We start from the raw sequence: 57,481 nt of genomic DNA on the forward strand, positions 1-57,481 counted from the left end.
CACGCCTCGGCCGTGCTCGGCTCGCGGCGCATCATGCGGCCAGCGGTCAGCGCTTTGACCCAGCCGATGTCTCGCGCGCTGCGGATCGTCTCGCCGCGCGTGTGGAGACGCCAAGTCGAGAAGGAAAAGCCGAACCTCTCCCGCACCAGCGTGCTGGCGCAGAGCGCTGCCGTGATCGCCGTCCCAGTCAGGGCGAAATCATGGGTCGCCTCGAGAACCAGCAATGACATCGTCATAGGCCCGCCGACCACCGCCACCGCCATGCCGGCCATGCCGACTAGCGCCGCATCGGTCGGGTCGATCGCTGGCGCGCCCGGGACGAGCACGATCAGCGCAGCATAAATCTGCCCCGCCAGCGATCCGAGGAAGAGCGAAGCGAAGAACAGGCCGCCCCTGAATCCGAAGCCTAGCGAAATTGCGGACGCCGCCATCTTGAGAAGGAAGATTGTGGTGAGGAAGGCAAGCGTTACTTGGGTCGTTAGATCGAGGTGCAGTGCGCCGTGCCCCGCCGAGAGCGCCTGCGGCGATATCCAGGCGATCGGGATGAGCAGGAGGCCACCGATGGCGGGCCGCACCCGGTCCGGTATCGGTGACTGACGCACCCACAGTTCGATGGTTGTCACGGCACGCATCAACACGATGCCGAAAGCAGCACAAACCAGTCCGAGCGCCGCGTATACAAAATAGTCGATGGTCGTGATGGCGTGTGCGCTGGGCAGCGCAATCAGATAAGCCGGCATGCCGGACGCACGGATCGTGATTGCCGCGGTAAGGCAAGCTGCCGCCACCGGAGCAATCGCGGCCGGTGTATAGGCGCCGATGACGATCTCGAAGGCGTAAAAGGCACCGGTCAGCGGCGCCCCGAAAGCGGCACCCACAGCGGCACCCGCACCGGCGCCGACAAGGATGCGCAGGTCGTTGCGTCGGAGACGCAGCCATTGCCCCATCACCGATGCCAGGCCGCCGCCCATCTGTGCATAGGCCGCTTCGAGGCCGACCGATGCGCCTGCACCATTTGATAGCAACGTTTGTGCGGAGACAACCAGGCTGTCCCTGAATGGAATGATCCCGCCGTGGAGCGCATTCGCTTCGACTACGTCAACGGGCGCCCGGGTCCTGGCACTGACGACATAGCCGAGTGCGGCGAGGAGGACGCCACCAATGGGCAATGCGAGCAGGCGAACTGGCGAGATCGATGACAAGGCACTCAAGCGGTCGATGCCGACCCCGTAGAGCAAATTTTGCATCAGATGGGCGCTCGCGGCGAGCGCAAGGGTCATCAATCCCGCGCAGAGGCCGATCAGCACCGCGACACCGATGAGCGCCGCCTCGCTCGACCGCAATCGACGTCGCTGATTTGCAAAGAACAAAAGGGTATTAGACTTTTTCATCGCACTCACAGACCGACCGGAGAGCCCTAGTCGTTGGGGTCTCGTGCGTCCACCCGCTCCATCAGAGTGGGCGGGTCGGCTTCCAGCGCAAACGCGTCTGTTCCAATGGCGCAAGGCCTAGCGTGGCGGGACCATCGACTCATCTTAGGCAAGCTTCTCTTATCCGGGGAACAGCCGGTCCAGGCCAAGCACGCGCCGTGCGCTTGAGCTCTTCTTGCGGCAGCGAGTACGGGCGGCTCATCGCAAGTTCGTAGAAAGTGGTTTGCTTGATCCGCATAATCGCTTTCTGAACGAACAATCTGGCGCGGACCAGTTCGATCGAAGCTGCAGCAGACCAGTCACCGTTGCGAGCGCGCGCAAGCCAGCGAAGCCGATAAAATCGTGGCCTGGCCGCCTTCCTGTCGTCCATCAGTTTCTCCCACAGTTGAGGCAGTCGAAAGCTGCGCCGGTTCCCCGGGAATGCTGATCGACATCCGAACGGCAACCTTATCACAATGATTTAGGCCATGCCCGGATGAAGCCTGAACGCGCGGAAAACGAGACATGCCCCCAGGAGTCACATCGAAGTATAACGGCTCGCAGATGCCCGATAGTCCAGAAGGTGACCGTCGATGATCTGGCTATACTGGCCGCCGGTACCCTACGGGACGCTCCGCCGCGCAACTCTCCGCGGCCAAAACGCAATTGAGCGACCTTGCGGCATGGCGCGCCCTGATCGAACTTTTCCATCGCGCCTGCCACAACAACGCTGGCGATGCCTACAATCTCGACGGGCCTGCCCTCGCCCTTGCTTGAACGGCGCCCTGACGCCGCTGCCGCCGAACAGCGAATGATGACCGTGGATCCCGAGATCGGGGTCTCGCGCGCCGCCTTTTTTCCGTCGGCTCGCTAGGCGGACGTTGGTGGGTTCCATAACGGCGCCCTGGCCGGGTTAATCGGTGCATCCAATATGGTCTGGTCCATCGGGTCGAGCGCAGCGCTCAGCCGCTTCGACGGAGCCGCCGCCGAACTCAGGTCGCTCCCGCGCGTACCGATAGGAACAGCCTATGGTCACGCACGGCGACCATATGATCGCCGGTTACCGTCCGAGGATCTCCTTTTTCCTGATTACAGGTCGATTACGACCCTATCGCAAAAAACGGGAGACTTGTCCAACAGCGTGCTAGAGGCTTTAGGACAGCATAACCCGCGGGCCGATCGGCGACGGCAAGGCGTGCTGCTTGTGGAGAGACCTGTGCACTCAGCTGTCACAATGCGGCAACCCGGCCGACTTTCCCCGCGATCAAAGCGGGTCACCGTGTACGAGCTCATCTATCGGCGATTGATGATCCTTCTGTTGCTGTTCGTTGCCGCATTCACTGCCGTTGGCGTCCGGCTCACCCAGCTTGGTTTCGTATCGCAAGGCCGAACGTCGCGTCGTAATTCGCGAGGGTCTGCGGTCGTCGGGCGTGTCGACATCGTCGATCGCAACGGCAAGGTCCTGGCAAGGACCTTCGACGCCTACAGTGTTGGGGTCCACCCGTCGCAACTGATTGGCAAGCCACGGGAACTCGCGGGGCAGATCTCGCGCATCCTGCCGATGCAAAGCGAGACTGCGCTTCTAAGGGAACTGACGAGCCTCAAGCCCTTTCGTTACATCCAGCGGCATATTTCACCGGCTAACGTCCGCAAATTCATGATCCTCGGCGAGCCCGGCGTCGAGATCCTGCAGGAGCCCGAGCGGATCTATCCGGAAAGCGCGCTTGCGGCCCATGTGCTCGGATATGCCGACATTGACGGGATCGGTCGTGCAGGGCTCGAACGTCAATATCAGGACCGCCTCACCGCATCGGCGCAAGGGCCGCTTCAGCTTTCGATCGATGGGCGGGTGCAGGCCGTACTTGAACTGGAACTGCAAAATGCGATGACCGAGCACAGTGCGATCGGCGCGGCGGGGGTCGTGCTGGATGCGAACACCGGTGAGGTGATCGCACTCGCCTCGCTTCCGGGCTTCAATCCGAACACTCCCTCCCGTTCGACTTCAGATGCCCGGTTCAATCGTGCCACGCAGGGCGTCTATGAGCTTGGCTCGACCTTCAAGGCCTTCACGATCGCCACCGCGCTAGAAACCGGCGTGATCCATAGCCTTGCGGACCGGTACGATGCGCGAGTGCCACTTCAGATGGGCCGGTTTCGCATCCATGACGATGATGCGCAGAACCGCTGGCTGACGGTGCCGGAAATCTTCGCCTATTCATCTAACATCGGCGCGGCACGCATCGCGCAAGCGATCGGTGCGGATCGGCAGCGCAGCTTCCTCGATCGCCTTGGCATGCTCCGACCGGTGGCAGTGGATCTCCCGGAACGCGGGCGGCCCTTATATCCCGCTTCGTGGGGAGAGCTTGCCACCATGACTGTTGGGTTCGGCCATGGCCTTGCGGTCAGCCCCCTTCATCTCGCTTTGGGATATGCCGCAGTCGTTAATGGCGGAGTCTGGCGACCGGCGACCCTTTTGAAAATGTCCGATGACCGCCCGGTCGCGGGGACCAGGGTCTTTTCTCAGCAGACATCGGCAACGATGCGCTCGCTCCTGCGCCTAGTCGTGGTTCATGGTACCGGTGTGAAGGCCAACGCCCACGGCTACCGGGTGGGCGGCAAGACCGGAACAGCCGAGAAAGCCGAGCGCGGCGGCTACAATCATCATGCGCTGATATCAACATTCGCGGGCGCGTTCCCGATCGACGCCCCACGCTACGTTGTCGTGGTGACTCTCGACGAGCCGAAGGGCACGAGGGCGACGGGCGGCTATGCGACGGCTGGCTGGGTAGCGGCGCCAGTAGCGCATGGCTTGATCCGGACGATAGGTCCCATGCTGGGTGTCTATCCAGACCTGAGCCGCGACATCGACCTGACTCCCATATTACCGCTTGTAACCGGGACGGCTGCCGAATGACCTGTGCAACCTGCCGCTGACTTTGTCCTGACTGCGGCTACCCTCACATGGCAGCCGACCCCGCTCATCGACAGAAATTGGTCTTCAACGCGGTCAAGGCAACCGGCCGGGCCGACGTCGCTCGCAGCGACGAGCGGCATTTTCCGCGGTTGTGTGTCGCTTGAGGGTCCTTCGGTTTCGCATTCAGGTCGAGGGTAAGTTATCCGTCGTTCACTCGGATGCTTTGTAAGCGTCCGGTGAGGGTGTCGGGCTAGGCTGGACAGTGGTTCCACGGGAGCAGATCGTCGATCTGCCGGGCGGGATAGTCGGCGATGCGCGCGATGGTGTCGGTCAGCCAAGCCTCTGGATCGACCCCATTGAGCTTGGCGGTCTCGATCAAGCTGTAGATGGTGGCGGCGCGATGGCCACCCTGGTCCGAGCCCGCGAACAACCAGTTCTTACGACCGACGGCGATGCCGCGCAGCGAGCGCTCCGCCGCGTTGTTGTCGATCTCGAGCCGACCATCCTCGACGTAGCGGGACAGTGCTGACCAGCGGGTGAGCGCATAGCGGATCGCGACCGCGAGGTCGGAACGCCGCGCCAGCTTGGGAGCGGTCGCGTCGAGCCATTTGCGGAACGCGGCCAGCAGCGGTCCGGCTCTGGCTTGGCGCTCGCATCGTCGCTCGTCGGGCGGTCGACCCCGCACGTCCTGCTCGATCGCGTAGAGGCCGGCGATGTGGTCCAGCGCCTCGCGGGCGGTCGCCGATCCGATTGCGGCGTGGACATCGAAGAACTTGCGCCGGACGTGCGCCCAGCAGGCGACCTCGGCGACGCGCTCACCATAAAGCCGATCGAAGCCGGCATAGCCATCCGCATGGAGATCGCCCCGGAACCGGGCGAGGTGCGCGGCCGGGCGCTCGCCCTTGCGGTCGGGTGCATAGCGGAACAGCACCGCTGGCGGTGCTCCGCTGCCATGCCCGCGCTCGTCGCGCACATAGGTCCATAGCCTGCCGGTCCTGGTGCGCCCCGCGCCGGGCGCAAGCACGGGCACTGGCGTGTCGTCGGCGTGGAGCGTGGACCCGCCCATGACGTGGCGCTCGAGTGCGTCGACCAGCGGATCGAGCAGGCTCGCCGAACGCCCGACCCAGTCGGCCAGCGTCGAGCGCGCGAGCTCCACACCGTGCCGGGCATAGATCCCCGACTGGCGGTAGAGCGGGAGATGATCTGCGTACTTGGAGACGAGCACGTGCGCGAGCAGTCCGGCACCGGGTCTGCCGCGCTCGATCGGCATGGAAGGTAGCGGCGCCTGTACGATGCGCTCGCACGACCGGCAGCTGAGCCGCGGCCGGACATGGCGCACGACCCGGAACGAAGCCGGGACGTAATCGAGCTGCTCGGTCACGTCCTCGCCCATGCGACGCATCGCGCCGCCGCAGTCGGGACATACGCATGACGGCTCGTGCAACACGTCCTCGCGTGGCAGGTGGTCGGGGAGTGGCTGGCGATAAGACCTGGCGACGTCGCGAGCCCGGGCAACGACCGGCGCAACCGTGGCGGCGGCTTCCGCCTCGGCTTCTTCGAGCCCGAGCTCCAGCTGGTCGGCCTCGCGGGTCAGGCGCTCGGACGAGCGACCGAACGCCATGCGCCGAAGCCGCGCCACCTGCATGCGAAGCTGCTCCAGCTCCACATCGGCCGCGACGAGCATGGCCTTGAGGAGGCCTACATCGTCGGGCAGCGAGGCGGCGTCGAGCAACACGATCGCTTATACCAGAACGGCGCCGCCCATGCACGCAGGAACGGCGCCAAACCGTGCTTTTTACCAAGCCAGCGTTGGCTGCGACGACCGGATCGGATGCCGCCAGTCGACCCCTTCGAGCAGCATCGACAGCTGTGCCGGCGTGAGCACGGCGACGCCGTCGGCGGTCGCCGGCCAGGTGAACCGGCCACGCTCCAACCGCTTGGCGTGGAGCACCAGACCCTGACCGTCCCACCACAGCAGCTTGACCAGATCGCCGCGCTTGCCTCGGAACACGTACACCGCTCCGCCGAACGGATCCTGGCGAAGCCGCTGCTGAACGAGCGCCGCCAACCCGTCGAAGCCCTTGCGCATATCCGTGACGCCAGCTGCCAGATACACCCGGACGCCGGCCGGCGGGCCGATCACCCGAACCCGGCCAGCACGGCCTTCAGCACCCGCGCGTCGATCGGTGGTGCAAGGCGAACGCGTTGCCCACCAGAGCAGATCACCTCGACCACTCCTGGTCCAAGCGGCTCCGGCTGCGTAGCGGCACCGGCGCTCGCCACCTCCACCGGCACGAACGCAGGCGCCGGCAGCTGCGGTGCCTCGACCGGAATACCGTCGCGAAGCAGCACGCGCCGCCAGCGATACACCAGCGAAGAACAGACCCGGTAACGCCGCGCGACATCCGAAACGCTTGCCCCCGGCATCATCGCCTCCGAGACGATCCGCGCCTTGTCGTCATCGCTAAACTGCCGACGCGGCTCCGCCCCGCCCGTGCCAGAACCATCGATAATCATCATAGCCATAGTGCCGCACCAGTGCTTGCCACAGTGCCGCACCTGTGGCCTGCAGCTCACATCACCCGCAAGGCGGGGCAGACCGGACGCTTACGATGCTTTGGCAACCGCAGCGGCAACATATTCGATCGCTTCAGCCAGCAAAGCGATGTGTGAGGAGGCTCTCGTTGTGGTCCCGTTGCCAAGCCTCGATTTTTGTCCGAACGTCTTCCAGCGACAGGAACCAGTGGTATTGAGGCTCGTCACGCAGGCGTCCGTTGAACGATCCCACGATCGCATTGTCGCTCAGCCTGCCGGGACGGCTGAAGCCAACGTCGCCCCGTTCTCGTATGCTCAGCGGTCGAGCGCTTCCAAGATGAACTCCCGCCCACAGCGAGCTTAACGCTACCGCGGTCCAGAAATGGCTTGGCCAGGTCGGCGTGAAGACGCTGTAGATCGCGCCATGCTCGCCATGGGAGAACGGCTACAACGAGAGCTTCAATGGCTCGCTGCACGACGAGCTGCTCAATGGCGAGTCATCTACAGCCTCGCCGAAGCAAGGGTACTGATCGAGAGGCGTACCGTCCGGCTGCACAGCAGCCTGGGCTACCGGCCGGCGGCCCCGCAAACGGCGACCTTGCCATCACAATGCACCAACTAGGGAACTAACCGGACTACCCGGTGGGGCTGCTCAGCCAGCGGACGCAATTTTCCTGGCGCATGCGGAAAGCCCAAGGCTCGGCCCCAAAAAGCCGATGACAAGTTGCGCCTTCATAATCCGATCCTGTAACCGCTTTTACCAAATGAGGTCGTCAGCCGGTTGGGTGTTACTATACATTTTATATGTATGGACGCTGTGACTGCTGGGTCCTATTTTACTTGCGTGAGCTAGCGGACCGCCCCCCCGTTTGCCGATCCGCTTTTTATAGCTCATCCACTGCGGCGGCGATGGCAGCACTCTAAGCTCCAGCATAGCAATCGCCGCCGCAGACCAGCGATCAAAATGGAGCATCGACGGAAATGAAACGGCCGATGTTAGACAGGGGTCGTTTGGCAATCGGGGATATGCGCCTTCGGATCACCTTGCGCGAACTGATGACAACGGCTGGCATCGTTGGGGCATCGTCGGCAGCAGCCTTTTTGGTAAAACCGATGAACGGCGAGGCATCTGAAGCCCTGATTTTCGTCCTCGGAATTATGTTATGTGGCGCGTTCGAGGGACTTACGGCTGCGCTGATTGCAGCGATTGCCGGCTTCCTGATCTACAATTTCTACTTTGCCGAACCCGTCTTGGCGTTTCGCCTCGCGAGGGGAAGCGACATTGCGCCCCTTCTCGTGTTTAATCTCTGCGCGGTGATTTCAGGCGTTCTGGCCGGGCGTCTGAAAGACAGCGTCCAGGCCGCCAACCGCAAAAACGAGGCCTTGAGCCGCCTGCTGGAAATGAGCCAGGCCCTTCAGTCCGCCGTTCGCTTGGGTGACGTCGCCGCGGCACTGCGCGCTACCCCATCCGCGCGTTCCGGTGTGTCATTGCATCTCTTCTCGATCAAGAACGGTCGGCTTCAGCCGCTCATGGATGGTGCCGCGCAGCCGGAATGGCAAGCGATGGCGGAGCGATCGCTTCAGTCGGTCGACCCTATCCGTTGCGAAGATGGGCTCACCGCACACAGGCTGGACGGCAGCGACGGACCACTCGGCGTCTTCGTTTTCAAGGCTGATGCGGTCACGCGTCTTGAACCGCCGTTTATGGCTGCGCTGGCCAATCTATTTACGCTCGCAATGGAACGCGCAACGCTGTCGGAGATGATTGAAGATGTTCGCGCGCTGGCCAAAACCGAAGAACTGAAAACGGCGCTGTTGTCATCCGTCAGTCACGACTTCCGAACGCCGCTCACCGCGATCAGCGCATCGGCATCAAGCCTTATCGACTACCGTGAACAGCTCGATCGGGATGTGTCTCTGCGCTTATTGCAGGGAATCGTCGATGATTGCGAACGCCTCAATCGGTACACGGCTAACCTGCTCGAAATGAGCAGGTTGGAAGCGGGCGCGCTGCCTACGAATCTACAGAAGATCGATGTAATTGAGATGCTAGTTGCTGTCATGCAGCGGGTAAGGCCCAGGCTCAATGAGCGGCGCATGACACGCCTGTTCACTGGAACCGACATTGTGGTCTTGGCAGACGCCTCGCTCTTCGAGCTAGTGCTGGTGAACGTGCTCGACAATGCCATTCTTTACAGCGAGCGCAAAAGTTGCATCCACATTGAAGTTGAGGACGACGGCGGCTATTGCCGGATAACGATCGCTGACGAGGGGCGCGGGATCCCGGACGAGGATCTGGAACGCGTGTTCGATAGGTTCCACCGTGTCGCACGTACCGAACCATCGCCGCTTGGCAGCGGCCTTGGATTGGCGATCGCGAAGGCGTTTGTCGGAGCGCTGGGCGGGTCGATTGCGGCAATGACACCTGGCATTGGATTGGCCGGGACGCGGATCGTCATCTGCCTACCGCTTGTAAAAGAGGATCGACCGCAGTGACGGCGACACGCATTCTCATCGCGGACGACGAGCCGTCGTTGGTCGCCGTGTTACAACCCGTACTTTCAGCTGCAGGATATGAGGTAGCAGCAGTAGCCGACGGAAAGGGAGCGGTCGCCTTTATACTTTCGCACGATCTGGACGTCGTACTGCTCGATCTTGGGTTGCCCGACATCGACGGGAAAGAAGTGATCCGCCGCGTGCGGGAACATGTCGCCACGCCGATCATCGTCATCTCGGCACGGCACCTTGAAGCCGAGAAGATCGCGGCGCTGGACGAAGGTGCCGACGACTATGTCAACAAGCCCTTCGAAATTGGCGAGCTCATGGCACGCATTCGCGCTGCCACCCGGCGGCGGGGAACGACGACGGCGCCCATGGCCTTCTATCGCGCGGGACCGCTCGCCATCGATTTTCCCGCTCGGCGCGTGTTGTATGATGGAGAGACGATCAAGCTCTCTCCCAAAGAATGGGAACTGCTTCAGGTGCTGGCGCGCAGCGCCGGTCAAGTCGTGACCCATAAGCGATTGCTGGCGGCAGGATGGGGTGTCGAGACGACCGAAACTCAGTACCTGCGCGTCTATATTGGCCTGCTGCGACAAAAGATCGAGGAAGACCCATCAGATCCAAGGCTCCTGCTCACCGAGCCAGGCGTCGGCTATCGACTCTCAGCTGCCGAATAGCTCAAGCCAAGATATTGGTATCCTTTATGCAAAACGATTATTCGCAACGATCGAAGTCCGCTTGCCCGAAACTCTCCTTAAGATGATCGTGTGAATGCGCGGGTGGCCCTCGCCCGATAAACAGCTCGGCAAGCGCCTCCAGCACGTCCTCGTGTTTCAACCGACGTGCGATGGTCAACGCCAGCCACTTTCTGCTGGCCTCGTCGATGACCGTGAGGATCCGGACTTGCGACCGTCGTGCGTTCGCGCTTCCTGAAAGTCGTACGCCCAGACATGCCCCGGATGCTCCCGCCGCAGTAGGATGCACGAGCCGTAGTTCAACCACAGCCTGCCACGTTTAGGTTCCTTCTGCGGCAACTTTAGCCCCTCGCGCGGCCAATACAATTTACGTCTGTAGCCATGACAGCCCCACTTATTCGCGATTGCCTCGCGAATGGAGAATTCCTTTTGTGGCCGCAAACTTTCGCCACGCCTCTTCGACCCGACTAGCGCCGTCAGCCCTTCCGTCTACCGAAAGGATCGCAACCACGTCCTGATAGCTGCTGGTCAGAAGCTCTGTCGGAAGGTGGTCGCCAAGCCCGTCGAGCGACAGGAGAAACGCGCTTTCGGCCCGGGCCTTGTGTTCCGCGGATAGCTTGGGGAACGCCTGAACAAGCGAATTCAGCGTGGTGGACAGTGTTTGATGCTGCATGGATTCCGAAGCGGCGACAATGAGGGATTCAAATCCGTCAAACAAATCGGAGGCGACAGTATCTCGATAGAAGATTCGGCTTTTCGAATCTCGCTTGGGCACGAGGCGATCCGTCATTGCCCACTGCCAGAGCAGTTCGAAGAGGGCGTGGCATGCGGCTTTTGCCGCACTGGGGTTAGATTTCGCAGTCGACGTCGAGGTCCAGCCAATGATCGCAAGCTGGTTTACGCCATAGGCTGCGTCGCATCCAAGATCGCGCTGCTCTTCGATAACGAGAGCCTTGCGAATGGTATCCTCGATGCTGGCCGGCCTTCCGCCGCCCCAGAAACAGGCGAGTTCACCACGAAAGGGCAGATAATCTCCCAGGGATGGGCGGACAAATATGTGAAGTGAAGGGTTGTCGTGTGTCAGGCGACAGAGAGCGTCCATGTCGATCCGACGGAGAAATCCATTGACGCGACTCTCAACCGACGTAGCTATCATTGCTTCCACGGGAGGCTCGACCGTTCTCTCCAACCATTTTGCCTGTTTTTCCCGAGTGGCTAGCGACGCGGAGCAAATCGATTGGATGATGCTTGTCGCGCGCGTCTGATCCACTGTCGTGTAAATTAAGGTCACCAGCGCGCATAAGGACAGTGCGAGGACGATAATGGCGACGGTGGTGCCGAGGACCGGCCGGTGCGCGCTATTGGTAAGCACGAGCGTGAGAACGGTGTAGAGGGACGCGCCCACAAAGAAGCCGAAATATGCCTGGTTCGATCTGCGCTGGAGATATTGGTCGAAAACCTGGCTGGTCAGCGACGACGCACCCTGTTGCACCGCCAGAAGCAGAATCGAGAACGTAATCGACGTCACCGTGATAAGGCTGCCGGCGAGGGTTTTCAGCAAGTCGTTGGCGGAGTCGACATCTCCCACGTATCGGTCGAGCAGTCGCCAGGCCGGTCCCCAGTCGTCACGGGGCCCGGCGTTGCCGTCGATCGCGTGCGCGGCGAACGCCAAGAGCAAAAACCCGACGACCACGACCAGCGGGATCGTCAGGAAATCCGAAAAGGACCGACGCAGCCGCTCGATGAACCGATTTGGCCGCATCTACGCCTCCGGAACTTCGACTGTCGGGACCGGCGACGGCGTGCCGACGGCTCGGGTGGTGAGCACCCTGACGTCGGGGTCCGGTAGACCGATCTCGAACCGCTTGAACGCCGCGACGATCCGGCTTCTGACCGCCGAGGCGGTGTTCTTGAAGTCCGATCGCTGCGAGTCGGACCAGAAGGTGATCTCCAGCACGATGTCATCCTGTCCCAACTGGTCGACGCGAACGGCCGGCGGGGGCGACGCGAGCACGCCGTCCGCAGCCATTGTCGCCGATCGCGCGGCCTCGATCGCTTTCTTCAGGTCCGTGTCGTATCCGACCCATGCCGTCACTCGACCACGCCGGACTGGGTCGGCGGTGTTGTTAACGATCCTCGAGGTGAACACCTCGGCGTTGGGCACCAACATCACGCGGCCGTCATAGGCGCGAAGCTTGGTCGCGCGCAGTTCGATCCGTTCGACCGCGCCCTCAAGATCGCCGACTACAATCTGATCGCCGATCTTGAACGGTCGCAGCAAAAGCAGCAGCAATCCCGATACGAAATTCGAAAGAATGTCTTTGAGCGCGAAGCCGAGCACTAAGCCCGTGAGGCCGAGACCGGCCGCCACCGTGGTCGGATCAAACCCCAGGGCGTCGCCAGCAACGAAAAAGCCGACGGCAAGGATCGCGTAATAGCTGAGCTGCTTGATGAGGCTTTCGACGGTGATGTCGTCCACGGTGCGGCGGAAGATCGCACGCAGCAGGACGCGCACGGCACGCGCCAGGAGCCAGAATATGCCGATCACCACCATCGCCGCGAAGATGCGGGGGATGATGCGGACGGCCGATTCCTCCAGACGGCCAAACGCCGACTCCGCCGAGGCTCTGATGTCGGCAAGGAATTGTCCGCCCCATCCGCTGCGCCGCGCGCGTGCGCGGCGCAGGGATTGATCGAGCGCCGTCGCCCATTGGGTCGCGAGCGCTTGCGAGCTGACGAAGTTGTCCTCGGCATCGCGGGGCGTCAAGGAGACCACGGACACGCCGGATACCGTGACCGCCCAGCCGTCGGCGACATGCCGCGCCGTCGGCACGCCGAGCGCCCTGGGGTTGCGAAGCAGGCCCTCCAAGCGGGCTTCGACGCGGCGGGCGCGCACGCCTGCTTCTTCGCCCTCGCTCGCGGGACCGACCTGGAAGATCGCCTGGCCATCCAGCCGAACCGTCGCGGCATCGGCCTGCGCTTCGGCCGACGTCGGCGTTGCGGTCCAACCCCCAATCGAAACCGCAAGCAGGATGCGAAGAACGAGCCGGCGAAACTCGCGCGACGATCGGGTCAAGTGACTGCCTTGTAGATCGTCAGGCCCAGCACAAGCAGAGCAACGGCGATGACGACGGTGATCCAAAAGAGAATTTTGGCAATGCCCCAAGCCGCGCCGGCCAGTCCCCCAAAGCCGAGCACGCCGAGCACCAGTGCGATGACCGCGAAGATAGCTGCCCATTTGAGCATTGTCGTGTCCCTAAACTGTTTCATGTGCCACCTTATAAACGAGACGGGGCAGACGGCGTTCCAATCGTTCGGGTAGTCATGGCGCCGATGTGCTGTCCGCTGGCGGACGCGACCGACGAAAGGAGAATTGCCGGTGACCACATTTGAGACCGACGACGTGGGGCAACGGGTCCGCCCAAGTCGCTTGCGGCTCTTTGTCGGAACGGGGCCGACTAGCCCCACAACCGCCAGGATGATCCAGGCGGCCCAGGCGGCATGTGGTAGCGGAGCCGGGATCGAGATATTCGGTCAGTCCACTGTTCGAGGCGCGGATGCGCTTGCCGCCGACGACACGGTCGCAGCCATCCCCGGTCCCGTCAGCCTGGACGTCGAATCCATTCTCGCCCGCCCGCCCGGCCCCATCGCTGTAATTGATCTTGCGCGGGATGGTGCGTCGGATGGCGACCACCGTTATCTATGGCAGGATGTTCAGCTTCTGCTCGCTGCGGGGCGCGACGTTTTCGCGACGATGGCTGTAACTGATCTGGCTGGCGTAGGAGGCGCCATCGCTTGGGCCACTGGTGCTGGAGACAAGGCGGGCGTTCCCGATGCGATCTTCGATTCGGCAGAAATCGAGGTCGTCGATATCGCCACGTCGATGGAGGAGCCCGCTCTCAGTCAGACAGAGGCGGCATTCCGATCGTTGACGCTCCGACGGGTCGCCCTTGCCGTTGAACGGCGCGCATCGTCGGATGGCGTGGCGATGGCCCCGGCCGCGCCGGATCGCGTGTTAGTCGCCATCAGCGGAGCGGGGAGCGGCGAAATAGTGATCCGCGCGGCCAAGCGGCTTGCGGCAGCACTTCATGCACCTTGGCACGTCCTCCACGTCGAAACGCCTCGTGCGCGCCTCGATGCCACCCGACGTGCGGCCGACACGCTCGGGCGCGCGTCTCAGATGGGGGCCACGATCAGCACCGTGCCTGCCGTTGACGTCCTCCAAGGAATCGAAGCCCATCTCGCTGCGTTCCCCGCCACAAATCTGGTGCTGGGCGGCTCCCGAGCGACTGGTTTGAGGCGGTTGTTCGGCGTCTCGGTGCTGGCGGAGATGCTGTCGCGGCATAGCGATGCGATCCTTCATGTCGTCCCACAACGCGGTGAGGAAGAGGGCGGCAACAAAGGTGATCGGGCGCCAACGACCGCTTCAGCGGCGCCGCGCGGCCTCATCGCAGCACCCCGTCACTATTTGTACACGATCGCCTTGGTCGCGCTGACGGTGGCAGTCGCGGAAGCGCTGCGGGTGTTTGTCGGGTTGCGCGGCACCAATCTTCTGTTTCTCTTCCCGGTAATCGCCGCTGCCGCGCGGTTCGGGCAAGGCCCGACGCTCGTTTCCGTGGTCGCTTCGGTACTCTGCTTCAATTTTTTTCTGCTGGCGCCAGCCTACCGTTTTGATCTTGCCGCACCGCAGAACGTCGTGATGCTCGTCGTTCTCGGGTCTGTTGCCATCTATACCGGCCTTTTGACCTCACAGCTGCGCAGCCGCGCCGCGCTGAGCGACCGAAATGCGGAGCAAAGTTCCCGTCTGGCTTTGTTCGGACAATCGCTGGCCCGTGCGGCGACCTGGGAGGAGACCGCCGTTTGCGTATGCGAAGAAGTTGGGCGCCAAATGAAAGTCCAGACCGTGATGTTGCGCGAGAAGGACGGACACCTCCAAAGAGTCGCCGCTTATCCAGCCGATGCGGACTGGGGCGCGATCGATCAGGCGGCGTTGGAGGGTTGCTGGCAAAAGGGTGAGCCGACCGGTTCGGGGACACGCGAACTCGCAGCGGGCGATTGGCGGTTCGAACCGCTCAAGACGTCACTGGGCACGCTGGCGGTGCTGGGCATGGTGCGTGAGGATGGTCGCGAGCCGGTCAGAGCCGATCGCTCGGTGCTGTTCGCCACGCTCGTCGCCCAGGCGGCATTGGCCCACGAGCGGTTGAAGCTCCAGGATGAAGTCGCAACGCGGCGATGAGCCGGTTGCCATACCCCTGATCCACTGTCTGCTGCAGGATCCGCTCGCAGTGACTTGAACCGAGCGGGCGATCCAGCGACAATGCCGCTGGTCACTTGAGAGGAACGACACCGTTGACGGCGGACCGCAAGCGTAAACTGATGATCGGTACGGCGGCGGTGGCGTTACTCGGGCTGCTGGCGCTGACGGGCTATCTCGCCTCGGTGTTATGGCCACGGGTGGTCGTCGTCGAGCAGAGGTCGGTGGCAAAACCGAGCGGGGCGGTGGGCGGGCGGCCGGGGCTTCAGGATTTCGACGATCTCGTCGCGGCCGCCTGCCCAGCGGTGGTGAGCATCGTACCGGTCGAGGAAGCGCAGCCCGGGCGCGACGATACTGTCGCGCGCAAGACGGCGTCCGCGTCACCCGGCGGCGGGGCCGCCGAAGCGGTTGCCCCATCAAGCGCGCCGGCGGACCCGGCTAGCGGCTTTCTCATCGCGGCGGACGGCACGGTCGTCGCCGCGTCGGCCTCGTTGGGCGAGGCGACGGCCTTCACCGTCCGGCTGACGGATGGGCGTGCGCTGGCTGCGAAGCGAACCGCCGACGATCTCGCGACTGGGCTGGCCTTGCTGCACGTCTCGGGCGACGATTTGCCCTTCGTGCGCTTCGCGACCACCAGCTTTCCGCGCGCAGCGCAGTGGCTGGTGGCGGTGGAGTCGCCCGCCGCGCGCGGCTGCATTGCCCAGGTCAGCGCGGTCGAAGCGGATTCGCTCGCGCTGGCCAAGCCCAATGCCAATTATCTCGCGCTACGCCCGGATCTCGACGCCGTCGCCACCGGAGCGCCCTTGTTCAATGCCGAAGGCCGTGTCGTCGGGATTGCCGGGCTCGGGCTCGGGCGCGATGCCGATCTGGCTAAGGGCTCGGCGCGCTACGCCTTGCCCGCCGGACTTGCACAGAGGCGCATCGATGCCATGGCGCGGGGCACGGCCGCGATCGGCGCGCTGGGCGCGATCGCCGATGATCTCACGCCCGCGCTTGCCGTTCGCTTGGGCGCGGCGGAGGACCGTCGTGGGGTCTATGTCGCTCTGGTGATGTCCGGCTCGCCGGCGGAACGGGCCGGGCTGCGCGTCGGTGACATCGTCATCAGCCGTGACGGCCAGCCTATCAGCCGGGCCCGCGATTTCGATCAAAGCAGGTTTGCAAATAACACCGCGATCGCACTTGCGATCGATCGCGGCGGCACCGCGATCACGCTAAGCCTGGCACCGCCGCCTCAGCCCGACGATCGCGCAATTAAAACGGGAAAAACCGCGGGATTGCAATCAGCGCGGCGGTCGCGGTGAGCAGTGTCAGAGGCAGCCCCGCTTTAACGAAATCACCGTAACGATAGCCCCCCGCCTGGTATACGATCGTGTTGGTCTGATAGCCGAACGGGGTGAGGAACGACGCGCTCGCCGCCATCATTACGGCAACCGTGAACGGGCGGGGATCGAGCCCCAGATCCTGCGCGATGCCGATCGCAATCGGGGTCAGCAATACCGCGGCGCCTGCGTGCGACATGAATTCCGTCAGGATCAGCGTCGCTACGTAAATGATCGCCAGCGCGGTGCGCGGTCCGAAGCGTTCCGTCACGTTGGACAACAGGCTGGCCGCGAGCGCTCCGAGGCCGGTACGATCGATCGCGCCGCCAATCACCAGCATCCCGGCGATCATCACCAGCAATCGTGGATTGGTCGCGCCATAGGCCTCTTCCGGGCTCAGCACGCGCGCGGCGATCAGCACGATCGCGCCGACGAAAGCCGCCACCGCGATCGGCAACCCGCCGACCGCTCCGCCGATCACCATCGTAAGTACCGCAAGCGTGACGAAGGCCCTCACGGGATGCAGCGGCAGCATGTCGCGCGCGATCTCCTGCTCCAGTGCACCATCCCGGCCGGCACCGCGCAGGAGTCGTGGCGCGACCAGGGCGAGATAGGGTGCACCGACGAGCGCCATCGACAAGCCGACGCCCGCCATTTCGAAAAGCCCGAAGCCGTGAAGCCCAGCCTTGCGAACCATTTCATCGACCAGCAAATTGGTAGAGGAGCCGATCAGCGTGCAGGTCCCGCCGAGGATCGTCGCATAGGACAAGGGTATAAGCAGCGGGCGGACGTCCCAGCCCCGGCGGTCCGCTGTCTGCTGTAGCACCGACGTGCCGAGCAAGACCAAGGGTGTATTGTTGAGGAATGCCGAGAGCGCGCCCGCTACGCCGATCAGCAACGGTAACGCGCGTTTTCCCATACGATTGACCGCCCCTTCGGCTAGCCTGAAGAGCAATCCGATCGCGCCGCTGACGTGCAGCGCCTCAACTAGCACGAACAGCGAAGCGAGGGCGATGATCGCCGGGCTGGCGAACCCTGCCTGTATGTCGCTGGTGCGCGCAATGCCGAGCAGGCACAGCAGTCCGGCACCGACCAATGTTACCAGATCCGCACGAAGTCGCTCTGAAGCGAGTGCAGCGACTACACCGATCAGGACGGCAAGGGTTGCGATCTGCGCGAGGGTCACGCCGGGGCCCGGTCAAGCATCAGGCGACGCTACCGCCGAGTGCGCTGCGTGCCAAGTGGCGTCCATCCGCAAACGGTTGTGAGACGGTTCAGCGTCCCCCGAAAGAAGCCGAGACCCATCCACCAATTCTCGCCGTTCGCCATCCGTTCGCGCCCAGTGTACGTAAAGGTCACTTTCGTGCAATGGGCCCTGCTTGCATGGGGCTTGGTCGCCGGGCTGATACGATGGTGGCTGAATTGGGCGAGAACCCGCGGCGATATGTGAAGATATGATATCATCTTAAAAGCCTGGCCTTTTGCTGGCACGAGGTCAGGTCGCGCTGATCATGAGCAGACGCGTATTTTGATCGTCCTGTTTTGCAGCTAGGCATTTGATCGCGGGGGTGACGAAGCCGCGGTATGATGCGCCCCACCTAGCTACGCATCAAGCGTCCCACGGCCGTTTGCCCCGCCGCCTCAATCCTCGACTCGCCCAGGTCCTCAGGGCGGTGCCATACGCGGCGGCGAGCATGTGTTCGTTCATACCAGAACATCCGCCGCGCGGTTCGTTGACAATGTTGCGAACTGCAGCATCTGGCATCTCGAAGCAGGCAGGCCAATGCGGCGCCGACGTGGGCTGCCTAGGGGTTCTGTCCGGTCTAACGTGTCAAGAATAGATAGATCAACACATTGAAGGACCGGATCCGCGTCTGCTTGAATTATTCGATGAACGCCCCTGCGTCACCAAGCGGCGGCCCACCACCCGCGCCGAAAAGATTTACCGTGACCCTTCAGGCCTATTTCGCGTGGCTCGCAATGGGTGCTCCTACGGGCAAGGCCATGTCTGGCCGGGGCTATGTAAGCTGCCGGCAACATCGTTCGGACGCGATCCTGTCCGCGGGGCTCAGGTGTTCGCGCAGAATTTTGCAGCCTCTTACGGTGAAACCGGCGAAGGGCAGAAGAATGCGAATGGCAGCTGCGCCTTCCCCCAGTGACCGGACCGCAATCGTTCAATTGGGGTCCGGGGTGACAGGGATCGAAGCGGCGGCCGGATTCATCAAGGCCAATCTGCCGCTGGGCCAGGGCTACGCGTTGCCTGATCAGCAGGCTTGGGATGCGGCCGCCTTCATTAATAGTCGGGGGCTACCACGGGATCCGCGGCAAACGGGAACTGTCGCAGCGGGAAAGCGGCAATTTCATGTTGCCGGTGGTCATTACGGCAAATCGTTAGACGGCCACCTTCTTGGTTCCGCACCGGACCGATCCTGAGCGCCAGTGTTCGAAGCTGGGGTGGGAACGCAGCTTGGTTTCGATCCGGAACATCGGTAGCGGTTGATCTGCTAATAATCACTGCGCTGATTGCCGAGAGTTTCGATGCACCATATCCACTTTGCCGACCTCGGCCTTCACCCAATCGCGCTGTCACTCGGCCCGCTCGACCTTCGCTGGTACTCGATCGCATATATCGCAGGCATCGTTCTCGGGTGGTGGTATCTCCTGCGTCTCATCGCTCGCCCCGCCGCCCCGATGATCCGGCCACAAGTGGAAAATCTCATCTTCTATGCGACGATTGGCGTCATCGCAGGGGGACGCCTGGGATACGTCGTTTTCTATGGCCCGGGGATGCTTACCCGTCCCTTGCAGATCTTCAAGCTGTGGGACGGCGGTATGTCGTTCCACGGGGGCGCTGCCGGTGTTTCTATCGCGCTGATCGTTTTCGCGCGAAAGCATGGTCTGAACTGGCTGCGCGTGCACGATTATGTGGCGTGCACGGTGCCGCTAGGGCTGCTCTTTGGTCGGCTGGCAAATTTCGTCAACGGCGAGTTGTGGGGCAAGCCGTCCGACGTGCCTTGGGCGATAATCTTTCCCGGCAGCCGTGACGGGATTGCGCGTCATCCCAGCCAGCTTTATGAAGCAGGCCTCGAAGGGTTAGCGCTGTTTGCGATCCTTGCAATTCTGTTCTGGTTCACTGATGCGCGCCGCCGTCCAGGAATGCTCGTCGGCACGTTTCTCATCGGTTACGGCGTTGCCCGATTTGCGGTGGAGTTTTTCCGTGAGCCAGATGCCCAATTGGTCCAGTTCGCTTCGCGCACCGGACTGCATATGGGGCAGTGGCTGACCGTCCCGATGATCGCTGGTGGATTATACTTGATCGCAACCGCGCGCGGCCGCACCCCGCCGTTAGCCTCTGCGCCATCCGCCTCATGAGCTGAGAGTGGACTGTCACCTCTGTGTTGCGCTCTTCGTCGAGGCGCTCGCGTGTTTGAGCAAGAGACGTCCGAGGCTGGCTGCGCGCAAGCGAGGGTTCCTTGATCGGACTCGCGATTGTGGTGGATGCGAGTGGGGGCCTTCTCAGCGTCATCATTGGCACGGAGGGCGCGCGAACGCTTCAGCATGCGCTCTTCGACGTCCCGCCGGACACTAGGCTCTTGGACATAGGCCAGTTGGGCCTCGCAAGCCTGGTCGTACTTCCAATCGGTGGCCTGATCCTGATAGGATTGAGCTTAGCATCCCAAGCGCGCAAGCGGCGCCTGATCGATGCGGTCGAGGCAAATGCGTTGCATGGGGTCGCATGTCGGTACGCGGTAGCCTGGTTATTTCTGGCCAGACGGTCCTCTCCAACGGGTTCGAAGCCTCGGCTGGGCCTAAAGCATCATATGCCCAGATGAGCGGTGCTGCCGCGTCGGTGCCTGGAAGCTGCCTGAAACTTCGTCGATCAGACCAGCGGACGTTGGTTGGCAGCTGCGTTCGAGGCGCCGATCGCGCGGGCCTTCTAATGCGCTTTAGATAGCAATCCGCGTTTACGGCCATCGCGCCGGTTGCTGCAGGCGCCCTTGCCGAGGCGCTGATGTCCCATGGGTTCGGGGTACAGCCGTATCTGATCGACGCGGCCTCCAATACGTTGATCGGGAGTCATCATTACCTGATCGCTCGCGGTAGTGTCGACTGCTCACCAAATGCTGGGCATCGTGTCCGAAAAGCTACGTTCGAAGGCGCTACGCCGAGGAATTGGAGAAGGCGCAGCGCGAACTGTCCGGCTAGCGCTGTCCTTCGGCCGCAACACCAGCCCGGCCTATTCCAATGCCCGGATCAACGCGCGCGTCACATTGCCCATGAATTGCATTCTCGCAGGGATCGGGCGACGCGTGCTGGCGATCATAACCGCGACCGCATAGCTATGCCCATCCGGCGACTTCAGCAGTCCAACGTCATTATACCCGGTCGACAGCGTTCCGAGATCCTGTCCCGTTCCCGTCTTGTGCGCAAAGGTCCACCCGGAACGTAGCCCTGACTTCAGCCGAAGCGGACCGGTCTTGCTGGCTGCCATCAACGTCAGGAGATGCAAAGTCGAGCTGTTGCTGAGTACCTCACCGCGCTGGAGCCGGGCAAGCCCGAGGGTAACGCCGTTGGCGGACGCGCCGTCATAGGGAGCGGCAAGATATCTGTTGAGAGCCCTGCTGCGGGCTTCGACACTCATTTTCGAGCGTGCTTGTAGGAAGCCCCAGCCGCCGGCCCATTCGGGCTTCCAGTCGAGACCTGCGGTCTTTGCCTGGAGAAGCCGCTCGCCAGGACCAAAACCGACTCCGGCGATCCCCTTTTGCATCAACATGCGCCGGATTGCGGGCGGCCCCCCGATTTTCCAAAGCAGCACGTCGTTGCAGGTGTTGTCGCTGCGTGTCATCGCGCCCTGGAGCAAGGCGGCAATCGTGGTCCTGTATCCGTCTATTCCTACCAGGGGACGGATGGGTTGGTGGAAGACGGTCAGGTCCGATCGGCGGACGGTGACGATGTCCGATAACTTCAGCGTGCTCCGATCAACCGCGTCCATCACTGCGATCGCCACCCAGAGCTTGCTCACACTCTGCTGGGGCAACAAGCGGTCGGCATTATAGCCAACGATCCATCCTTCCGTTACGTCGCGAACGGCGATCCCGACCTGCCCCGGAAATCCCGAGCCGAGCGCTTGCACAGCATTGAGCAGGTCGGCTGGCGGTTGGTCGCGGCGCTTGCCCGGCAAGGCGCGGGGCGTTGCAACGGATACTTGCGAGGGCATGGGCACAGCGGGTGTTACCGGCGCAGGCACGCGTTGCGGTGATCCAGCAGGAACGCACCCGGCTATGCAAGCGGCTACACCGAGCAGCAACAGCGCTGCTCGATTTTTCAGAAAAGTACGCAACATTTCAACCTCGAACGATCGCCGGGTCTTAAGCTAGCCGTTGCAATGGGCGCCAGTGCGCCACGATCAGCCCGTCCCGTCTAATGCCGCACTGGCCGTATGGTCCATATCGTGCGCCCGGTTGATCATATCGACTAAGATTTCGGACAGCGGCGAGCGCGGTGCGATCGAGGCGCTCAGCGGCTACGCCGACGTCCGACGACTGCAACGCGCGAAGGACGCGGCATGCGGAACATCGACGTCGGTTCCTGAGCATATTCGCGACGATCTTCGGCACGGCGCTAGTGAGGTTGATTGGGGTCAGCATCCGGCTACGGACTATGTCGACTATCCAGCAAAAGGGCTGGAACCGGGCGTTTCGCCGACCTCGGCATGGTGGATATGAATAACGATCGAGACGGGGGATTACCGGCCAACATCTATCTCATCGGTGCCGGTGCCGTTATAGTAGCGCCCGCGTGAGCGCCCTCACTTTCCCTGCTCTTCGGAGACCGACCATGCGCCTGATCGGCCACGTCCTCGCATCGATTGCCTTAATCGCAACCGTCCCAGCCGACGCACGCGAGACCGCCCCGCCACGGGCAGCCGCACCGCACAACGTCATCCTTGTCGTCGTTGATGGCCTGCGCGGACGCATCGTCGATACGAAAACCGCCCCTGAACTGGCAAAGCTGCGCGATTCCGGCAGCTACTTTCCGAACAGCCACTCGCTGTTTCCAACCTTCACCACGGCGAACGCGTCCGCGCTCGCGACCGGACATCAGCTAGGCGATACGGGCGATTTCAGTAACACGATCTACACGGGAAGCCCCGTCGCAGCAGCTGCTGGAAGCGTTACGCCGTTTCTTGAAAACGACACCGTCCTTGGTGAGGTAGATCAGCAATTCAGGGGTGATTATCTCGAGGAGACAACGGTGCTGGCCGCCGCCCGTCACGCGGGTTACGGGACCGCTGCCATTGGCAAGCTCGGTCCGGCCCTGATCCAGGACCATCTGGCCCGCAGCGGCGATTCGACGATCGTGATCGACGATTCGACAGGCGGCCCTGCCGGCATTCCCCTCAGCAACGCGATCCAGACGTCGCTCCGCACCTTCGGATTACCTGTCGCCGCTCCAAGTCGCGGTGCGAATGGAAACACGGGCAGTGCGACCACGCCCGGCACCACGGTCGCCAATCTCGCCCAGCAGGACTTCTTCATTGATGCAGCCACCAAGGTCGTGCTTCCCGCGCTCAAGGCGCGGGGCCGCCCATTCGCAATGGTGTTCTGGTCGCGTGACCCTGACGGAACGCAGCATAACCAGGGCGACAGTCTCAATCGACTGTCGCCCGGCATCAACGGTCCTTCGACCTTCCGCGCCATCCGCAACGCCGACAATGACCTTGGGCGCCTACGCGCCGCGCTTGAGACACTCGGGTTGACTGCGACGACCGATATCATCGTCACGTCGGACCACGGATTTTCGACGATCTCCAAGCAAAGCGCCACGAGCTCGGCTGCGACCGGACGTTATGCCGACGTGCCGGCGGGCTTTCTACCCCCAGGGTTCCTCGCGCTCGATCTTGCCGCGTCGCTCCATATGCCGATGTTCGATCCCGAAGCACATAATGCGCCGATCCCGCATGGGGCGCATCCGAGCCGAGGCAATGCGCTTCTGGGCACGGATGCCGCTGTTCCGGAGCTGGTCGTTGCCGCGAACGGTGGGTCGGACCTGATCTATCTGCCGGGCCATGAGCAGGTGCTTGCGCGAAGCGTTGTAGCCGCTCTGCTCGACCAGGACTATGTCAGCGGGATCTTCGTCGATGATACGCTCGGGCCCATCCCAGGAACGCTACCGCTGTCAAGCATTGGCCTGAAAGGACGTGCTGCGACACCGACGCCAGCGATCGTTGTCAATTTTCGGACCCAAGCGTCGGATTGCGCGACGGCGACCAATTGCATGGTCGAGATCGCCGACACTACGCTCCAACAGGGTCAGGGCATGCATGGCAGCTTCGGTCGCGGCGATACGCTTAATTTCACTGCTGCCATTGGTCCCGACTTCAAGCATAGCTTCATCGATCCGGCACCGGTCAGCAATGCTGACCTAGGCCAAACAATGATGCGACTCCTCAAACTTTCGGTCGCGCCTCGTGGGCACCTGCTAGGCCGTGTCCTCGAGGAAGCGATCTCCAACCGTCCGATACCAGTCTATCGGCGGCACCGTCGGGCTTCGGCACCGGCAGCCAACGGACTGCGGACTGTGCTGCAGTACCAGACCACCGGCACCTTACGCTATTACGATACTGCGGGCTTTGCGGGGCGCACGCTCGGGCTTCCAAGCGTCGCGCTACCCTCTGCTCAAAGAAAGGCGACACGCTAATGACCGCGCTGCCACGCATCCATCTCGTTCGACATGGCGAAACCGCCTGGAGCTTGTCGGGGAAACATACCGGTCGCAGCGACATTCCGCTCACCGAGATCGGTCAACGCGCGGCCGAGGGGCTTGGCAGAAATCTATCGGGGCTTCACTTTGCAGAGATATGGTCGAGCCCTTCCCAGCGCGCCCTCCAGACTGCACGACTTGCCGGGTTTGGCCGCGACGCTATCCCTGACTACGACCTCGCCGAATGGGACTACGGTGCCTACGAAGGTATGACGACCAAGGAAATTCTTGCCGAAAATCCAGACTGGCGCCTGTTTCGCGACGGATGCCCCCAAGGAGAGACGCCCGACGCCGTGGCGGCGCGGGCTGACCGAGTGGTCGATCGGATACGCGATCTGCACGACAGCGTGCTGATCTTTTCGAGTTCGCATATCTTGCGCGTCCTTACTGCGCGCTGGCTGAGCCTGCCCGCGCGCAACGGGGCTCTCTTCATGCTCGATACAGCCAGTATTAGTACGCTTGGCTACGAACACGATCTCAATGAGCCGATCGTCCAAACCTGGAACCGAACGTGACGGAGTGCGGCCCGAGGCACGACACGCTTTGATTCTTGCAGGTCAGCTAGGTGAGCCTGTCGGTCATGATCGCATCGGCGGTATGCGCGATCTTTGCGGCGCTGCGCGGAGTGTGCGCCTCCACCATTAACATATGCGGGATACTCTCCTCACCGGCTACCAAAGGGCGATCACTGCTCGGGGCACTGCGCAGCGCTGGGCTCGCGACACTGTGAGTACCCCCCACCAAGTGGTCTGGTCAGATAGTTAATGCATTGTGACCTCCGCGCCATTCGGGGGTCGAGGTGGAGCGATGCGGAACCGGAGGCCAGCTATGGCGGTGTCGCTGTTTCCGGGCCGGCGGCCGGTACCCCAATCGCGCATATACGCGCGGGCATGCTTCTATGGCGGATAGAGGCAGCGTCGTCTTCGGGATGCCCGGGGATGATAGTGAGATGGGCGGCTGGAGCGCCCGTTCACGCAATGACTACGCTTGCTGGATGTAGTTCGGCACCGAAACCGGAAAACCATGAGATCGAAAAAATCTACGATCTCGCGTAGATCATCGGCTGAAGAAGCCGGAAGCGACGTAGCTTAATATGTTCCTAAGACAATAGATTTGCGTAAGGCTTCCAATGCCTCCACCAATATTTCTTATAAGTTCGCTTATAAGCATGAGCAAAAGTACGACTCGACAGGTCGCAAATAGGTGCGACACAAGAGAGAGACGTACCATGAGCAAAGACACCACCAAGGCATGCCCCCCCGTCAACGTGCTCGGGAAGGCCAAGGCTGCCACGCGCGGCAGTATCGTCGGCGCGATTCCCGACGCCGAGAATCTCGTGCGCCCGGCGTTCGGTATCAGTGCAGACTGAACCTATCGGGGAGGTGCGGATTCAGACCCGCACCTCCTTGTTCTCAGGGACATACCGCATGCTTTGCTTCCAATCGGCGACTATGGCGGCGTGCGTCGTATCCAATCACGTCGTCTTTCTCGACCTTCCGCACGACCGATACTTCTGCCTCGAGCCTCGCAAAGAGTCTGCGGCGTTGGCAATCCTCCGCCGAGCAGCCGAATTGGACACATCGTCATCGGAATTCGGTACTACGCAGGTGCTACGCTCAGAACGTTTCCTACCGGTGAAAGTCGAAGCGATCACCGCATCAGCGATCGACTCCGCCCTTCCTCAACCCCCTGCGCGGTCGGTAGCCGAAGCGCTGTTCAGCAATGCCCGAGCTTTGATCGAGCTGAAATTCCGCTCGCTGAGCAAATCTATCGAGCGTGTTCGCCAGGGGGCAGGCACACATGGACCGGTCAAAGGCCGTAAGAACGAACCCCTTCCCGCGATCCTAGCCGCGCATCTCGCATCGCACCGACTCCTTTCTGCGCATGACCGATGCCTTCCGCTGTCGATCGGTTTGGCCAAACGATTGCGGCATGAGCGGCACGCCGTCGACCTGGTCATCGGCGTGAGAATGGACCCCTTTGCGGCGCATGCATGGGTCCAGCAGGGCAACGTGGTGCTGAACGACGATCTTGACCATGTTCGCGCCTTTCAACCCATCCTGGTTGCGTGATGGCGACGCGTTTCCTGGCCGTGGTACCTCACGCCGGTCGTGCATCAACCACTTTTGCCCAAGGACTGAGGAAGAAGACCGGCTTCGCGGTTGCGGTCGACGAGGACGCCCTAACCCTGCTTGTAGAGCATATCGATGGCGTCGTCACGACGGATCAAGACGGTTGCGCGGTCGTCGGCTGGTTGTTCGGACGCGAAGATTACCGCGTCCGCACCGTGGTCGACAGCCTCACGAGCCAAGCCATGGCAACCGCCGATTTTAAGTGTCTGCTGAACCACTACTGGGGCGGATATATCGCATTCGCAAAAAGGGCAGGAGATCGGGCGATATCTGTCCTGCGCGACCCAAGCGGCGGACTTCCCTGCTATTATCAGCGGACACCGCATGCGACCTTTTTGTTCTCCGACATGGCGACGTGGCGTGCCGCGGAGATTGGCCACACCGAGATCGACTGGACCGGGGTCGCTTGGCGGCTGGCGTCAGCAAACCTGCCGACGTCACGCACCGCCCTCGACCAGATTGACGAACTCGGCGCTGGTTTCAATCTGCTCGCGTCGGATTATGACGCTCTTCCCCAGATAGCTTGGTCACCATGGGAGCACGTCAATCCGCCGTCCGGAACTGCCCGCTCGGATCTGGCCGGAGCGCTCCGTGAAACCGTCCTACACAGCGTCGCCGCCTGGGCAGTCCCGTTTCGCAACGTCCTGCTTAACCTTTCCGGCGGCCTTGATTCCTCGATCATCGCCGCGGGACTTGCCGAACGCTCGGATCGCGCCGCCGCCCTTACTATGGCGACTCGAAGTCCATCGGGCGATGAGCGGCGTTATGCACGCAGTGTCGCCAACGCTACCGGCCTCGAACTGACCGAAAGCTTTTATGAGGCGGGCGACGTCGATATTGCTCTCCCTTCCCTGCCCGATCTTCCGCGCCCGACCGGTCGCGTCATCGGCCAAGCCTTCGAGGCGGCCCGGCGCCGAGCTGCGGCGTTGCGCAGTGAGGACGCCTTCTTCACCGGCTTGGGTGGCGACAATGTCTTCTGCTTCCTTCAGTCGCCGACCCCGCTCGCCGATCAGCTCAAGGCGCAAGGCCTGACACCCGCGCTTCGCGAAACCCTCGACAGCGTCTGCATGCAAACCGGCTGCAGTATCACGACCGCGCTCTGGTGGGCGGTACAGCGCGCCTGGATGCGCCCGCCACGCTATCGCTGGCAACGTCATGCGCTATTTCTGGATCCGGCCTGCCTGCCGCGGTCAAGCGACCTCACCCATCCTTGGCTCGCAGCGCCTACAGGGGCCCTGCCCGGCAAGGCAGCGCATATTGCGATGCTGATGCGGGTCCAGGCCGAGCGAGATTGTTTTGCCCGCGGCAGCGCCATTCCGATCATCGCGCCGCTCCTTTCGCAACCGATTATGGAATTGTGCCTGTCTATCCCAACCTGGCTCTGGTCCGCCGGCGGACGCGATCGTGCCGTCGCCCGCGACGCCTTTGCAGGTCTCTTGCCCGCGATGGTCGTTGACCGTCGCTCAAAAGCGGGACCGGAGGCCTTTTGTTACGAGATCATCGCCCGCGATCGGGATCGGCTGCGCGCGCATCTCCTCGACGGGGAGCTTGCCGCCAACGGAATCCTCGATCGATCAGCGATCGAGAACGTCTTGCGCGAGCCCGCGCCACCTTCCGGTGATCACTTCCTGCGACTGCTCGAACTTGCGGATGCCGAAGCCTGGGTTCGACACTGGTCACGTGCGTCCTGATTGTGAGCCTTGTCGGCGACATGCCACGCTGCGCCTTCCACGCCGACCACCGCTCATATTGCTCCGTATCAATTGGGTTTGGATCCTCCCGATCACGCAACCAGAAATCGAACCACTGAAGACCGCGCTGATAAGTCGCAAGCCGGTGAGCGGGTTGCCACTTGAGATGATATTCGTCCGGATAGACATAGAGATCGACCGGCTTCCGCGCCTCGCGCAGCGCCGTCACCGCGTAGAGCCCCGCCAGATATTCGTGATCGGACGCCTGGATCAGCAGCGGCGTGTCGAGATGCCCCGCGGAGGCCGAGACGAAATAGCCCTTGGCAAAGCCAGGCGCCGGACTGCGGAGCGAAGGATATCCTGCGGAGCGATAGAGGTCGGCCATCGCCCTAGTGGGCCAGACCATCGCGTCGCGATCGAGACAGCAGGACGAGGCAGCCGCAGCCGCGAACATGTGACTGTGCAGCAGCGCGAACTGCACCGTCACCGCCCCGTCGCTCAGCCCAGTCAGGCCGACCCGGCGCGGATCGACGACGCCGCGATCGACCAACAGTTGAACACCGCGCTCGAGCGACGACAGCACGCTCCAGCGGTCGGCGAAATCGCGCATATCGGCGCGGAAGAATGTCTTGATATCCTGCGTGCCGGTCAGCTCGCCATAGTCCTTGGGCCGCTGAAAACTGAGCACGGCATAACCGCGCGCTGCGAAGAGCTGAATCGGATAGTCATGGCCCGTACCGCCGCGCAGGAAACCGCGGGTCGAATATTGCACAACGATCAGCGGCAGACGGGTGCCGCGACGATAGTCGGGTGGCAGGACCAAATCCCCAAGTGTCTCGAAGCCAAGCCTGTTGCGCCAGTGGAGACGCTCGATTGCCCCTAGCCGCAAGCGAGCGAATTCCGGGTTGGGGTCGAAGAGCATCGTCCGCTGGCCCGTCATCGCGTCGATCCGCTCGATATGCCGCGGCGTTGTCGATCCCTCGATCGCGCAGGCAAGCGCGTTACCAGCAATTTCACATCCGACCAGGACATCATCGGTGAGCATCAGCTGCCGCGGCGGCTGTCCCGGCTCCCAACGATACACTCCCGTCTGTGCCAACGCCCAGCCTTCACGACGCGCATAGAGCAACGCGCCGCCGCTCTGCGTCCACCAGACATTGGTCAGCCTCCCGGTGCACAGGATGGACGCACACCGCACCGTTTGCCCGGCGGAATTCCTGACCCAGAGATGCTTGGCGACGGGCAGCGAGGATCGCGGTGCTGTCCACGCCATCTGGCCATCGCTGCTTTGCGCTGTCAGTTCCGCACCCGGAGGGTCATCACCGTGCCGATCCGGAGTGATCAGCTGCCGTTCCGCAGCGGTCGCGCCGCGCACGCGACCGGTCGCTAGATCGGCAACGTCGATCGCTAGCGGCCCCTGATCGAGCGCGAGCGGAAGCGGACTAGCGCTCGGATAGAAACGTTCGTCATAATGGAACCCCGAAAGCGCTTCCTTGGCAAGACTTGCTCGCGCTTGGGCGATGCCGGGGTGGGTCGCATATACGAAAGCGCGGCCATCGCCGGACCAAGCGAAATACGTCACATCCGAGATCGCGTGCGACACTCGCTCAGTAAGCGAGCCGTCCACCTTCGCGCGCCAGAGTTGGGTCACGTCATCGTCGCGCCGAAGATACGCAATCCACAGACCATCTGGCGACCATTTCGGTCTTATCGCAGCCGGATACCCGCTCGACAGGGACGCAGTCCGCCGCCCTGCCATCGGCAGCCGATCAAGCATGAACGAGCCGCCTTGGTCGACCATCGTCACGCCCCCTGCCGCATTCACACGGACCACGAACATGCCGAGGCAATAGGCATTGGCGGCGGGGACCGCGCGGCGGAGCTGGAAGGCGATCAAATTGCCATCGGGCGACACCGCGATCGGGCTTTCCGCCTCTTCGGGCGCCGCCTGCCCGATATCACGCAGCACAACGAGATCGCTTGCGGTAATGTCGCGTTTCGCATGTTCCAAGACTGCCGGTGGCACCAGGTCGCGGCAATCCGGCGCCACCGCGCTAGCGGAAGCGCTCCAGATCAACGCGACAAGTGCCGCCACCGAGCCGAGCAAGCGGCGTGTCACAGCGTCTTCGAGAGCGTCAGGCTGAGGAAACGACCGACGACCGAATAGTTCGTGGAATCATAGGTCGGCTCGTAGGCGCCGGTGTTCCGGATGATCGCCGGCTTTGCGTTGAACACATTCAGCGCCGACACCGTAACATCAAGACCCGATTTTGCTTGGCCGCCGATATGATAGCGCACCGTCAGATCCAGCGTGGTCATGTCGTTCACCAAAGGTGCTGGAGTGTACCGCGTATCGCGCACCGGCCCGACATAGTTGGTGAAGCCGGAGAGCGTCATCCGCGATGTCTCCCAGCTGAGCCCGGTGCGGGCGCGCCAATGCGGCGGTCGAAAGATCGCGCCAGCGAGACGGGTCGACGGCTGGCCCGCGAGCAGCGTCTGGTTGGATTCCAGATAGCTTGCGAGCCCGGTCGCGATCAGCTTTTGGCCGTCGCGCAAGTCGAAGCGATAGGATCCTGCAATATCCACGCCCTTCAGCGTCTGCGCCTCGGCGTTGCGCACCCGGTCATCGACGATCGCGACGACCTGCGCTGGATCGTACGTCCCGCTCGTATAATTGCGCAGCCCACCAGGCGTCGCGGTGATGATCGCCTGCAATTGGGCAGGCGTCGGCGCATAGCTGATGAGGCTCGCGTACGTCGAATTACCCAGGATACCTGCAAGCGAGACGAACGGCTCAATGATGCGGTCGCGATAGGCTATGTGAAAGTATGTGATCTGCAGGTCGGCGCCCGGCAGAGCCCGCGGATGCAGGTCGAGCGTGCCGGACCAGGTCGTTGCATGTTCCGGCGCAAGGATCGGTCGGCCACCGGTCAGCAACAGTGTCGTCGCACTTGCTGGATACGGGCCGTTGGCAAAGATCTGCGCGCCGAGCAGAAGCGCTGTCTGCGCTTGGAATTGCTGGTACAAGGTCGGCGACTTGAAGCTGCGGCCCCACGATGCCTTTATGTCGAGATCGTCCGACGGCGCGTAGACGAACCCGAGCTTGGGCGTCGCCAGCCGCGCGATCGACGCGTAATCCTCATACCGGATCGCGCCGTTGAGCGTCAGGCGGTGGATGCCGGGAACGTCGAGGTCCGGCGACACGACCGGGATCGAAAGTTCGGCAAAGCCATAGCGACTGTCGCGGGTCGCGTGGCTGTTGGTCGACAGGGTTTCTACCCCGTTGGCGAGCGAACCGAGCCGGGTCGTCAGGCCGTTGCTGCGATACCCGCCGCCGATCGCCAGGCGCACGTCGCCAGCCGGTAGGCGCAGCAGCGGCCCTTCGGCGCCGAGTTCAACGCTGCCGAGCGTGTTGGCATAGCCGAAGGTCGCCGCGAGGTAGCGTTGTCCACCCGAGAACGCGTCGGATTCACCGCGAACACGGTCTTCACTATAGGTCCCCGTCAGGTACAGGTTCCAGCGATGCGCGACGTCCACCTCGATCCGCGGCGAGATCGAGAACGCGCTGTCGTGCGGGCGACTAAGCGATCCGTTCACATCATACGCGCCAACAGTCGTGCTCGGAAACTGCGTGCGCGAGGTCCGGTGGCTGTAATTGGCATCGATACTTGCCCGCACACCGGCGCCAAAATCCTGATGCGCGGTCAACACGACATTTTGCTGGCTGATCGAGGGCATCAGCGTCGTCGTGCGGTCAAGGCTGCGCGTGTACGAGCGCTCATCGGCATAGACACTGCTGACGTGGCCGACCTCCCCGGCCAGCATGAAGCCGCCCCCTGACCAGCGCGCCCCCCCGACAAGGTCGTAACGCTGCTGCACATTGCCGCCGTCGGTCGATCCGCCGAATTGAGCACTGCCGGTCAGTCCGTCATAGTCCGGCTTCAGGATAATATTGGCGACCCCGCCGACCGCGTCCGACCCGTACACCGCAGACGCGCCATCGGCGACGACCTCGATTCGATCGAGCGCGCCGAGCGGGATTTGCGAGACGTCCACCGACTGATTGGCACCGTTATACGCGATTCGGTGACCATTGATCAGCGTCAATGTCGCATCCGACCCCAGCCCGCGCAGATTGATCGTCGAAGCCGAACTGACATTCTCATTGTCGCCGCCTTGCACGCCGCCGCCGGCCACTCCCGGATTCTGACCGCCGCCGAACGATTGCGGGAGCGCCCGGACGACCTCGCCGAGCGAACTCTGGCCCGCATCGCGCGCGCGTCGCTCGGTCACAACGGTGACGGGCGAGGTGCGCTGTCCGCCCCGGATCCGCGAGCCAGTAACGATGATATCCTTCGTGGACGGCGGGTCCGACGATATTGGCGCGCCGCCCGCGTCCGATCGCCCCCGAATCAGGATCGCACCGGCCTCCTCGACCGCTTGGAGGTCAGTACCGGAAAGCAGCCACTGCATCGCCGTCGCCGTATCGAAGGTCCCGTCTAGCGCTGGCGACATCCTGCCGGCGACCGCGTCGGCGGGAAACATCACGTCGCGCCCAACGACGCGACCGGCTTCCCGAAGCGCCGGCCCCAAAGCCTGAGCGCGGATATGATATTCATGGACAGGGTCCGCTGCGATCGCTGGCGCGGCGGTCAGCAACAGTGCGGTCGCAATGGCCAGGGTGGTGCTGCAGCGTCTGTTGAAACAGGACATGAATTTCTCCCCCCGTTCCCGGTCAGCACGACCGGGTTCGAAAGGAGACGACGCATCGGATCCTCAGTTTATGGGGGCATCTGCAACTTTATTCAGCTGGCGATCCGCGTTCGAGCACGATCCGGGCGTCACCTTCAGCATCCGCGTGAAGGCCAAAGACCGTCGCCACGCGTTCGGCGAGTAGCTGGGGGGCATCGATCCGGAATGCGCCCGACACCTTGAGCCTGCCGAGATCAGGATCGGCGAGGACGATCTGGGTGCGCGTGTAGCGATTGGCGCGCGCGACGAGATCGGCCAGCGCCATCCCGTCGCAGTCCAGGACGCCCTCGGGCCAGCGATCATCGGGTGTGACGACAGCCTGCGCGGGTGGCAGGATCGACGTGCTAAACGCGACCTGCTGGCCAGGGGTGAGCCGGCGTGTCGTCGCAGAGGCTGACGATCGAACGATGCCGCTCACCGGTAACGCGACATCGACACTGCCGCGAAGCAGGCGGACCGTGACGGCGCCGCCCGGGGCGAGGCCCACGTCGAAGACGGTGCCGTGTGCAGTGACCGTTCCACGGCCAGCGGCAACGACGAAAGGCCTACCTTCATGAGCCACATCGAACCGGGCGCGCCCGCGCACCAGCTCCAGTCGACGGATATCGCGTCGATAGGTAAAGGACACTGCGCTGTCGGTATCGAGCGTTATCCGCGACCCATCTGCAAGCCGCACCGCGCGTATTTGGCCGACTTTCGTGATGATAAGCCCACGCCCGGACATGACCGGCTGTGATGCCATCGAGACAGCACTGTCCGGCCGATGCATGAGCACTGCCCAGCCACCCACGCCCATGAGCAGCACGAGCGCGGCGACCAAAGCTGCCTGCAGCAGCCGACTTGGCACAGGTTGTACCGTTGGTAGCGGGTCAGGCTCGATCTCAACCAGTCTTCCCAGACTGAACACCTCCGCGATCCAGTTATAGGCTTCGCGGTGCGCCGCGCGCTCCGTCAGCCATGCCTCGAAGGCGGGTCGCTCGGTTTCGGCGTCGGGGCCACGCATTCGCGCGAACCACAACGCGGCTTCATCGGACAGCGCATCGTCGGGCATGCAATCGGTCCTCATTGGGCCTCGGCCAACGCTCGAGCCACCTGGGAGAGCGCCCTGACGATATGATATTGAACACCCGGCACGCTGATGCCGAGTTCGACCGCGATTTGCGCGTATGTCAGGCCGCGTTGGCGGTGCAGGAGGAACGCGGTGCGGGTCCGCGGGGGCAACCGCGCCAGCGTATCCTCGTAGATTCGCCGCACGTCAGCGGCTTCCAGGCCGAGCAGTTGAGTGGGGGCCGTGACAAGGTCGGGATGCTCGTCCGCCGGGACATGCGTCGCGCGGTTCGCAACACGCCGCGACCGATCGATCAGCAGGTTGCGCGCGATCCGCTGGAGAAACGCCGCCGGTCGCTCCCGCGGGACATCCGTGGTCGACGCCGCGAAACGGACGAAGCTCTCCTGGACGAGATCCGCGACGTCGTCGCTTCCCCGTACTCTGCCCCGAAAGTAGCGCGCCAGCCGCGGCGCTTCGGTGCGATACAGGCGATCGAGATCCTCCCCGCCGCAAGGGGCGCCCTCCCAAGGTCTCGGGGCCGCGCTCACCAGCCCGGCCTTTGACAGATACGCCTTGCGCGAACCCCGGGCGCGCGCCCTCGCTCCACATGCGCCATCGACGCGCCTCGCAGGCGGCGAACCCGCTTGCCGCATTGGGCAAACAGGGGAATGCGCGGTGTGTCTCGGTCCAAAGGAGCGGCGCGAGCGCCACTGCTGACCGTGGGACCGCCCGGCCGATTGGTTCGGGCGTGTTAATGCCAGGCAGGAATATCCTACAGCGCGGCTGCCAGCCATTCCCGCGCTGCATCACAATCATGACGGATCGAACGGCGCTCGGCAAGACCGGCTTTTCAGTGCCTTGCGAGGCGCGCCAGCTCGTCGATATGGGCTGTGCAGATCGCATGGACCACAACGCCGAGCGCCTCGACCCGCGCGCTGAGCCACGTCAGTTCCTCGTCCGAGATGCTGTAGTGCTTCGAATACCGCGCCTTCACATAGGCGTCCTTCAGCTTCTCGAACATCGCGCGATCCTTCCGCATATCGCGCGGCCAGACTTCGAACAGCCGGCGATCGAGCCGTTCCGCCTGCGTGCGCAGGAAAGCGAGATTGTGGTTGTAGGGCGTGTAAAAGGTCAGCGTTAGCAAGAGGCAGTTGTAGAGCCGCTCGGTCGCCTGATGAAGGTCGAACGCCGCTTTTTTGGCGTCACCATCGTCAATCGCATGACGAAAGCCACGAAAAAAACTCATAGAACTTGAAAAGCAGTCCTCGAAATACTCCCGCGCCGCCGCCAGCGCTTCGGTCGGCGTCTTGGGGCGCGGCTGGTGCAGTTCGCGGTCATCGCTTTCGTACAGCGCAATGCCGTCGCGCGCGATCTCGAGGAAGAAGGTGCGACCGTGCGCGAGGCCGTCATTCACCTGTTGCAGCGAGTGCACGATGAAGTTGACCGGCGTGCCAAGCGTCTTTTCGATAAGGTGCTCACGGATCAACCGCTCCTCCGCCGCCGACCAATAGGTCGCACGGTCGGTCAGGTCCTTCTGGTTGACGATGATCAACAGGTCGAAATCGGATTTGTAGCGGTTTGCCGCCATTGGCGCATCGACCCAGTCGTCGCGCGCATACGATCCGAACAGGATGATTTTGAGGATACGCCCGCTCTTGCGCTTGCCGGTCGCTTCCGCCGTCGCCGCGCGAAAATCCTCGAACACGCTCGCCACGACGCGGTCGAGTTCCTCGCGCTTGTTCGCCGGGAGATGATCGAGGTCGGTTCGCATGGAATGTGGACTTTAGTCGGCACGAATGGAGATTGCCACTGGCGCGGCGCGGCGGCGGCACGAAGTCACTGGGCAAGCCGCACTTTTCCGCCTCAATCCGTTCGTCGATCGAGCTTGTGCACTTTGTACACAATCGCCGAGGCCGTTCGCATGCGTCGACGCCTATATCGAGCAAGGCGCCGGCGCAGCGCTGATCGGTCGTCCGCCAGCACCGCGCGACGTAAGTCAGCAACCTCCTCCTCGACCCCGTCAAGGATGCTGAGTTCCGCCCGCCGCACGGGATGAAGGCGCAAATTCATGCTTCCCATTGCCTCCCGACACTCAACGTTTCGCGCTGCATCAACGATCGCTTCGAAGAGTACGCCGGTTGCCTCGACCGGCTCGATGCTTTCCCCCACCGGTCCCATCCGGCCAGCGCCCTGCAAACCAGCGAGCAGCAACTGCTGAACCCAGTCATAGCGATCGATCAGGTCGGCTTCGGTTAGCGACGGCATGCAAAAGCCGTCGCCATCGCCGTCCATCAATAATCGTTCGCCGCGTAGTCGATGCAAGGCGTCGCGCACAGGCGATGGACTTGCGTCCAGCAGGTCGCATAGCGCCGCCAATTCTATCCGCTGACCCGGACGCCACTGGCCCGCTGCGATGCGATCGCGGATCGAGGCGTAGACACGATCGAACACTGGCGCGGGATTCATCACCCCGTCACCGGCCTGCGGGCGGCCGGATCGCCCGCAGCTTTCGTAATGAAAAAGCAAAAGCGCTGAAGCCTTTCGCCAACACTGCAGCTCGGTGGCATAGCCCTGTCCTCCCGCTATCCAAACGCAGGATGTAGGCGATGCGGCGAGACGGGCTATCCCGTGGACACGGGATGGCCAGCGTTTAATTCGGAAGCGTTGATGACGCCAGACGCGAGTGCGCAAACCACCAGCAAAAAGCTCTTATGGACACCGCACCGCTCGCGGGCATGTTTCAGATGATCGTTCACCGTCACCGGAGTGATGCGCAGCAGGCGCGCGATCTGCTTTTCCTGATATCCCTGTCCGAGCAGAAGGACGATTTCGCGCTCCCTTGGTGTGAGCTGGCAATGAAATTGGCGTCGTCCGCACGCTCCGATGAGCCGCCGCGCTGCGTCGAACGCGAAGATGCCAAGCCCCTGTGCCAACGGGATGAAAGATTTCGGGAACGTGATGCCCGGCGCCACCGCGAAGGAGCACGAGCCACTCGGTTCGCCTGCCATATGCACCGGAACCGTGTAGCCATCTCCGATACCGGCATCCTCTGCCCGGTCAAACAGCTCCTGGTCGGCGCGCGTTCTTGGTAACAGCGACGGTTGCGTCGACCACATAAAGCCCGTGTAGCGGGATTGGCTCATGCGATGAACCGGGTCGCGCGTGCCCAGCCCATTGCCATCATGGAACGCTGCGAAACGCGCCGGGTAATTATGAAGGTGTAGCGCTCCAGGCTGAGAGCGACTGAAATCGACATGATGCGTGACCGAGAGAAAGGGTATTCCGGCACCCTTACAGATCGACGTCAGCGCTGCGAGCAGCCTATCGAGCGTATCGATACGGTCAATTTCACCGTAGAAATCGCCTATCCGTTCGAGCAATTCCATGCGAGCCCGATATCCGGCCGCAGGCCGCGCGTAGCAACCTCATCGACCGCCTTCCCTACCCGCGGTGGCTCGCCCATCGGGCTGAATCACCGACTTGTTGATGGGATGGTCCGCCAACGGCGGGATCCAGTTGCCAGCATAGCGATAAAGGACACGCCACTTCAATGATTTCGTATGTTTAATCACTGATTTGGATCGACTTTCTGTGACCGGAAGATTCCGCCGTCGTCTATCCCGCGTCTACGGTGGCTACAAAGCCGTCGAATATGTGAATGATAGGCAGTGCGAATTTTCGGGGAGACTCGGAATGGTTCCAGGCAAACACGGATATTTCTACCGGATTGTAACTGCCGCCAGGCGCGCTTGCGGCACTGATCGAGCCGGAAGACTCCAATGATAAATGTGGACCTTCTTCGGTACGCGGTTGCCGCTGCCGATACTGGCAGCTTCAGCCGAGCCGCCACTCGGTTCGGTGTAAAACAATCGACACTGAGCAAGCGGATCCAGTTTCTAGAGAACGGACTCGGCCTACCGCTCTTCCGGCGATCGACGCGAGGAGTCGCACCGACCGAGTCCGGCGCACACGTTTTATCGCGCGCGCGCCGAATTCTCGAGGACATCGACACCCTCGCCGGTGAGGCCCGCGCGTTATCCAGCGGAGAAACGGGGACGCTTAAAATCGGTTTCCATGGGTCGCTCGTCGGCGGAGATTTATCGGCTGCGATACATGCTTTTCGCGCGGCATGCCCTGATATTGAAATCCAGGCATCGCAACGCGGCCGGCACACATTGGTCGCGGCGCTGCAGGACGGAGCGCTCGACGCGGCAGTACTCGCAGGACAAACGCTGCTGCCGTCCCTGCGATCTTTATGCTTCTGGAGCGAGCCGGTTACGATCTCTCTCCCGGCAGATCACGCGCTGGCTGTGCGTGAACGACTTTACTGGACCGACCTCAGGGAAGCGATTTTCCTCGTGACTGCCTCCGATCCCGGGCCCGACCTGCGCGCCATGGTGATGGCCCGGCTCTCGGTGCCGGGATATCACCCCACGGTGCTCATCCAAGATGTCGGGCGCGAAAATCTTCCGTCGCTGATTGGCGGCGCACGCATCGCCATCACTGCCGGTGTGATCCTCCCTGCCGACCAAACGGATGGCTCGGTCTGCCGCGAAATACACGACGCGTCCGGCCACACCTGCCTTGAGCAGGGTGTTTACTGGAAGGTTGGCAACGGCAATCCTGCGCTCCGGCGCTTTTTCGAACTGCTGGCACACCGTTATGCGCGCATTGCCCCCGCGATTTAATCAAAGACCATCATGTGACGCATGGGTTGCAGGGCGTGCGGCAACGCCAAACAAGAATTGACGGATTCTGGATGACACTTCGAAAGGCCGCCATGCCCGGGGGGAGACATGGCAGCCTTTCCCGCTTTCCGGCTGGCCTGGGGCGTAGCTTACCGGGAGCGGATGCCGTCAGCGCGTCGGCGCCTATTGATCACCCTCCGATCGACGCCGCGCTTTGGCAAAGCCGCGATCGGTCGCCATGAACCGTGTGAGCATCGGCGCGATCAGCTTTTCTGGTCGGGCTTGAGGCTGTCCGGTCTCCGCGGCGTGCGCCACCGCGTAAGCAAGCAGATCGCGATGCACCGCTGCCGGTAGTTCGATCGTGATCTTGACCGGGCGATCCTCGACCAGCGGCCCGAGTTTCAGCGTCGCCATTATCGCCCTCCCATCTGAGTCGGCGCGAGAATTAGATCGCGCGTCACGATGACGCGAACCGGATAGCCGGGCCGCACGGTCAGAGTCGGCTGGACATTCAGCTGCCTGCGGACGAGTTGCTGCCCGCTTTGATTGATGGTGTCGGAGGTTCCGCGCCGCAAAGCCCTGACCAGATCGTCGTCGTTGCTGCTTCCCGCCTCGGCGCCGAGCACGGTCGAGAGCACCGCAGCCTTGGCCATGCCGCCCCAATGATTGTTGATCCCGTCCTGCAAACCAGCGAACCCGGCGGGATCTGCCCCCGGCTGCCGGTCCAGCGTTAGGGATTGCCCGCTCGGCAGGATCAATCGATCCCAGGCGAGCAGGACGCGGTTCTGCCCAAATGATACCTGCGAATCATACTCTCCGATCAGTTTTGCCCCCTGCGGAATCAGCAGGAAGCGACCGGTCGGACTATCGTATACATTCTCGGTAACCTGCGCCGTGATCTGTCCAGGCAAATCGGACCGGATCCCCGTAATTAGAGCAGCGGCGATGATACTGCCGGCCTGTACGACATAGGGAGTTGTCGGCGCGCCCAGCCGATCCGTCGTCTCAGTGCGCCGATCCACATCCGCCTTCAGAAAAGCCCGCTTGCTCGTCTGTCCATTCTGCAGAGAATCTTCTGATTGCGCGGGCGCGGCAGCAGCGGCCTCGCCGCCTCCCGTTTTCGCATTGGCGACGGTCGCAGGACCAGCAGCCGAAGCCGAAGCCTCGCCACTACCCGCGCTCGCGGCGGCCGAGCCTTGGAAGAGCTTGCTCGTTCGGGCCGCATCGCGCTCCTGAGCTGCGCGCTGCCGCGCCGCCTGCGCCGCATTGGCGGCGGGATCGGGCCCGCGCTGTGATGATGATCCCATCGCCGGGGGTTGTACGTCGACACCGCGCTGCTGTGCCGACACGATTGGCCGACCGAGATCTCCGGGCAATGGCGGTCCGAGCTTCGGCGTCTGACCATAGTCTTTCGGCGCTGTCGCAACGGTGTCGGCGGTCGTCCGACTTTCCGTGTTCAGAAGCTCGGCGGGCGCCGTTCTGTGGCCGGACTGCAGGCCATAAAGCAGCGCCGCGCCCAGAGTGATGCCGCCGCCCAGCCCAAGAGCGCCGAGCGCTTTGCGCGACAGCCGCATGACCCGTGGCGGATCGGGGCGCAATCGCAGATCGGGCGCCGGCGGTGCCACGTGGGGTTCGCGCGCCTCGGTGTCGGTCATCGCCGATCCTTTCCGGCCTTCGTGCCGTCGGCGCGCACGATCCGTACGCGGGCTTCGGATTTTTTGTCGCCTAGCCGGAGCTCGGCCGCCGCGAACAGGCGATCTACGACGAGATAGCGACCCTGCGCCCGGTAGTTGACGAGTTCGCCCTGCCCGCTCGCTCCTACCACGAACAGGGGCGGCAACTCGCCTTGGGCTATGCCGCTGGGGAATTCGATGAACACCTGGCGACCATCGTCGAACGCCCGCAACGGGCGCCAGGGCGGGCTATCGCCCTCGATAGCGTATCGGAAGTTAAGCGTGGCCAGATCCACGCCGCTGGCGATCGGCGCCGCCGCTGTGGCGAGAGCCGATTGTCCGCGAAGCGCGATCAGCCGATCCTGCGGATAGGTCCAGGAGATGGAGGCCATATAGGTCGCCGGTGTCGCGCGCAGCTCGAGATGATAAGTGCGGCGATCGGTATTGATCACGAGGTTGGTCACGAGGTCAGGGCGGGTCGGTTTCACCAGAATATGGACACGCTGCGCGGCACCCGTGCCGCTGAGCGTGTCACCGATGATCCACCGGACCGTGTCGCCCGCGGCAACGGGTCCGGCGCCGACGAGCTGCTCGCCTTCCTCGAGGGCGATGTCGGTGACTTGCCCCGGCGACGTGTAGAGCTGGTAGAGAGCGCCGTCGCTCCACGGGTATTGCTGGATCGCGTTGAGGAAGCCGTCGCGGACAGGCTGAATGCGCGCGGCCGCGTTGGCCGCACCGACTCGGATCTTCGGATCGGAGACATCGGATTGGCCACCGGGAGCAAACAGAGGTTTGAGCTGGCCCGGCAGCGGGAGTGGCGTCGGAATGGCCACGACCTCGACCTTCGCCGGTGGCTCCACCGCCTTCACCGCGGGCACCGCATCATCGTAGCGGATCGCAGGCGGCTTGATCGAAGGGGTCGCGCACCCCGCGAGTGCCGCAGTGCCGGCCAAAAGCGAGATCATCTTTGACGCACCAAAGGAGATGCCATTCATTGTGCCAGTTCCTTCGACCAGTTGATGGCGGTGATGAACACCCCGAGCGGGTTTTTGCGCAGCGCATCCGGGGTCGTCGGGGTCTGGACGACGACCGTCAGGATCGCGGACCAGCGCTCGGTGGCCGACAGGCTGCCGTCGAGATAATGGCGCTCGGTCCAGGACACGCGAAAGCTGCTTGCCGACGCGCGGATCACGCTCGAGACGTCGACCGCGACCTGCTCCTTGCCGATATTGGCGAAAGGGTCATTGGTCCGCGCATAGTCGGTGAGCGCGAGCGCACCCTTGTCGGTGGTGAAATCATAGGCACGCAGCCAGTTTTGCCGCACCACCACCGGATCGGCGGCGATCCCCCTCACCTCCTCGATGAAGCGTGCAAGGTGGAAGGCGATCTGCGGATCGGTCGGCTGATAACCAGCATCGGCGGGACCAACCGCTTGCGCTTCGCCGAGCTTGTCGATCTGGATGACCCACGGCGTTACTGTGCCGCGCGCACCCTGCCACACGATACCGGCCACCAGCCCTCCGGCCAAAGTGAGCGTGCCGAAAAAGGCCAGACGCCAGTTGCGCGCCTGCACACGCGCCGATCCGATCCGATCGTCCCAGACTTGGGCTGCGCGCTGATAGGGCGTCTCCGGCTCTGGCGTCGTCCCGTAGCGAACGCTTGATCGTCGAAACATGTGGCTCAATCCTCCTGACTGACATCGACACCGGCGCCCGCGCCGCCGCCGTCTCCGGCGCGCAGCGTGTGAGCGCCGACGGTTGCGCCATGGCTCACGGTCTGACGGCGCTTCATCGCGGTGGCCCATGCGGGCGGCGATGCATCGGTGCCGCCACCGGCGCCGGCAGCACCTGCAGCCGCAGGCTGCGAAGCGGTTTGAGCAGCCGCCGCCGCACGCCGCAGCGGAGACGTCGCGCTAGCGACCGCCGCACGGCCGACACCGCCCAGCCCGCCCGCGACACCGGCTGCGCCCGCTTTGCCGGCGGCGCCCGCCTGATAAGCGCTCGACGCGCCAGCGGCGGCGCGCGCCGCCCCGCCGGCCAAAGCGCCGGCTGCGCCGGTTGCGGCGCGCGCCGCGAGGCCGGCCGCCGCAACGCCGCCAGCGACGACGCCTCCGGCCGCAAGCGCGGTGCCGGCCGCCGCACCGGCCCCAAGCTGCGGTCCGCCCGAGACGATACCGCTGGCGATGCCCGGACCGAAAATGCCCAGACCGAGCAAGGCAAGTGAGGCCAGCACGATGGTCATCGCATCCTCGATCGTCGGCTGGGCAGTCAGCGGCGTGGTGAACTGGCTGAACAGCGTCGAGCCGATGCCGACGATCACCGCGAGGACCAACACCTTCACGCCGGACGATATGACGTTGCCGAGCACGCGCTCCGCCATGAACGCCGTCTTGCCGAACAGGCCGAACGGGATCAGCACGAAGCCGCACAATGTGGTAAGCTTGAACTCGATCAGCGTGATGAAGAGCTGGATCGACAGCACGAAAAACGCGAGAATGACCACGATCCAGGCGAACAGCAGCACCGCGATCTGAATGAAATTCTCGAAGAAGCTGACATAGCCCATCAGACCCGAGATCGAGTTGAGGATCGGCCGACCGGCATCAAGTCCGACTTGCGCGACACGACCCGGTTGGAGCAACTCGGCAGCGGTGAAACTGGTACCCGACGCCTTGAGGCCGAGCCCGGCGAAGCTGTTGAAGACGATCTTGGCCAGCGCGTTCCAATTGCCGATGATATAGGCGAAGACCCCGACGAACAGCGTCTTCTTGACCAGTCGTGCGAGGATGTCGTCCCCCTCTCCCCACGACCAGAAAAGCGCCGCCAGTGTCACGTCGATGACGATCAGCGTGGTCGCGATGAAAGCGACCTCGCCATGCAACAGCCCGAAGCCGGAATCGATGTAGCTGGTGAAGACCTCGAGGAAGCGGTCGATGACGCCAGTGCCTTCCACGTCAGTGCCCTCCACTCGTCAGCGCTTTGGCAAAAGCGCCGGCTGGCGGCATGACCTGGGCCGACGAGACCGTCGACACGGCCGACTTCCCGCGAGGATGGCCAGCCCCGGCCGCACCGGATTGCAGGAAAAAGCGCCGGCGATTGGCCGCCCATGCGCCGAGACAGGCGGCATCGGTTGCGCCCGCCTGACCGATCGCCTGACACCGAAGCAGCTCTGCCCGGAGCGGATCGTCCGCGGGTGGGGGTGTGATCTGGGTCACATCGTCCGAGCGCCGGCCGGGCGATGCGGTGTACGCGTCGACCATGGAGACGGTGACGACGGTGGCGGCAAAGCCGATGGCGCCGATGCGGACGACGGTTCTGGTCTCCACGACCCGCTCCTCAGTTGTGAAACATGCTGACAGTCGCCGGCTGATAGCCGGTGCCGGGGGTCAGAAAGCGGCGCAGTTGTTCGCGCGCCTGGTCCTGGGCCGCGGCACGCTGGGCGGCGTCCAGCGCCTGCGCCCTTCCCTGCGCCGCCAGCAGCCCGGTCAGGTCGGAGAGTTGCTGCGACTGCAGCGCCAGCAGCTGATTGCCGGCCTGCGCCGCCTGCAGCGCGCCCGACGCCGACTGGCTCGAGGAGACCAGCGATGTCATGGTGGAGCGTGCGCCCTCGATGTTGCCGACGACGCCGGCCTGCACCTTCAGCGCATCCTCGAACGCCGCGACCGAATTGGCCCAGCGGCTCTGCGCTCCGCTGATCAGCGCCTGATCGCTCGTCGATACGCTCATCCCGCGATATTGCGTGCTGAACGCCTGGTCGATCGACTGGACGTCGTAGGCGATGCGCTCGGCGCTGGTGAGCAGCGACTGGGTTCGCTGGATCTGCGCCTGAAGCTGGGCGACGCTGGAAAATGGCAGGGACGCCAGGTTTTTCGCCTGATTGATCAGCGATGTCGCCTGGTTCTGAAGCGCCTGGATCTGATTGTTGACCTGCTGCAGCGAACGGGCCGCGGTCAGCACGTTCTGCGCATAGTTGCTCGGATCATAGACGATGCCGCCGAACTGAGCGCCCGCCGGCACCGACGCGCCGATCAACGCACATGCCGCGATGCCGGTCACGAGACCGCGGCGAATGGAAAGACGGGTCATAGAAACGTCTCCTCTTGGGGGGGTGGAATAAGATCGGCCGCCCAGGCGACACCGCGTTCGCGCAGCCAGGCGCGCGCGAAATCGTGTCGCCCGGCCTTGTCGAGCACATCGGCGATGCGGATCTGGTCCTGCTTCGCCGAGGCGGCGACGAAGGCGAGCGCGACCTCGCCAAGCCCGAGCTCGAACAGGCGATTGCCGCGACGCGACTGGCAGTAATAATCGCGCTTGGGCGTGGCGCGGGCGAGGATATCGATCTGCCGATCGTTCAGGCCGAAGCGCCGATAGATCGCGGTGATCTGCGGCTCGACGGCGCGCTCGTTCGGAAGAAAAATCCGCGTCGGGCAGCTTTCGACGATTGCCGGCGCGATCGCGCTCGATTCGATGTCGGCGAGGCTCTGGGTCGCAAAGACCACGCTCGCATTCTTTTTGCGGAGCGTCTTCAGCCACTCGCGCAGCTGCTGCGCGAAGGCGGGGCTGTCGAGCACCAGCCAGCCTTCATCGATGATGATCAGCGTCGGCGAACCGTCGAGCCGTCCCTCGATGCGGTGGAACAGGTAGGAGAGAACCGCCGCGGCAGCGCCGGTGCCGGTCAGGCCCTCGGTCTCGAACGCCTGGACGCGTGCCGCACCGATCCGTTCATATTCGGCATCGAGCAACTGGCCGTACGGCCCGCCAAGGCAATAGGGTCGCAGCGCCTGCTTGAGCGGTTGCGCCTGAAGAAGCACTGCGAGCCCCGTTATCGTGCGCTCCGACAGTGGCGCGGACGCAAGCGACCCGAGTGCCGACCAGAGATATTCCTTTGCTTGAGGATCGACCGTGACACCTTCGGCGGCGAGAAGGGACGCCAGCCATTCCGCCGCCCACGCGCGCTCGGAGGGATCGTCGATCCGGGCAAGCGGCTGCAGAAACACGCTCGGCGCCGCCTCGTGCAAACCTTCGCCCAGATCCTGCCAGTCGCCGCCCATGGCGAGTGCCGCAGCGCGGATCGAGCCGCCGAAGTCGAACGCGAACACCTGCGCACCCGCATAGCGCCGGAATTGCATCGCCATCAGTGCCAGCAACACCGACTTGCCGGCACCGGTCGGCCCGACGATCAGCGTGTGCCCGACATCGCCGACGTGGAGCGAGAACCGGAAGGGGGTGGATCCCTCGGTGCGCCCGTAAAGTAAGGGCGCCGCCGCGAGATGCGCGTCGCGTTCGGGCCCGGCCCACACCGCAGACAGCGGAATCATATGCGCGAGGTTGAGCGTCGAGACCGGCGGCTGACGAACATTGGCATAGACCTGGCCGGGGAGACTTCCGAGCCACGCCTCGACCGCGTTCATGCCCTCGGCGATGACCGTGAAATCACGCCCCTGGATGAGCTTCTCGACTTGGCGACGCTTTTCGCCGGCAACGCTCGCATCGCGGTCCCATACGGTGATCGTCGCGGTGACATAGGCGTGCCCGACCACGTCCGACCCGAGTTCCTGCAGCGCGAGATCGGCATCCGCCGCCTTGTTGGCGGCGTCGCTGTCGACCAGCGTCGATGCCTCGTTGGTCATCACCTCCTTCAGGATGGCGGCAACCGATTTGCGCTTGGCAAACCATTGTCGCCGAATGCGGGTGAGCGCCTTGGTGGCGTCGGTCTTGTCGAGCATGATCGCACGCGTCGACCAGCGATAGGGAAAGGCGAGCCGATTGAGATCGTCGAGCAGCCCCGGAAACGTCACGGTAGGAAAGCCGGTGACCGTCAGCGTCCGCAGATGGTGATCGCCGAGCCGTGGCTCGAGGCCACCGGCGAGCGGCTCGTCGGCGAGCACCGCATCGAGATGCATCGGCGTCTCGGGGGTGCGGACGCGCTGACGCTTCGTCGACACACAGGAATGCAGATAGCTGAGCGTCTCGTCGTCGCTCAGCCAGGCGATCTCGGGCACGAAGCCTTCGACCAGATGCAGCAGACGATCGCTGCGATCGACGAAGCCGACCAGTGCGTCTCGGGCGTGGCTGCCGCTCTCGGCGCGTCCCTCATACAACCAGCCCTCGGCGCGCGCAGCGTCCTCGACCGGCGGCATCCACAGCAGGGTGAGGAAATAGGCGCTCTCGAAATGTACGCCTTCCTCGGCGAATTGCGCGGCGCGTTCCCGCTCGACCAGCGCCGATGCCGCGTCGGGAAAGACGTCGTCGGGATAGTGCTGCGCAGTGAAGCGTTGTGCCTCGACAAACAGCGCCCAGCCCGACCCCAGGCGGCGAAGCGCATTGTTGAGCCGCCCGGTGGTGGCAACCAGCTCGGCGGGAGTCGCTGAATCCAGATCCGGGCCGCGGAACCGCGCGGTGCGCTGGAACGACCCGTCCTTGTTCAGGACAACGCCTTCGGCAACCAGAGCCGCCCACGGCAGATAGTCGGCAAGACCAGCTGCGTGCCCGCGATATTCGCGCAAGGACATCATGATCGCCTCACACGCGCAGATAGGAGGGATAGAGAAGATGCCGTCGCGCGACATCGACGAACTGCGCATCGCGCTTGGCCGCCCACACCGCCGCCATATGACCGACCGCCCAGATCGCGATGCCCGCCAGCCACAGGCGAAGGCCAAGTCCCACCGCGCCGGCGAGCGTGCCGTTCACGATCGCCACGGCGCGCGGCGCGCCGCCGAGCAGGATCTGCTCGGTCAGCGCGCGGTGCACCGGCGCATAATAGCCGGGGATATCCTGAGCCGGATCGATCGACATCAGACCAGCGCTCCGCCGCCGAAGCTGAAGAAGCTGAGGAAGAAGGAACTCGCGGCAAAGGCGATGCTCAGGCCGAAGACGATCTGGATCAGCCGCCGGAAGCCGCCGGACGTATCCCCGAACGCCAGGCTGAGGCCGGTCATGATGATGACCATCACCGCGATGATCTTGGCGACCGGTCCCTCGATGCTTTCGAGGATCGATTGCAGCGGCGTTTCCCACGGCATGGACGAGCCGGACGCGGTCGCGGGCTGGATGAAGGCGAAGGCGCACAGCGGCAGCAAGACCAAGCGGATGCTGCGTGGCTGCGGGAGGATGGCGATCGGTTTCATTCGGTGTCTCCAAGGCTGGTGTCGGACAGATCGATGAGGCGGTATTCACCCCGGGCATCGAGGCCTTCGACGCGGGCGAGTTCGGCGAGCCGCCGGCCGTGGCCATCGCGCACGAGGACGGCGATGAGCCCGATGGTCTCGGCGATCAGAGCGCGTGGCACGGTGACCACGGCCTCCTGGATAAGTTGCTCGAGCCGACGAAGCGCGCCGAGCGCGCTCCCCGCATGGATGGTGCCGATGCCGCCGGGATGCCCCGTACCCCACGCTTTCAACAGGTCGAGCGCCTCGGCACCGCGGACCTCGCCGATCGGAATCCGGTCAGGGCGCAGGCGTAGCGAGGAGCGCACCAGGTCAGAGAGCGTCGCAACACCGTCTTTGGTCCGCATCGCCACCAGGTTGGGCGCGGCGCATTGCAGCTCTCGGGTATCCTCGATCAGCACGATGCGATCGTCGGTCTTGGCGACCTCTGCGAGCAAGGCGTTGGTGAGGGTAGTCTTGCCCGTACCGGTACCGCCGGCGACCAGGATGTTGAGCCGGGCTGCCACGCCCGAACGCAGCACGTCGGCTTCAACCGGACGCATGATGTGCGCGCGAACATAGTCGTCGAGACTGAACACCGCGACCGCAGGCTTGCGGATCGCGAAGGTCGGCGCAGTGACGACGGGGGGCAGCAGTCCTTCGAACCGCTCGCCTGTGCCGGGCAACTCCGCCGAGACGCGCGGCGCCCGGCCATGGACATCGACACCGATGTGATGGGCGACGAGGCGCACGATCCGCTCGCCATCTTCTGGCGCCATGGTTTTACCGGTGTCGGCAAGCCCCGCGCCAAGCCGGTCGATCCATAGCCGTCCGTCGGGGTTGAGCATGACCTCGATGATGGCAGCGTCTTCGAGCCACGCCGCGATCGACGCGCCAAGCGCGGTACGCAGCATGCGCGCGCCCCGTGTCGATGCTTCGGATCGGATCGAATGAACGGCCACATCAGTCCCCAGCCATGCGCCGGAGACCATCGCCCGGCGTCGGGGACGATTAAGAGAGCCAGAAAAGGCGAGACTTCAACAGATAGGTGCCGCGATCGTACCGTAGCGTAGAAAGACAGGGAATAGCGTAGAGTACCGAGCCGAACACGCGGGACTACGCGGTTCGGATATTCTCGCATCACGCTGGATGGAAGCGAATACGAATCGTCGAAGGCCCGCTCCTTGCCCAAGCCTACGGGCGTGCCGTCGCGGCCTCTCTGGCGATCACTCGACGAAAGGGAATGATCTTATTGAAGCGGTCCGTTGCTCAGTCGCATATAATCGGACTCGGTAATCGTGATCGACAGCATCTTACCGGTCATGTCCTGGACATGGCCGGTCTCATAGGTTTCCACGCCTTCAAGGATGAACCCACCCAGCATGACGAACCCGTCAAGGGTATATTCCTGCCATTCGATATTGAAGGTGCAGATACCGCACGGTCCATGACTCGCGAACGGCTTGCCGAAGTGCGGCAGGTTCGGCGCCTTATTGCCCAGAGTCGTGAAAGGATTGAAGGCGTCTTCAATCCTCCCGTCGTCATCGAGCGGAACGCGCCCGCTCTGTTCAAGCGCGCGAAGCGCCGTCGCAAATTCCGGATCGTCAACCGGCCGGAACCAGCCCGAGGATGTCCCGATCGCAAAGTTTCCCGCGACGGCTCGAGCTGCCGCCAGTGCCTGCAGCATCTCGGTGTCAGGCTCGTCTCCATCCATGCGCGCCCCGCCGCGCGTGAAGAAGGTGATCTTGCCGTCGAAAAGGAGACCCGTCGCTCCGTTCGCGTCGCTGAACGCCACCCGCTCGGTATCGAACGCCATGCCCATGTGCCGCATCATCTCGAAAACGATCGGTGCAAACATATACCGACATCCTCCCTTGAGAGATCGCCGCCGACTCGGAACCCGTTGAACGATATCACGACTTTTCGAAAATTTCGTCCAGCGTCCCGAAGACCCGGCATCGTGACAGGTCTGCCGGTCTGGCCACCGCGCGACACTGGCGCTAAGCGCCCGCGCTCCTTTTGACTGAGAGCACATTCATGAACACCGCAGATCTGATCGACAAAGTCGCCGCCGCCAATGCCTTGTTCAAGCCTGACGCCAAGGCCATCGTCGACAGCGTGTTCGCCAGCATCGCCGCCGCTGCAGCGGCCGGCGAGGAGGTTTCGCTGAATGGCTTCGGCAAGTTCAAGGTCAAGGACAGCCCGGCACGCGAGGGTCGCAACCCGTCGACGGGCGAGACGATCCAGATCGCCGCATCCAAGAAGATCGGCTTCACGGCTGCCAAGGCGCTCAAGGACAGCCTGAACGCCTGACGGTATCGGTGTCGGTGTCGGTGTCGGGGCCAGCGAACTCCGACACCGCCCCACCAGGCGGGACCCGGTCGGCGGCCCGGTACAAGGGTCGACCTTATCGCCCTGGAATGTCGCGGGACATTTCCTCCATGATACCCTTGCCGGTCTCGATCCGGGATCGAACGATCTCGATCAGACCATACCAGCGTTCCCAAGCCTGGGCCTCGGCACTCGCACGATCCCCTTCGGGCACGGGCGGCGTTGCCGTCAGCCACGACAGGACGAAGATCGCGAGCGTCTCGCTCGCGACCTCGAGGCGCCAGGAAAGCCGTTCGGCCTGCCGGGTCATGCGATCGAGCCTCCGTCCCAGCGCCGCTTCGATCCGTTCCGATCCGTCGGGCGAAAGGAAGGACGCGATCGCCGTCTCGACAATTTGCGCCTGCGATACGCGTTTGGCGCGGGCGTAATCGGCGAGCTGGCTCGACAGTGTCGGCGGCAGCCGGAAGGTATGCTTGATGCGGTTGGCGCCGGTCATAATCCCACTCCGTCCTTGGGATCGAGCGACGCCTGACGCGCCACCTTGGTCATGCGCTCGGCGAGCTTGCGGTCGAGGATCGCATTGGTCTCGGGGTCCGCACGCGGATCCCTGAAATCGAATTCGCGACGTTTTTTCGGCGGCACCACCTCTTCGTGTTCGCCAAGATCCGGCTCCCGCCGGATGCCGGCATTGGCGGGATCCCCGCTGCCTTTCGCGTCGGTCGCAGCGACCTTCGTGGCGGTCGGCACGTCATCCGTTGCGGCCTTTGGCGTCGCGGTGCGCACTGCAGCAATGCCTTGATCCTGGGTGGGTTCGGGCGGTTGAGCCGACGCCGGGTTCGGTGTGAAACCTGAATTTAAAGCTTTATCGGACGCGGTCGGATCGATCGGCGCCGGCAATCGAAGGAGCATGGTCGGGCCCTCTGGCGCCGGAGTCCAATCATCGCCGGGCGAGCCACCGGGATCATCGCCGCTCGCCATGGGTGCAGGCACGATGCGGTCGGCGAGCTGTCGATCCTGATAATACCGCGCCTTGGTCGCCCGGATCGGCTGAACTCCCGAGACCAGCACGATCGCATCGGTCGGGGGCAGTTGCATGACTTCGCCGGGGGTCAGCAATTGTCGCGCAGTCTCGGTGCGCGACACCATCAAATGGCCAAGCCACGGTGAAAGCCGATGCCCGGCATAATTCTTCATCGCGCGCATCTCGGTCGAGGTGCCGAGCGCATCCGACAGACGTTTCGCGGTGCGTTCGTCATTGGTCGCAAAGGTCACGCGGACATGGCAATTGTCGAGGATCGAATTGTTCTGCCCGTACGCCTTTTCGATCTGGTTGAGCGACTGGGCGATCAGGAACACCTTCATCCCGTAGCCCGCCATGAAGGCGAGCGCGGATTCGAAGAAATCGAGCCTGCCGAGCGCCGGGAATTCGTCGAGCATCAGCAGCAACCGGTGGCGCCGTGCCTTGGGCGTCAGCTCCTCTGTCAGCCGCCGGCCGATCTGATTTAGGATCAGGCGCACGAGCGGCTTGGTGCGGCTGATGTCGGAGGGCGGCACGACCAGATAGAGCGAGATCGGCCGCTGCCCTTCGACCAGATCGGCGATGCGCCAGTCGCATCGGCGGGTGACCATGGCGATAACGGGATCGCGGTAGAGCCCCAGGAAACTCATCGCGGTCGAGAGTACGCCCGAGCGCTCGTTGTCGCTCTTGTTAAGCAGCTCGCGCGCCGCCGACGCCACCACCGGATGCACGCCCCGCTCGCCCAGGTGACGCGTCCGCATCATCGCGGCGAGCGTGCTTTCGATCGGCCGCTTCGGGTCGGACAGGAAGCTCGCGACGCCGGCGAGCGTCTTGTCGGGCTCGGCATAGAGGACGTGCAGGATCGCACCGACCAGCAGGCCGTGGCTGGTCTTCTCCCAATGATTGCGCTTTTCGAGCGAGCCTTCGGGGTCGACGAGCACGTCGGCGACATTCTGGACATCGCGCACCTCCCATTTGCCGCGGCGCACCTCGAGCAGCGGATTGTACGCCGCAGATGCTGGGTTGGTCGGATCGAACAACAGCACCCGGCTGAACGCGGAACGGAACCCCGCGGTCAGACTCCAATTCTCGCCCTTGATATCGTGCACGATCGTCGAGCCGGGCCAGGTCAACAATGAGGGGATGACCAACCCGACGCCCTTGCCCGAGCGGGTCGGCGCGAAGCACATCACATGCTCGGGGCCGTCATGGCGCAGATAGTGCGGCCCGAACCGGCCGAGCACGACGCCATTGTCGTCGAGCAGTCCGGCAGCCTTGATGTCGCGCAGGTTCGCCCATCGTGCCGAGCCATAGGTCTCGGAGGTCTTGCGCTCCCGTGCCCGCCACACCGACATGGCGATCGCGACGAGAATGGCAGCGAACCCGCCCCCCGCGGCGATATAGCCGCCGGTGAGAAAGATCCGCGGCGCATAGGCGTCGAAGCTGAACCACCACCAGAAGAAGGCAGGCGGTGCGTAGATCCGCCATCCAAACAGGATGAACCACGGATCGCCGAGCTCGCTCTGATAGGCGAGCGCCGCGGCGGTCCACTGTGTCGCGCTCCAGACCCCGATCAGAACGACCAAGGCGACGACGAGAATCTGACCCCACAGGATCCTGGTGGCCGACATTCAAACCTCCTGCCGAAATGAACCTGCGCGCATCACAGACCGAGCCCGCGCTGCCTGCCGATACTCCAGTCGACGCCGCCGCCGCCTGCCATCGTGCCGGTAATGTGGCGCCCCAGATGCTGATCGAGCGCCGGGCGCCACGGCACGAGCTGGAAGCCGAGACCATCGTCGATCATTGCGAAGCGCCCCGAACCCAGGGTGACGCGCTCGCGATAGACGCCGCTGACGAATTCGCCGGGCTTGGACGGCATGTGCGGCAGACCGGTGCGTTCGGCGATCCGCCGGGTCGCCTCGTCCAGTTCGCCGCCCTTGAGCGTACCCAGCATCTGCTGCGCGAACACGGTGCGCTGCCCCTGCCGCACGGCGAGCCCCTGCCCTACCAGATGCTCGGTCCGGGCGCCCAACGCTTCGCGCACGTCCTCGCCGAACCCTTCGCCAAGCGACATCGCGTCGCGCGCGACCAATTGGCGGTCGAGCCAGGTCGCACCCGAGGCCGAGACCTGGTCCGCGAGCGAGAGGTCGGACCGGGTGGCGAGCGACAGCCGCTGCCGACCCGTGCCATCATCCCAGGACCTGAGCTCCACGATCGCGCCGGGTCGCGCGTCACCCGTCATGTCGATATCGGCGAACCGCACATGGTGCGTACGGCCATCGACGCCATCGATGACGGCGTAGGCGGTGCCGGTAAGTTCGTCGTGCAGGCCGCGCTCGACCAGCCGACCCAGCACCGGCTCCGGGTCCGTGTCGCCATGCAGCGCAAAGCGGGTCATGTCGGGCGCCGCACCACCCGCCGACATGGCACGATGCATGGTCTTGATGATGTCGCCGCGGATCGAGAGATCGCGCAGCGTCGTTTCCACATTCGGCTGCACCGTCCAGCACGCTGGCCCGGCGCTCTCGAGCAGCCCCAACCGCTCGAGCTTCATCGCCCGCCCGACCAGCTGCCGGCGGTATTCGGGATCCGCATCGGACGGGTCGGGACGCAGGTCGACCAAACCCCCGGCCCGATCCGCCTGGCGCAGCAACTGGCGGTCGAGGCTGGTAAATCGATCGGCGTCGATCTCGCGGTCGAGCGCGGCGCGTATTTCGCGCTCCGAACGTGGTCCCAGCTCGAGCGTCGCGCGTTCCTCCGCGCGGGTCCGCAGCCCCGCGCGGATATAGTCGCGGTCGATCACCAGATCCTGCCCATCGCCCATGCGCCCGCGCACGAGAATATGGACGTGCGGATTGTCGGTATTCCAATGGTCGACCGCGACCCAATCGAGCTCGGTGTCGAGATCATGCGCCATATCGGCCATCAGCTCGCGGGTGAAGGTCCGGAGGTCCTCCAGCTCGGTCGCATCCTCGGGCGAGACGATGAAGCGGAAATGATGGCGGTCGTCCTCGCAGCGCCCCGCAAAGCCTTCCGCGTCCGCTACGTCAGTCGACGGACCGAACATCGGCGCGTCGCGACCGTCTCGCGTCACGCCGTCGCGCTCGAGATAGATGACGTGCCGTGCAAGCGGCGCCGAGCGGAATCTGGAGCCGGTGTGGCGCACGACCCGCGCCTTGACGACGACCCGCCGGCTGGTCGCGCTCGACCGACGCAACAGCGCAGCGCTGCGGCCTCGACCGAGATGACCGGTGCCGCCGCCGCGCCCGCTCATCCGCCGATGCAACGCGCCCGAGCGCATGGCGGAATTCTTGACCAGAGCGGCGAGCGACTGGAGCCGCCGCCCACTGCCGGCACCGCGCGCCTTGCTCTTGCCCGGTCGAACCCGGAACAGATCGTCGACCTCGCTCATGACGGCCGCAAGTCGCGAAAACGGAGCCAAGATGGCGCTGTTCGCGTTGAATTTACACGATACTTTTCCCCAAACGCCGGCTGCGCGACCTGCGTGACGGCGCAAAATACAGAATAAAACCAACCACATGCACCCCGGCCGACGGCGGTGCTTTTATCTCGCCATCGCTTCTTCAAGGCACAGTTCGGCCCCCACACCCCACCCATCACGGCGGGCGAAGGCGAGCGGACCCGCCGCAAGGCGCAGGGCCCGCTCATCGACCGACCACTACCGAGCGCGCGATGAAGAGGCTTGGTGCGACGGCCGGAGGCGCCACCGAAGGCCTAAACGATCGCCGGTCCGGCGGAAAGTCGGATGCGCTCCCGGCGCCATCCGAAGGCGCAGTGGTTCGCGCGGTGAACAGTGCGCCGCGCGTCCACGCCAGCGGGTCAGGAACAGATTCGGCCGGAGCGCTGTCAGCCCGTCCGCCGACCAACGGCGCGAGGCGACGCGCATAGGCGACCGTCTCCAACGGCAACGCGCGACCGGTCGTCAGATATGCGTCGTAGCGACCCGGCCCGGCATTATACGCCGCGAGAAAGCCCGCCGTACCGTAGCGATCGTGCATCTCGCGCAGGTAGGCCGCGCCGGCGAGAATGTTGTCGTGCGGGTCGTAGATGTCGTCGCCCAGCCTGTAGCGAATGCGCAATTGCGACCAGGTTGCCGGCATGATCTGCATGAGCCCACAGGCGCCGCGCGGCGACACGGCGCGGGGGTTGCCGGCGCTCTCGACGCGCATCACCGCATGGATCCATCCCTCGGGGATGGCGAACCGGCGCGCGGCCTCGGCGACATAGTCGTCGACCAGGTCTGGCGCCTCCGCTGCCGCCCGAGCGCGCGCGGACGAGAGCGGAGGCGCGACCAGGACAATCAGAATTCCGACCGCGACGGTGCGAAGGCTGCGCATGACCGTCAGCCTTCGCGGTGCTGCCGCGCCGGGCGGGTCCAGAGCAGATAGTGCGCACCATCCACGTCGGAATGCAGGAGATTTGCGCGGATCGGCCGACTGAATGCCGGGTCATCGATCAACAGCGAAACATAGGCGCCGGCGCGCTCCCCGATCTTTTTCCATCCGGCGCCGACCTCAGCGCCCTGATCGTCACTGCCGATGTAGATGCGGTAATCGGGCATGGTCTCGCCACCGCCTGGTGCCACCGCGACCAGGCAGAGGTCGGCATGCAACGTGAGAGTCCAGAGTTCGCCGAGATAGCCTTCGGGCGTCGCGACGAAGCGGCCAATCTGGGTCATTGGTCGGATCCTTCCTTGGTGTGGGTCAGAGGGAAATTCGCGCCTGTCGCGGACCGCTCGGTCGCGCGCGGGTGCGCCCCCACGATCCAGACCGGCGTCAGCCGGCCGACGATCGTGGAGGCGGGAAGCGGCCCGAAATAGCGCCCGTCAAAACTGTCGGGCACGGACGCATTCATCAGGAAGACGTCGCGCGTGCCAAGCGTCCGGCAGCCATGCCAGACCGGCAGCGGTCGGCCGCGATGGTCGCGGTGCAGCGCCGACCCCAGCGTCACGCCGTCGACGCTGACGCGCGTGCCCGACCGGCAGACGCGTTGACCGGCCATGCCCGCGACATGCTTGAGCAAGGGCACGTGCAGCGGCAGGTAGTGGCGCCCTGCAAGATAGCCGGCGAGCGCCGTTGGCGGCGCGACGGCGACCAGGTCGCCGCGCCTGGGCTGTGCCGCTGCTCGCACCGCATAGAGACCGATCGGCACGCTCTCGCTCGCGTTCCAGATCAGCCGGGCGGCGGGATGGAGGAAGGCGGTGAATACTGTCGCCATGGTCGCGAAGGAGGCGACCATGACATAGCCGAAGCGGGTCATGACAGCAGCCTCCGCCGCAGCAGCCAGACGCGGTGACGGGCGCGCGAATAGTCGCGCGGTGACTGGCCCGCGGCGATGCGGTTGTGCAGATGGCGCCAATAGTCCGGCGCCACCTCGCCCGGATCGATGCTCAGCGCCTCGATGGCGTCAATCGCGCGCAGCACGATCTGAACTTTGGGCCATCCGCGAACCGAGAGCAGACTGTCGCCGCCGGGACGGACGAACGGCAACGTCGTATAGCCCTCGTCCGCAGTGGGCGCCCGAACGATATCGATGCGCGATGCGGTCGTCCCATAGTCGTTCGACGACCAGCGCACCAAGGCGAACAGTGTGCCGGCATCGAAGCCGACGATCCGCGTGCGCCGCGAGACGATGACGTTTTCCACTTCGGCGCCGAAGCGGATCCAGTGCTCGATCTCGCCCTCGATCCAGTGGAGCTCGGCATAGGTGCGGCAGCGCGAGGGCGGTGGCACCGCCGGCGGATCGTAGATGCGGCGGGGCGCGCTCAGCTTACTCATGGCTCTCTCCGGACAAGGGGAACTCGCGGGCGAAGAGCGCGCGGAGCATGTCGGCGACGCTCACATTCTGCTCGAGCGCCGCGCGTTTCAGGTGCCGACGCATCGCCGGCGTGACATCGATCGTCAGGCGCGCGGTGAAGCCAGTGGTCACCGGCAACGCCGCACCGTCACCCGCCTTTACCCAGCGCTCGGCCGCGCCGGGGCGTGTCGCAAAGCCCGCGCGGCTCATGGCGCCAGGCTCGCGACGCTTGCGGCGAATGCAGCCAGTTCGCGTGCGGCGGGGCCGTCGGGATCCTGTTCGAACGCAAGCCGTCCCTGTCCCATTGCTTCGGCATACAGGACGCGTTGCGCGATGCGCGCGCGGAGCAAAGATGGCGCCTGGCCCTCCAGCGCTGCGGCAGTTTCGCGCGCGATGACGGTGCGGCCCACGCACCAGTTGAGCACGAAGCGCGCAGCAAGGTTCGGGCGAAACGACTGGGCTTCCGCCAACAAAGCCAGCATCTCCGCGGACGCCCACCCGTCCAGTGGCGAGGGCTGGACCGGGATCAGCACGAGATCGGCGGCGAGCAGCGCCGACCGCATCAGCGAAGCGATGCGCGGCGGGCCGTCGATCACCACATGATCGGCGCCCGCTGCCAAGTCCGGCACCTCGCGAAAGAGCGTATCGCGCGACAGGCCAAGCACGGCGAACAGCCTGGGGCAGTCTGTATCCCCGCGCGCCTGAGACCAGTCGAGCGCCGACTTTTGCGGGTCTGCATCGACCACGACCACGCGCCGGCCCTGCCGCGCCCAGAGGCCGGCCAGGTGG

The 57,481-nt window shown here is 63.8% G+C and carries 51 protein-coding genes and 4 pseudogenes (2 of these 55 only partly in view); 15 read left to right on the forward strand and 40 right to left on the reverse strand.

Going from position 1 to position 57,481, the window contains the following annotated elements; all coding sequences use genetic code 11:
- Window positions 1–1,391 carry the 5' portion of a chloride channel protein gene (locus tag EAH76_RS21690; RefSeq protein WP_140852352.1) on the reverse strand. Its footprint begins 352 nt before the window's first position, so the window shows 1,391 of its 1,743 coding nt (coding positions 1–1,391); it begins with the start codon at window positions 1,389–1,391; its stop codon lies beyond the left edge, outside the window.
- Between the two features lie 139 nt (window positions 1,392–1,530).
- The gene (locus EAH76_RS21695) at window positions 1,531–1,800 is read right to left on the reverse strand and encodes a hypothetical protein (RefSeq protein WP_140852353.1); all 270 of its coding nucleotides are present in this window, start codon (window positions 1,798–1,800) and stop codon (window positions 1,531–1,533) included.
- Window positions 1,801–2,715: 915 nt separating this feature from the next.
- Between EAH76_RS21695 and EAH76_RS21700 the strand changes: the two genes are divergently transcribed.
- Window positions 2,716–4,323 carry a peptidoglycan D,D-transpeptidase FtsI family protein gene (locus EAH76_RS21700; protein ID WP_241659840.1) on the forward strand — a complete coding sequence of 536 codons (1,608 nt, stop codon included), beginning with the start codon at window positions 2,716–2,718 and terminating at the stop codon, window positions 4,321–4,323.
- 250 nt (window positions 4,324–4,573) lie between these two features.
- On the opposite strand, the gene tnpC is transcribed toward EAH76_RS21700, so the two are convergent.
- From tnpC to EAH76_RS24665, 4 genes and pseudogenes are all read right to left on the reverse strand, one after another.
- Window positions 4,574–6,007 carry an IS66 family transposase gene (gene tnpC, locus EAH76_RS21705; RefSeq protein ID WP_140852422.1) on the reverse strand — a complete coding sequence of 478 codons (1,434 nt, stop codon included), beginning with the start codon at window positions 6,005–6,007 and terminating at the stop codon, window positions 4,574–4,576.
- 111 nt (window positions 6,008–6,118) lie between these two features.
- On the reverse strand, window positions 6,119–6,466 hold the full coding sequence (gene tnpB / locus EAH76_RS21710) for an IS66 family insertion sequence element accessory protein TnpB (protein ID WP_140852355.1): 348 nt from the start codon (window positions 6,464–6,466) through the stop codon (window positions 6,119–6,121).
- Window positions 6,463–6,849, reverse strand: a complete 387-nt coding sequence (gene tnpA / locus EAH76_RS21715; RefSeq protein WP_140852356.1) for an IS66-like element accessory protein TnpA — start codon at window positions 6,847–6,849, stop codon at window positions 6,463–6,465. The genes tnpB and tnpA overlap by 4 nt, the downstream gene beginning before the upstream one ends.
- A 47-nt stretch (window positions 6,850–6,896) precedes the next feature.
- Window positions 6,897–7,209: pseudogene (locus EAH76_RS24665) on the reverse strand (integrase core domain-containing protein); the annotation flags it as partial.
- Between the two features lie 2 nt (window positions 7,210–7,211).
- Here EAH76_RS24665 and EAH76_RS21725 point away from each other — a divergent pair.
- From EAH76_RS21725 to EAH76_RS21735, 3 genes and pseudogenes are all read left to right on the forward strand, one after another.
- Window positions 7,212–7,480 (forward strand): annotated as a pseudogene (locus EAH76_RS21725) (integrase core domain-containing protein); the annotation flags it as partial.
- 359 nt (window positions 7,481–7,839) lie between these two features.
- The gene (locus tag EAH76_RS21730; RefSeq protein WP_140852357.1) at window positions 7,840–9,354 is read left to right on the forward strand and encodes a sensor histidine kinase; all 1,515 of its coding nucleotides are present in this window, start codon (window positions 7,840–7,842) and stop codon (window positions 9,352–9,354) included.
- Window positions 9,351–10,037, forward strand: a complete 687-nt coding sequence (locus tag EAH76_RS21735) for a response regulator transcription factor (RefSeq protein WP_140852358.1) — start codon at window positions 9,351–9,353, stop codon at window positions 10,035–10,037. Before EAH76_RS21730 ends, EAH76_RS21735 begins: the two co-directional genes overlap by 4 nt.
- Before the next feature lie 94 nt (window positions 10,038–10,131).
- Here EAH76_RS21735 and EAH76_RS21740 read toward each other — a convergent pair.
- The 4 genes and pseudogenes from EAH76_RS21740 to EAH76_RS21755 form a co-directional block, all read right to left on the reverse strand.
- Window positions 10,132–10,463: pseudogene (locus tag EAH76_RS21740) on the reverse strand (IS3 family transposase); the annotation flags it as partial.
- A complete protein-coding gene (locus tag EAH76_RS21745; protein ID WP_140852359.1) occupies window positions 10,450–11,817 on the reverse strand; it encodes a DUF2254 family protein in 1,368 nt (455 codons plus the stop codon). The gene EAH76_RS21745 and the pseudogene EAH76_RS21740, both read right to left, overlap by 14 nt.
- Window positions 11,818–13,131, reverse strand: a complete 1,314-nt coding sequence (locus tag EAH76_RS21750) for a mechanosensitive ion channel family protein (protein ID WP_140852360.1) — start codon at window positions 13,129–13,131, stop codon at window positions 11,818–11,820.
- Window positions 13,128–13,325, reverse strand: coding sequence for a DUF1328 domain-containing protein (locus EAH76_RS21755; RefSeq protein ID WP_431358009.1), 198 nt, complete (start codon window positions 13,323–13,325; stop codon window positions 13,128–13,130). Before EAH76_RS21755 ends, EAH76_RS21750 begins: the two co-directional genes overlap by 4 nt.
- Before the next feature lie 133 nt (window positions 13,326–13,458).
- On the opposite strand from EAH76_RS21755, the gene EAH76_RS21760 reads away from it, so the two are divergent.
- Together EAH76_RS21760 and EAH76_RS21765 are read left to right on the forward strand one after the other, a co-directional pair.
- Window positions 13,459–15,291 carry a DUF4118 domain-containing protein gene (locus EAH76_RS21760; protein ID WP_277754316.1) on the forward strand — a complete coding sequence of 611 codons (1,833 nt, stop codon included), beginning with the start codon at window positions 13,459–13,461 and terminating at the stop codon, window positions 15,289–15,291.
- Between the two features lie 140 nt (window positions 15,292–15,431).
- A complete protein-coding gene (locus tag EAH76_RS21765) occupies window positions 15,432–16,610 on the forward strand; it encodes a S1C family serine protease (protein WP_140852362.1) in 1,179 nt (392 codons plus the stop codon).
- Here EAH76_RS21765 and EAH76_RS21770 read toward each other — a convergent pair.
- Entirely contained in the window at window positions 16,561–17,814 is a 1,254-nt protein-coding gene (locus EAH76_RS21770; RefSeq protein WP_140852363.1) for an SLC13 family permease, read from the reverse strand. The two genes, EAH76_RS21765 and EAH76_RS21770, sit on opposite strands and share 50 nt — an antisense overlap.
- A 1,352-nt stretch (window positions 17,815–19,166) precedes the next feature.
- On the opposite strand from EAH76_RS21770, the gene lgt reads away from it, so the two are divergent.
- Window positions 19,167–20,000: a prolipoprotein diacylglyceryl transferase gene (gene lgt, locus EAH76_RS21775; RefSeq protein ID WP_140852364.1), complete on the forward strand. Its 834-nt coding sequence runs from the start codon at window positions 19,167–19,169 to the stop codon at window positions 19,998–20,000.
- Between the two features lie 865 nt (window positions 20,001–20,865).
- Here lgt and EAH76_RS21780 read toward each other — a convergent pair.
- The gene (locus tag EAH76_RS21780) at window positions 20,866–21,972 is read right to left on the reverse strand and encodes a serine hydrolase (protein WP_140852365.1); all 1,107 of its coding nucleotides are present in this window, start codon (window positions 21,970–21,972) and stop codon (window positions 20,866–20,868) included.
- A gap of 118 nt (window positions 21,973–22,090) precedes the next feature.
- On the opposite strand from EAH76_RS21780, the gene EAH76_RS21785 reads away from it, so the two are divergent.
- From EAH76_RS21785 to EAH76_RS24670, 6 genes are all read left to right on the forward strand, one after another.
- Entirely contained in the window at window positions 22,091–22,354 is a 264-nt protein-coding gene (locus EAH76_RS21785; protein ID WP_140852366.1) for a hypothetical protein, read from the forward strand.
- 112 nt (window positions 22,355–22,466) lie between these two features.
- A complete protein-coding gene (locus EAH76_RS21790) occupies window positions 22,467–24,329 on the forward strand; it encodes an alkaline phosphatase family protein (RefSeq protein WP_140852367.1) in 1,863 nt (620 codons plus the stop codon).
- The gene (locus tag EAH76_RS21795) at window positions 24,329–24,907 is read left to right on the forward strand and encodes a histidine phosphatase family protein (protein WP_140852368.1); all 579 of its coding nucleotides are present in this window, start codon (window positions 24,329–24,331) and stop codon (window positions 24,905–24,907) included. Before EAH76_RS21790 ends, EAH76_RS21795 begins: the two co-directional genes overlap by 1 nt.
- Window positions 24,908–25,620: 713 nt before the next feature.
- Window positions 25,621–25,761: a hypothetical protein gene (locus EAH76_RS24055; protein ID WP_161989118.1), complete on the forward strand. Its 141-nt coding sequence runs from the start codon at window positions 25,621–25,623 to the stop codon at window positions 25,759–25,761.
- 265 nt (window positions 25,762–26,026) lie between these two features.
- Complete coding sequence (locus tag EAH76_RS21800) at window positions 26,027–26,464, forward strand: lasso peptide biosynthesis B2 protein (RefSeq protein ID WP_161989119.1); 438 nt, start codon at window positions 26,027–26,029, stop codon at window positions 26,462–26,464.
- Window positions 26,464–28,215, forward strand: coding sequence for an asparagine synthase-related protein (locus EAH76_RS24670; protein ID WP_140852370.1), 1,752 nt, complete (start codon window positions 26,464–26,466; stop codon window positions 28,213–28,215). Before EAH76_RS21800 ends, EAH76_RS24670 begins: the two co-directional genes overlap by 1 nt.
- Window positions 28,216–28,321: 106 nt before the next feature.
- Here EAH76_RS24670 and EAH76_RS21810 read toward each other — a convergent pair.
- The 7 genes and pseudogenes from EAH76_RS21810 to EAH76_RS21840 all read right to left on the reverse strand — a co-directional run.
- Window positions 28,322–30,334, reverse strand: a pseudogene (locus EAH76_RS21810) (Atxe2 family lasso peptide isopeptidase); the annotation flags it as partial.
- Window positions 30,331–32,928 (reverse strand): TonB-dependent receptor plug domain-containing protein, encoded by a 2,598-nt coding sequence (locus EAH76_RS21815; protein WP_140852372.1) that lies wholly within the window; start codon window positions 32,926–32,928, stop codon window positions 30,331–30,333. The pseudogene EAH76_RS21810 and the gene EAH76_RS21815, both read right to left, overlap by 4 nt.
- A gap of 88 nt (window positions 32,929–33,016) precedes the next feature.
- Entirely contained in the window at window positions 33,017–34,018 is a 1,002-nt protein-coding gene (locus tag EAH76_RS21820) for a FecR family protein (RefSeq protein ID WP_161989121.1), read from the reverse strand.
- 11 nt (window positions 34,019–34,029) lie between these two features.
- On the reverse strand, window positions 34,030–34,563 hold the full coding sequence (locus EAH76_RS21825) for a sigma-70 family RNA polymerase sigma factor (RefSeq protein ID WP_241659842.1): 534 nt from the start codon (window positions 34,561–34,563) through the stop codon (window positions 34,030–34,032).
- Window positions 34,564–34,865: 302 nt separating this feature from the next.
- The gene (locus EAH76_RS21830) at window positions 34,866–35,786 is read right to left on the reverse strand and encodes a nucleotidyltransferase and HEPN domain-containing protein (protein WP_140852375.1); all 921 of its coding nucleotides are present in this window, start codon (window positions 35,784–35,786) and stop codon (window positions 34,866–34,868) included.
- Window positions 35,787–35,878: 92 nt separating this feature from the next.
- On the reverse strand, window positions 35,879–36,541 hold the full coding sequence (locus EAH76_RS21835; protein WP_140852376.1) for a GntR family transcriptional regulator: 663 nt from the start codon (window positions 36,539–36,541) through the stop codon (window positions 35,879–35,881).
- Between the two features lie 95 nt (window positions 36,542–36,636).
- Window positions 36,637–37,401, reverse strand: coding sequence for a helix-turn-helix transcriptional regulator (locus EAH76_RS21840; protein WP_140852377.1), 765 nt, complete (start codon window positions 37,399–37,401; stop codon window positions 36,637–36,639).
- 393 nt (window positions 37,402–37,794) lie between these two features.
- Between EAH76_RS21840 and EAH76_RS21845 the strand changes: the two genes are divergently transcribed.
- The gene (locus EAH76_RS21845) at window positions 37,795–38,703 is read left to right on the forward strand and encodes a LysR family transcriptional regulator (protein WP_140852378.1); all 909 of its coding nucleotides are present in this window, start codon (window positions 37,795–37,797) and stop codon (window positions 38,701–38,703) included.
- Window positions 38,704–38,886: 183 nt separating this feature from the next.
- Here EAH76_RS21845 and EAH76_RS21850 read toward each other — a convergent pair whose 3' ends face one another.
- From EAH76_RS21850 to EAH76_RS21905, 12 genes are all read right to left on the reverse strand, one after another.
- Window positions 38,887–39,117 (reverse strand): DUF2274 domain-containing protein, encoded by a 231-nt coding sequence (locus tag EAH76_RS21850; RefSeq protein ID WP_140852379.1) that lies wholly within the window; start codon window positions 39,115–39,117, stop codon window positions 38,887–38,889.
- A complete protein-coding gene (locus EAH76_RS21855) occupies window positions 39,117–40,358 on the reverse strand; it encodes a TrbI/VirB10 family protein (protein WP_140852380.1) in 1,242 nt (413 codons plus the stop codon). Before EAH76_RS21855 ends, EAH76_RS21850 begins: the two co-directional genes overlap by 1 nt.
- Window positions 40,355–41,371 carry a P-type conjugative transfer protein TrbG gene (trbG, locus tag EAH76_RS21860; protein WP_140852381.1) on the reverse strand — a complete coding sequence of 339 codons (1,017 nt, stop codon included), beginning with the start codon at window positions 41,369–41,371 and terminating at the stop codon, window positions 40,355–40,357. Before trbG ends, EAH76_RS21855 begins: the two co-directional genes overlap by 4 nt.
- Complete coding sequence (gene trbF / locus EAH76_RS21865) at window positions 41,368–42,051, reverse strand: conjugal transfer protein TrbF (RefSeq protein WP_140852382.1); 684 nt, start codon at window positions 42,049–42,051, stop codon at window positions 41,368–41,370. The genes trbG and trbF overlap by 4 nt, the downstream gene beginning before the upstream one ends.
- Window positions 42,052–42,056: 5 nt before the next feature.
- Window positions 42,057–43,328 (reverse strand): P-type conjugative transfer protein TrbL, encoded by a 1,272-nt coding sequence (gene trbL, locus EAH76_RS21870; protein WP_140852383.1) that lies wholly within the window; start codon window positions 43,326–43,328, stop codon window positions 42,057–42,059.
- A 1-nt stretch (window position 43,329) separates the two neighbouring features.
- Window positions 43,330–43,701, reverse strand: a complete 372-nt coding sequence (trbK-alt, locus tag EAH76_RS21875; protein ID WP_140852384.1) for a putative entry exclusion protein TrbK-alt — start codon at window positions 43,699–43,701, stop codon at window positions 43,330–43,332.
- A gap of 10 nt (window positions 43,702–43,711) precedes the next feature.
- Window positions 43,712–44,461, reverse strand: coding sequence for a P-type conjugative transfer protein TrbJ (gene trbJ, locus EAH76_RS21880; protein WP_140852385.1), 750 nt, complete (start codon window positions 44,459–44,461; stop codon window positions 43,712–43,714).
- Window positions 44,458–46,890 (reverse strand): conjugal transfer protein TrbE, encoded by a 2,433-nt coding sequence (gene trbE / locus EAH76_RS21885; protein ID WP_140852386.1) that lies wholly within the window; start codon window positions 46,888–46,890, stop codon window positions 44,458–44,460. Before trbE ends, trbJ begins: the two co-directional genes overlap by 4 nt.
- Before the next feature lie 7 nt (window positions 46,891–46,897).
- A complete protein-coding gene (locus EAH76_RS21890; protein WP_161989122.1) occupies window positions 46,898–47,173 on the reverse strand; it encodes a VirB3 family type IV secretion system protein in 276 nt (91 codons plus the stop codon).
- Window positions 47,173–47,505, reverse strand: coding sequence for a TrbC/VirB2 family protein (locus EAH76_RS21895; RefSeq protein ID WP_277754312.1), 333 nt, complete (start codon window positions 47,503–47,505; stop codon window positions 47,173–47,175). Before EAH76_RS21895 ends, EAH76_RS21890 begins: the two co-directional genes overlap by 1 nt.
- Window positions 47,502–48,485: a P-type conjugative transfer ATPase TrbB gene (trbB, locus tag EAH76_RS21900; RefSeq protein WP_140852426.1), complete on the reverse strand. Its 984-nt coding sequence runs from the start codon at window positions 48,483–48,485 to the stop codon at window positions 47,502–47,504. Before trbB ends, EAH76_RS21895 begins: the two co-directional genes overlap by 4 nt.
- A 287-nt stretch (window positions 48,486–48,772) precedes the next feature.
- Window positions 48,773–49,381, reverse strand: coding sequence for a hypothetical protein (locus EAH76_RS21905; protein ID WP_140852387.1), 609 nt, complete (start codon window positions 49,379–49,381; stop codon window positions 48,773–48,775).
- A gap of 179 nt (window positions 49,382–49,560) precedes the next feature.
- Here EAH76_RS21905 and EAH76_RS21910 point away from each other — a divergent pair, with 179 nt between their 5' ends.
- On the forward strand, window positions 49,561–49,836 hold the full coding sequence (locus tag EAH76_RS21910) for an HU family DNA-binding protein (RefSeq protein WP_140852388.1): 276 nt from the start codon (window positions 49,561–49,563) through the stop codon (window positions 49,834–49,836).
- A gap of 94 nt (window positions 49,837–49,930) precedes the next feature.
- Here the strand turns inward: EAH76_RS21910 and EAH76_RS21915 are convergent, their stop codons facing one another.
- From EAH76_RS21915 to parA, 9 genes are all read right to left on the reverse strand, one after another.
- The gene (locus EAH76_RS21915) at window positions 49,931–50,350 is read right to left on the reverse strand and encodes a CopG family transcriptional regulator (RefSeq protein WP_140852389.1); all 420 of its coding nucleotides are present in this window, start codon (window positions 50,348–50,350) and stop codon (window positions 49,931–49,933) included.
- Complete coding sequence (locus EAH76_RS21920) at window positions 50,347–52,503, reverse strand: conjugal transfer protein TraG (protein WP_140852390.1); 2,157 nt, start codon at window positions 52,501–52,503, stop codon at window positions 50,347–50,349. Before EAH76_RS21920 ends, EAH76_RS21915 begins: the two co-directional genes overlap by 4 nt.
- Before the next feature lie 32 nt (window positions 52,504–52,535).
- Window positions 52,536–54,287: a relaxase/mobilization nuclease domain-containing protein gene (locus tag EAH76_RS21925; protein WP_140852391.1), complete on the reverse strand. Its 1,752-nt coding sequence runs from the start codon at window positions 54,285–54,287 to the stop codon at window positions 52,536–52,538.
- A gap of 253 nt (window positions 54,288–54,540) precedes the next feature.
- Window positions 54,541–55,233 (reverse strand): lytic transglycosylase domain-containing protein, encoded by a 693-nt coding sequence (locus tag EAH76_RS21930; RefSeq protein ID WP_140852392.1) that lies wholly within the window; start codon window positions 55,231–55,233, stop codon window positions 54,541–54,543.
- 5 nt (window positions 55,234–55,238) lie between these two features.
- Entirely contained in the window at window positions 55,239–55,574 is a 336-nt protein-coding gene (locus EAH76_RS21935; protein WP_140852393.1) for a DUF736 domain-containing protein, read from the reverse strand.
- Window positions 55,571–56,155: a S26 family signal peptidase gene (locus EAH76_RS21940; RefSeq protein ID WP_140852394.1), complete on the reverse strand. Its 585-nt coding sequence runs from the start codon at window positions 56,153–56,155 to the stop codon at window positions 55,571–55,573. The genes EAH76_RS21935 and EAH76_RS21940 overlap by 4 nt, the downstream gene beginning before the upstream one ends.
- Entirely contained in the window at window positions 56,152–56,673 is a 522-nt protein-coding gene (locus EAH76_RS21945) for a DUF2840 domain-containing protein (RefSeq protein ID WP_140852395.1), read from the reverse strand. The genes EAH76_RS21940 and EAH76_RS21945 overlap by 4 nt, the downstream gene beginning before the upstream one ends.
- Window positions 56,666–56,902: a hypothetical protein gene (locus EAH76_RS21950; RefSeq protein WP_140852396.1), complete on the reverse strand. Its 237-nt coding sequence runs from the start codon at window positions 56,900–56,902 to the stop codon at window positions 56,666–56,668. Before EAH76_RS21950 ends, EAH76_RS21945 begins: the two co-directional genes overlap by 8 nt.
- Window positions 56,899–57,481 carry the 3' portion of a ParA family partition ATPase gene (gene parA / locus EAH76_RS21955; protein WP_140852397.1) on the reverse strand. The gene runs 56 nt beyond the window's last position, so only the last 583 of its 639 coding nucleotides appear in the window; its start codon lies beyond the right edge, outside the window; the stop codon is at window positions 56,899–56,901. Before parA ends, EAH76_RS21950 begins: the two co-directional genes overlap by 4 nt.

Origin of the sequence: Sphingomonas glacialis (genome assembly GCF_006439055.1) — a bacterium.
GTDB lineage: Bacteria > Pseudomonadota > Alphaproteobacteria > Sphingomonadales > Sphingomonadaceae > Sphingomonas > Sphingomonas glacialis_A.

What these genes read in the sequence shown, in the direction of transcription:
- EAH76_RS21695 (WP_140852353.1), bottom strand. Translation starts at nt 1,800, where the DNA reads ATGGACGACAGGAAGGCGGCCAGGCCACGATTTTATCGGCTTCGCTGG.
- EAH76_RS21700 (WP_241659840.1), top strand. Translation starts at nt 2,716, where the DNA reads ATGATCCTTCTGTTGCTGTTCGTTGCCGCATTCACTGCCGTTGGCGTC.
- tnpC (WP_140852422.1), bottom strand. Translation starts at nt 6,007, where the DNA reads ATGCTCGTCGCGGCCGATGTGGAGCTGGAGCAGCTTCGCATGCAGGTG.
- tnpA (WP_140852356.1), bottom strand. Translation starts at nt 6,849, where the DNA reads ATGGCTATGATGATTATCGATGGTTCTGGCACGGGCGGGGCGGAGCCG.
- EAH76_RS21730 (WP_140852357.1), top strand. Translation starts at nt 7,840, where the DNA reads ATGAAACGGCCGATGTTAGACAGGGGTCGTTTGGCAATCGGGGATATG.
- EAH76_RS21745 (WP_140852359.1), bottom strand. Translation starts at nt 11,817, where the DNA reads ATGCGGCCAAATCGGTTCATCGAGCGGCTGCGTCGGTCCTTTTCGGAT.
- EAH76_RS21755 (WP_431358009.1), bottom strand. Translation starts at nt 13,325, where the DNA reads ATGAAACAGTTTAGGGACACGACAATGCTCAAATGGGCAGCTATCTTC.
- EAH76_RS21765 (WP_140852362.1), top strand. Translation starts at nt 15,432, where the DNA reads ATGATCGGTACGGCGGCGGTGGCGTTACTCGGGCTGCTGGCGCTGACG.
- lgt (WP_140852364.1), top strand. Translation starts at nt 19,167, where the DNA reads ATGCACCATATCCACTTTGCCGACCTCGGCCTTCACCCAATCGCGCTG.
- EAH76_RS21780 (WP_140852365.1), bottom strand. Translation starts at nt 21,972, where the DNA reads ATGTTGCGTACTTTTCTGAAAAATCGAGCAGCGCTGTTGCTGCTCGGT.
- EAH76_RS21790 (WP_140852367.1), top strand. Translation starts at nt 22,467, where the DNA reads ATGCGCCTGATCGGCCACGTCCTCGCATCGATTGCCTTAATCGCAACC.
- EAH76_RS21795 (WP_140852368.1), top strand. Translation starts at nt 24,329, where the DNA reads ATGACCGCGCTGCCACGCATCCATCTCGTTCGACATGGCGAAACCGCC.
- EAH76_RS24055 (WP_161989118.1), top strand. Translation starts at nt 25,621, where the DNA reads ATGAGCAAAGACACCACCAAGGCATGCCCCCCCGTCAACGTGCTCGGG.
- EAH76_RS24670 (WP_140852370.1), top strand. Translation starts at nt 26,464, where the DNA reads ATGGCGACGCGTTTCCTGGCCGTGGTACCTCACGCCGGTCGTGCATCA.
- EAH76_RS21815 (WP_140852372.1), bottom strand. Translation starts at nt 32,928, where the DNA reads ATGTCCTGTTTCAACAGACGCTGCAGCACCACCCTGGCCATTGCGACC.
- EAH76_RS21820 (WP_161989121.1), bottom strand. Translation starts at nt 34,018, where the DNA reads ATGCCCGACGATGCGCTGTCCGATGAAGCCGCGTTGTGGTTCGCGCGA.
- EAH76_RS21830 (WP_140852375.1), bottom strand. Translation starts at nt 35,786, where the DNA reads ATGCGAACCGACCTCGATCATCTCCCGGCGAACAAGCGCGAGGAACTC.
- EAH76_RS21840 (WP_140852377.1), bottom strand. Translation starts at nt 37,401, where the DNA reads ATGGAATTGCTCGAACGGATAGGCGATTTCTACGGTGAAATTGACCGT.
- EAH76_RS21845 (WP_140852378.1), top strand. Translation starts at nt 37,795, where the DNA reads ATGATAAATGTGGACCTTCTTCGGTACGCGGTTGCCGCTGCCGATACT.
- EAH76_RS21850 (WP_140852379.1), bottom strand. Translation starts at nt 39,117, where the DNA reads ATGGCGACGCTGAAACTCGGGCCGCTGGTCGAGGATCGCCCGGTCAAG.
- EAH76_RS21855 (WP_140852380.1), bottom strand. Translation starts at nt 40,358, where the DNA reads ATGACCGACACCGAGGCGCGCGAACCCCACGTGGCACCGCCGGCGCCC.
- trbG (WP_140852381.1), bottom strand. Translation starts at nt 41,371, where the DNA reads ATGAATGGCATCTCCTTTGGTGCGTCAAAGATGATCTCGCTTTTGGCC.
- trbF (WP_140852382.1), bottom strand. Translation starts at nt 42,051, where the DNA reads ATGTTTCGACGATCAAGCGTTCGCTACGGGACGACGCCAGAGCCGGAG.
- trbJ (WP_140852385.1), bottom strand. Translation starts at nt 44,461, where the DNA reads ATGACCCGTCTTTCCATTCGCCGCGGTCTCGTGACCGGCATCGCGGCA.
- trbE (WP_140852386.1), bottom strand. Translation starts at nt 46,890, where the DNA reads ATGATGTCCTTGCGCGAATATCGCGGGCACGCAGCTGGTCTTGCCGAC.
- EAH76_RS21890 (WP_161989122.1), bottom strand. Translation starts at nt 47,173, where the DNA reads ATGTCGATCGATCCGGCTCAGGATATCCCCGGCTATTATGCGCCGGTG.
- EAH76_RS21895 (WP_277754312.1), bottom strand. Translation starts at nt 47,505, where the DNA reads ATGAAACCGATCGCCATCCTCCCGCAGCCACGCAGCATCCGCTTGGTC.
- EAH76_RS21905 (WP_140852387.1), bottom strand. Translation starts at nt 49,381, where the DNA reads ATGTTTGCACCGATCGTTTTCGAGATGATGCGGCACATGGGCATGGCG.
- EAH76_RS21910 (WP_140852388.1), top strand. Translation starts at nt 49,561, where the DNA reads ATGAACACCGCAGATCTGATCGACAAAGTCGCCGCCGCCAATGCCTTG.
- EAH76_RS21915 (WP_140852389.1), bottom strand. Translation starts at nt 50,350, where the DNA reads ATGACCGGCGCCAACCGCATCAAGCATACCTTCCGGCTGCCGCCGACA.
- EAH76_RS21920 (WP_140852390.1), bottom strand. Translation starts at nt 52,503, where the DNA reads ATGTCGGCCACCAGGATCCTGTGGGGTCAGATTCTCGTCGTCGCCTTG.
- EAH76_RS21925 (WP_140852391.1), bottom strand. Translation starts at nt 54,287, where the DNA reads ATGAGCGAGGTCGACGATCTGTTCCGGGTTCGACCGGGCAAGAGCAAG.
- EAH76_RS21930 (WP_140852392.1), bottom strand. Translation starts at nt 55,233, where the DNA reads ATGCGCAGCCTTCGCACCGTCGCGGTCGGAATTCTGATTGTCCTGGTC.
- EAH76_RS21935 (WP_140852393.1), bottom strand. Translation starts at nt 55,574, where the DNA reads ATGACCCAGATTGGCCGCTTCGTCGCGACGCCCGAAGGCTATCTCGGC.
- EAH76_RS21940 (WP_140852394.1), bottom strand. Translation starts at nt 56,155, where the DNA reads ATGACCCGCTTCGGCTATGTCATGGTCGCCTCCTTCGCGACCATGGCG.
- EAH76_RS21945 (WP_140852395.1), bottom strand. Translation starts at nt 56,673, where the DNA reads ATGAGTAAGCTGAGCGCGCCCCGCCGCATCTACGATCCGCCGGCGGTG.
- EAH76_RS21950 (WP_140852396.1), bottom strand. Translation starts at nt 56,902, where the DNA reads ATGAGCCGCGCGGGCTTTGCGACACGCCCCGGCGCGGCCGAGCGCTGG.